At 40.6% G+C, this 54,948-nt stretch carries 68 protein-coding genes, 1 tRNA gene, 1 rRNA gene and 1 pseudogene; 23 read left to right on the forward strand and 48 right to left on the reverse strand.

The window, feature by feature from the left end; translation table 11 throughout:
- The first annotated feature begins 8 nt into the window (after positions 1 to 8).
- The 6 genes from rrf to A6E04_RS19165 all read left to right on the forward strand — a co-directional run bounded on the left by rrf (position 9) and on the right by A6E04_RS19165 (position 4,176).
- Positions 9 to 124, forward strand: a 5S ribosomal RNA gene (gene rrf, locus A6E04_RS19140).
- Between the two features lie 62 nt (positions 125 to 186).
- A tRNA-Trp gene (locus tag A6E04_RS19145) sits at positions 187 to 263 on the forward strand.
- 410 nt (positions 264 to 673) lie between these two features.
- Positions 674 to 1,402, forward strand: coding sequence for a hypothetical protein (locus A6E04_RS19150; RefSeq protein ID WP_139078879.1), 729 nt, complete (start codon positions 674 to 676; stop codon positions 1,400 to 1,402).
- A 143-nt stretch (positions 1,403 to 1,545) separates the two neighbouring features.
- A complete protein-coding gene (locus A6E04_RS19155) occupies positions 1,546 to 2,043 on the forward strand; it encodes a hypothetical protein (protein ID WP_065612108.1) in 498 nt (165 codons plus the stop codon).
- Positions 2,044 to 2,191: 148 nt separating this feature from the next.
- Positions 2,192 to 2,968 carry a DUF2971 domain-containing protein gene (locus A6E04_RS19160; RefSeq protein WP_065612109.1) on the forward strand — a complete coding sequence of 259 codons (777 nt, stop codon included), beginning with the start codon at positions 2,192 to 2,194 and terminating at the stop codon, positions 2,966 to 2,968.
- 164 nt (positions 2,969 to 3,132) lie between these two features.
- The gene (locus A6E04_RS19165) at positions 3,133 to 4,176 is read left to right on the forward strand and encodes a hypothetical protein (RefSeq protein ID WP_065612110.1); all 1,044 of its coding nucleotides are present in this window, start codon (positions 3,133 to 3,135) and stop codon (positions 4,174 to 4,176) included.
- A gap of 150 nt (positions 4,177 to 4,326) precedes the next feature.
- Here A6E04_RS19165 and A6E04_RS19170 read toward each other — a convergent pair whose 3' ends face one another.
- From A6E04_RS19170 to A6E04_RS19235, 15 genes are all read right to left on the reverse strand, one after another.
- Entirely contained in the window at positions 4,327 to 5,373 is a 1,047-nt protein-coding gene (locus A6E04_RS19170) for a DNA methyltransferase (protein ID WP_065612111.1), read from the reverse strand.
- A 175-nt stretch (positions 5,374 to 5,548) separates the two neighbouring features.
- Entirely contained in the window at positions 5,549 to 5,740 is a 192-nt protein-coding gene (locus tag A6E04_RS19175; RefSeq protein ID WP_065612112.1) for a hypothetical protein, read from the reverse strand.
- 1 nt (position 5,741) lies between these two features.
- Entirely contained in the window at positions 5,742 to 6,077 is a 336-nt protein-coding gene (locus A6E04_RS19180) for a hypothetical protein (protein ID WP_139078881.1), read from the reverse strand.
- A 59-nt stretch (positions 6,078 to 6,136) separates the two neighbouring features.
- Complete coding sequence (locus A6E04_RS19185) at positions 6,137 to 8,185, reverse strand: phage tail tape measure protein (protein WP_083199101.1); 2,049 nt, start codon at positions 8,183 to 8,185, stop codon at positions 6,137 to 6,139.
- A gap of 34 nt (positions 8,186 to 8,219) precedes the next feature.
- The gene (locus A6E04_RS21620; RefSeq protein WP_339373668.1) at positions 8,220 to 8,411 is read right to left on the reverse strand and encodes a GpE family phage tail protein; all 192 of its coding nucleotides are present in this window, start codon (positions 8,409 to 8,411) and stop codon (positions 8,220 to 8,222) included.
- Positions 8,366 to 8,638 carry a phage tail assembly protein gene (locus tag A6E04_RS19190; RefSeq protein WP_065612114.1) on the reverse strand — a complete coding sequence of 91 codons (273 nt, stop codon included), beginning with the start codon at positions 8,636 to 8,638 and terminating at the stop codon, positions 8,366 to 8,368. Before A6E04_RS19190 ends, A6E04_RS21620 begins: the two co-directional genes overlap by 46 nt.
- Entirely contained in the window at positions 8,625 to 9,350 is a 726-nt protein-coding gene (gene gpM, locus A6E04_RS19195; RefSeq protein WP_065612115.1) for a phage terminase small subunit, read from the reverse strand. Before gpM ends, A6E04_RS19190 begins: the two co-directional genes overlap by 14 nt.
- 17 nt (positions 9,351 to 9,367) lie before the next feature.
- Positions 9,368 to 9,733: a phage tail tube protein gene (locus tag A6E04_RS19200; protein ID WP_065612116.1), complete on the reverse strand. Its 366-nt coding sequence runs from the start codon at positions 9,731 to 9,733 to the stop codon at positions 9,368 to 9,370.
- A 16-nt stretch (positions 9,734 to 9,749) separates the two neighbouring features.
- Positions 9,750 to 10,898, reverse strand: a complete 1,149-nt coding sequence (locus A6E04_RS19205; protein WP_065612117.1) for a phage tail sheath subtilisin-like domain-containing protein — start codon at positions 10,896 to 10,898, stop codon at positions 9,750 to 9,752.
- Positions 10,895 to 11,074, reverse strand: a complete 180-nt coding sequence (locus A6E04_RS19210) for a DUF2635 domain-containing protein (protein WP_065612118.1) — start codon at positions 11,072 to 11,074, stop codon at positions 10,895 to 10,897. Before A6E04_RS19210 ends, A6E04_RS19205 begins: the two co-directional genes overlap by 4 nt.
- Positions 11,075 to 11,602: a phage virion morphogenesis family protein gene (locus tag A6E04_RS19215; protein ID WP_065612119.1), complete on the reverse strand. Its 528-nt coding sequence runs from the start codon at positions 11,600 to 11,602 to the stop codon at positions 11,075 to 11,077.
- Complete coding sequence (locus A6E04_RS19220; RefSeq protein WP_065612120.1) at positions 11,593 to 12,063, reverse strand: phage tail protein; 471 nt, start codon at positions 12,061 to 12,063, stop codon at positions 11,593 to 11,595. Before A6E04_RS19220 ends, A6E04_RS19215 begins: the two co-directional genes overlap by 10 nt.
- Before the next feature lie 3 nt (positions 12,064 to 12,066).
- On the reverse strand, positions 12,067 to 12,516 hold the full coding sequence (locus tag A6E04_RS19225; RefSeq protein WP_065612234.1) for a head completion/stabilization protein: 450 nt from the start codon (positions 12,514 to 12,516) through the stop codon (positions 12,067 to 12,069).
- A 118-nt stretch (positions 12,517 to 12,634) separates the two neighbouring features.
- Positions 12,635 to 13,669 (reverse strand): phage major capsid protein, P2 family, encoded by a 1,035-nt coding sequence (locus A6E04_RS19230; RefSeq protein WP_065612121.1) that lies wholly within the window; start codon positions 13,667 to 13,669, stop codon positions 12,635 to 12,637.
- Between the two features lie 52 nt (positions 13,670 to 13,721).
- Positions 13,722 to 14,588 carry a GPO family capsid scaffolding protein gene (locus tag A6E04_RS19235; RefSeq protein ID WP_065612122.1) on the reverse strand — a complete coding sequence of 289 codons (867 nt, stop codon included), beginning with the start codon at positions 14,586 to 14,588 and terminating at the stop codon, positions 13,722 to 13,724.
- A gap of 194 nt (positions 14,589 to 14,782) precedes the next feature.
- On the opposite strand from A6E04_RS19235, the gene A6E04_RS19240 reads away from it, so the two are divergent.
- Positions 14,783 to 16,513 (forward strand): terminase large subunit domain-containing protein, encoded by a 1,731-nt coding sequence (locus A6E04_RS19240; protein ID WP_065612235.1) that lies wholly within the window; start codon positions 14,783 to 14,785, stop codon positions 16,511 to 16,513.
- A 40-nt stretch (positions 16,514 to 16,553) separates the two neighbouring features.
- Positions 16,554 to 17,492, forward strand: coding sequence for a phage portal protein (locus A6E04_RS19245; RefSeq protein WP_065612236.1), 939 nt, complete (start codon positions 16,554 to 16,556; stop codon positions 17,490 to 17,492).
- Between the two features lie 146 nt (positions 17,493 to 17,638).
- Here A6E04_RS19245 and A6E04_RS19250 read toward each other — a convergent pair whose 3' ends face one another.
- The 26 genes and pseudogenes from A6E04_RS19250 to A6E04_RS19360 all read right to left on the reverse strand — a co-directional run bounded on the left by A6E04_RS19250 (position 17,639) and on the right by A6E04_RS19360 (position 31,350).
- Positions 17,639 to 18,016, reverse strand: a complete 378-nt coding sequence (locus tag A6E04_RS19250; protein WP_065612123.1) for a hypothetical protein — start codon at positions 18,014 to 18,016, stop codon at positions 17,639 to 17,641.
- Positions 18,006 to 18,221, reverse strand: a complete 216-nt coding sequence (locus A6E04_RS19255) for a hypothetical protein (RefSeq protein ID WP_065612124.1) — start codon at positions 18,219 to 18,221, stop codon at positions 18,006 to 18,008. The genes A6E04_RS19250 and A6E04_RS19255 overlap by 11 nt, the downstream gene beginning before the upstream one ends.
- Positions 18,221 to 18,610: a M15 family metallopeptidase gene (locus A6E04_RS19260; RefSeq protein ID WP_065612125.1), complete on the reverse strand. Its 390-nt coding sequence runs from the start codon at positions 18,608 to 18,610 to the stop codon at positions 18,221 to 18,223. The genes A6E04_RS19255 and A6E04_RS19260 overlap by 1 nt, the downstream gene beginning before the upstream one ends.
- Complete coding sequence (locus A6E04_RS19265) at positions 18,610 to 18,843, reverse strand: hypothetical protein (RefSeq protein WP_065612126.1); 234 nt, start codon at positions 18,841 to 18,843, stop codon at positions 18,610 to 18,612. Before A6E04_RS19265 ends, A6E04_RS19260 begins: the two co-directional genes overlap by 1 nt.
- Positions 18,844 to 18,963: 120 nt before the next feature.
- Positions 18,964 to 19,842, reverse strand: a complete 879-nt coding sequence (locus A6E04_RS19270) for a hypothetical protein (protein ID WP_065612127.1) — start codon at positions 19,840 to 19,842, stop codon at positions 18,964 to 18,966.
- A complete protein-coding gene (locus A6E04_RS19275; protein ID WP_065612128.1) occupies positions 19,842 to 20,915 on the reverse strand; it encodes a phage tail-collar fiber domain-containing protein in 1,074 nt (357 codons plus the stop codon). The genes A6E04_RS19270 and A6E04_RS19275 overlap by 1 nt, the downstream gene beginning before the upstream one ends.
- Positions 20,912 to 21,379, reverse strand: coding sequence for a hypothetical protein (locus A6E04_RS19280; RefSeq protein WP_065612129.1), 468 nt, complete (start codon positions 21,377 to 21,379; stop codon positions 20,912 to 20,914). The genes A6E04_RS19275 and A6E04_RS19280 overlap by 4 nt, the downstream gene beginning before the upstream one ends.
- Positions 21,361 to 22,413, reverse strand: a complete 1,053-nt coding sequence (locus A6E04_RS19285) for a baseplate J/gp47 family protein (RefSeq protein ID WP_065612130.1) — start codon at positions 22,411 to 22,413, stop codon at positions 21,361 to 21,363. Before A6E04_RS19285 ends, A6E04_RS19280 begins: the two co-directional genes overlap by 19 nt.
- Positions 22,410 to 22,796 carry a phage GP46 family protein gene (locus tag A6E04_RS19290; RefSeq protein WP_065612131.1) on the reverse strand — a complete coding sequence of 129 codons (387 nt, stop codon included), beginning with the start codon at positions 22,794 to 22,796 and terminating at the stop codon, positions 22,410 to 22,412. The genes A6E04_RS19285 and A6E04_RS19290 overlap by 4 nt, the downstream gene beginning before the upstream one ends.
- Positions 22,793 to 22,990, reverse strand: a complete 198-nt coding sequence (locus A6E04_RS19295; RefSeq protein WP_065612132.1) for a hypothetical protein — start codon at positions 22,988 to 22,990, stop codon at positions 22,793 to 22,795. Before A6E04_RS19295 ends, A6E04_RS19290 begins: the two co-directional genes overlap by 4 nt.
- Entirely contained in the window at positions 22,990 to 23,430 is a 441-nt protein-coding gene (locus A6E04_RS19300) for a phage baseplate assembly protein domain-containing protein (RefSeq protein WP_339373666.1), read from the reverse strand. Before A6E04_RS19300 ends, A6E04_RS19295 begins: the two co-directional genes overlap by 1 nt.
- A gap of 64 nt (positions 23,431 to 23,494) precedes the next feature.
- Positions 23,495 to 24,439: a phage tail protein gene (locus A6E04_RS19305; protein WP_065612134.1), complete on the reverse strand. Its 945-nt coding sequence runs from the start codon at positions 24,437 to 24,439 to the stop codon at positions 23,495 to 23,497.
- The gene (locus A6E04_RS19310; protein WP_244886303.1) at positions 24,436 to 25,374 is read right to left on the reverse strand and encodes a hypothetical protein; all 939 of its coding nucleotides are present in this window, start codon (positions 25,372 to 25,374) and stop codon (positions 24,436 to 24,438) included. Before A6E04_RS19310 ends, A6E04_RS19305 begins: the two co-directional genes overlap by 4 nt.
- 9 nt (positions 25,375 to 25,383) lie before the next feature.
- Positions 25,384 to 25,641: pseudogene (locus A6E04_RS21520) on the reverse strand (DNA circularization N-terminal domain-containing protein); the annotation flags it as partial.
- Between the two features lie 299 nt (positions 25,642 to 25,940).
- Positions 25,941 to 26,282, reverse strand: coding sequence for a terminase large subunit domain-containing protein (locus tag A6E04_RS19315; RefSeq protein ID WP_175365444.1), 342 nt, complete (start codon positions 26,280 to 26,282; stop codon positions 25,941 to 25,943).
- 7 nt (positions 26,283 to 26,289) lie between these two features.
- Positions 26,290 to 26,535, reverse strand: coding sequence for an Ogr/Delta-like zinc finger protein (locus A6E04_RS21020; RefSeq protein ID WP_083199105.1), 246 nt, complete (start codon positions 26,533 to 26,535; stop codon positions 26,290 to 26,292).
- A 25-nt stretch (positions 26,536 to 26,560) separates the two neighbouring features.
- Positions 26,561 to 26,824: a hypothetical protein gene (locus A6E04_RS19320; protein ID WP_139078883.1), complete on the reverse strand. Its 264-nt coding sequence runs from the start codon at positions 26,822 to 26,824 to the stop codon at positions 26,561 to 26,563.
- 797 nt (positions 26,825 to 27,621) lie between these two features.
- Positions 27,622 to 28,605 (reverse strand): hypothetical protein, encoded by a 984-nt coding sequence (locus tag A6E04_RS19325; protein ID WP_065612138.1) that lies wholly within the window; start codon positions 28,603 to 28,605, stop codon positions 27,622 to 27,624.
- A 16-nt stretch (positions 28,606 to 28,621) separates the two neighbouring features.
- Positions 28,622 to 28,891, reverse strand: a complete 270-nt coding sequence (locus A6E04_RS19330; RefSeq protein WP_065612139.1) for a hypothetical protein — start codon at positions 28,889 to 28,891, stop codon at positions 28,622 to 28,624.
- A gap of 15 nt (positions 28,892 to 28,906) precedes the next feature.
- Entirely contained in the window at positions 28,907 to 29,185 is a 279-nt protein-coding gene (locus A6E04_RS19335) for a hypothetical protein (protein ID WP_139078885.1), read from the reverse strand.
- An 8-nt stretch (positions 29,186 to 29,193) separates the two neighbouring features.
- On the reverse strand, positions 29,194 to 29,397 hold the full coding sequence (locus A6E04_RS19340; RefSeq protein ID WP_065612141.1) for a hypothetical protein: 204 nt from the start codon (positions 29,395 to 29,397) through the stop codon (positions 29,194 to 29,196).
- A 59-nt stretch (positions 29,398 to 29,456) separates the two neighbouring features.
- Entirely contained in the window at positions 29,457 to 29,582 is a 126-nt protein-coding gene (locus A6E04_RS21600; RefSeq protein WP_280513418.1) for a hypothetical protein, read from the reverse strand.
- A gap of 11 nt (positions 29,583 to 29,593) precedes the next feature.
- The gene (locus A6E04_RS21385; RefSeq protein ID WP_175365443.1) at positions 29,594 to 29,731 is read right to left on the reverse strand and encodes a hypothetical protein; all 138 of its coding nucleotides are present in this window, start codon (positions 29,729 to 29,731) and stop codon (positions 29,594 to 29,596) included.
- A complete protein-coding gene (locus A6E04_RS19345; RefSeq protein ID WP_065612237.1) occupies positions 29,731 to 30,645 on the reverse strand; it encodes a hypothetical protein in 915 nt (304 codons plus the stop codon). The genes A6E04_RS21385 and A6E04_RS19345 overlap by 1 nt, the downstream gene beginning before the upstream one ends.
- A 14-nt stretch (positions 30,646 to 30,659) precedes the next feature.
- The gene (locus A6E04_RS19350) at positions 30,660 to 30,920 is read right to left on the reverse strand and encodes a hypothetical protein (RefSeq protein ID WP_065612142.1); all 261 of its coding nucleotides are present in this window, start codon (positions 30,918 to 30,920) and stop codon (positions 30,660 to 30,662) included.
- 238 nt (positions 30,921 to 31,158) lie between these two features.
- Complete coding sequence (locus A6E04_RS19360) at positions 31,159 to 31,350, reverse strand: hypothetical protein (protein WP_139078886.1); 192 nt, start codon at positions 31,348 to 31,350, stop codon at positions 31,159 to 31,161.
- A gap of 184 nt (positions 31,351 to 31,534) precedes the next feature.
- On the opposite strand from A6E04_RS19360, the gene A6E04_RS19365 reads away from it, so the two are divergent.
- Entirely contained in the window at positions 31,535 to 31,801 is a 267-nt protein-coding gene (locus A6E04_RS19365; protein ID WP_244886297.1) for a helix-turn-helix domain-containing protein, read from the forward strand.
- 37 nt (positions 31,802 to 31,838) lie between these two features.
- On the forward strand, positions 31,839 to 32,792 hold the full coding sequence (locus tag A6E04_RS19370) for a phage integrase (RefSeq protein ID WP_065612146.1): 954 nt from the start codon (positions 31,839 to 31,841) through the stop codon (positions 32,790 to 32,792).
- Between the two features lie 152 nt (positions 32,793 to 32,944).
- Here A6E04_RS19370 and A6E04_RS19375 read toward each other — a convergent pair whose 3' ends face one another.
- Positions 32,945 to 33,727, reverse strand: coding sequence for a hypothetical protein (locus A6E04_RS19375; RefSeq protein ID WP_065612147.1), 783 nt, complete (start codon positions 33,725 to 33,727; stop codon positions 32,945 to 32,947).
- A gap of 57 nt (positions 33,728 to 33,784) precedes the next feature.
- On the reverse strand, positions 33,785 to 33,988 hold the full coding sequence (locus A6E04_RS19380; RefSeq protein ID WP_065612148.1) for a hypothetical protein: 204 nt from the start codon (positions 33,986 to 33,988) through the stop codon (positions 33,785 to 33,787).
- A gap of 841 nt (positions 33,989 to 34,829) precedes the next feature.
- Here A6E04_RS19380 and A6E04_RS19385 point away from each other — a divergent pair.
- A complete protein-coding gene (locus A6E04_RS19385) occupies positions 34,830 to 35,750 on the forward strand; it encodes a manganese-dependent inorganic pyrophosphatase (protein ID WP_065612149.1) in 921 nt (306 codons plus the stop codon).
- A 62-nt stretch (positions 35,751 to 35,812) separates the two neighbouring features.
- On the opposite strand, the gene A6E04_RS21390 is transcribed toward A6E04_RS19385, so the two are convergent.
- Together A6E04_RS21390 and A6E04_RS19390 are read right to left on the reverse strand one after the other, a co-directional pair.
- Positions 35,813 to 35,980, reverse strand: a complete 168-nt coding sequence (locus A6E04_RS21390; protein WP_017023128.1) for a hypothetical protein — start codon at positions 35,978 to 35,980, stop codon at positions 35,813 to 35,815.
- A 272-nt stretch (positions 35,981 to 36,252) separates the two neighbouring features.
- Positions 36,253 to 36,777, reverse strand: coding sequence for a DUF2062 domain-containing protein (locus tag A6E04_RS19390; RefSeq protein WP_012552039.1), 525 nt, complete (start codon positions 36,775 to 36,777; stop codon positions 36,253 to 36,255).
- Positions 36,778 to 36,783: 6 nt separating this feature from the next.
- On the opposite strand from A6E04_RS19390, the gene A6E04_RS19395 reads away from it, so the two are divergent.
- Genes A6E04_RS19395 through kdsB form a run of 5 tightly spaced genes read left to right on the forward strand, consistent with a single transcriptional unit; the run spans position 36,784 to position 42,789 of the window.
- The gene (locus A6E04_RS19395) at positions 36,784 to 39,090 is read left to right on the forward strand and encodes a DNA internalization-related competence protein ComEC/Rec2 (protein ID WP_065612150.1); all 2,307 of its coding nucleotides are present in this window, start codon (positions 36,784 to 36,786) and stop codon (positions 39,088 to 39,090) included.
- Positions 39,091 to 39,124: 34 nt separating this feature from the next.
- A complete protein-coding gene (gene msbA, locus A6E04_RS19400; protein ID WP_017023130.1) occupies positions 39,125 to 40,873 on the forward strand; it encodes a lipid A ABC transporter ATP-binding protein/permease MsbA in 1,749 nt (582 codons plus the stop codon).
- Complete coding sequence (gene lpxK, locus A6E04_RS19405; RefSeq protein ID WP_065612151.1) at positions 40,873 to 41,880, forward strand: tetraacyldisaccharide 4'-kinase; 1,008 nt, start codon at positions 40,873 to 40,875, stop codon at positions 41,878 to 41,880. The genes msbA and lpxK overlap by 1 nt, the downstream gene beginning before the upstream one ends.
- Positions 41,861 to 42,058: a Trm112 family protein gene (locus tag A6E04_RS19410; RefSeq protein WP_017023132.1), complete on the forward strand. Its 198-nt coding sequence runs from the start codon at positions 41,861 to 41,863 to the stop codon at positions 42,056 to 42,058. The genes lpxK and A6E04_RS19410 overlap by 20 nt, the downstream gene beginning before the upstream one ends.
- Entirely contained in the window at positions 42,040 to 42,789 is a 750-nt protein-coding gene (gene kdsB / locus A6E04_RS19415) for a 3-deoxy-manno-octulosonate cytidylyltransferase (RefSeq protein WP_017023133.1), read from the forward strand. The genes A6E04_RS19410 and kdsB overlap by 19 nt, the downstream gene beginning before the upstream one ends.
- Before the next feature lie 75 nt (positions 42,790 to 42,864).
- Here kdsB and elyC read toward each other — a convergent pair whose 3' ends face one another.
- On the reverse strand, positions 42,865 to 43,728 hold the full coding sequence (elyC, locus tag A6E04_RS19420) for an envelope biogenesis factor ElyC (RefSeq protein ID WP_017023134.1): 864 nt from the start codon (positions 43,726 to 43,728) through the stop codon (positions 42,865 to 42,867).
- A 134-nt stretch (positions 43,729 to 43,862) separates the two neighbouring features.
- Here elyC and cmoM point away from each other — a divergent pair, with 134 nt between their 5' ends.
- From cmoM to A6E04_RS19450, 6 genes are all read left to right on the forward strand, one after another.
- Complete coding sequence (gene cmoM / locus A6E04_RS19425; RefSeq protein ID WP_017023135.1) at positions 43,863 to 44,642, forward strand: tRNA uridine 5-oxyacetic acid(34) methyltransferase CmoM; 780 nt, start codon at positions 43,863 to 43,865, stop codon at positions 44,640 to 44,642.
- Positions 44,643 to 44,667: 25 nt separating this feature from the next.
- Positions 44,668 to 46,005 (forward strand): chromosome partition protein MukF, encoded by a 1,338-nt coding sequence (mukF, locus tag A6E04_RS19430; RefSeq protein WP_017023136.1) that lies wholly within the window; start codon positions 44,668 to 44,670, stop codon positions 46,003 to 46,005.
- Positions 45,986 to 46,729 carry a chromosome partition protein MukE gene (gene mukE / locus A6E04_RS19435; protein ID WP_023604006.1) on the forward strand — a complete coding sequence of 248 codons (744 nt, stop codon included), beginning with the start codon at positions 45,986 to 45,988 and terminating at the stop codon, positions 46,727 to 46,729. The genes mukF and mukE overlap by 20 nt, the downstream gene beginning before the upstream one ends.
- Positions 46,726 to 51,198 (forward strand): chromosome partition protein MukB, encoded by a 4,473-nt coding sequence (mukB, locus tag A6E04_RS19440; protein ID WP_065612152.1) that lies wholly within the window; start codon positions 46,726 to 46,728, stop codon positions 51,196 to 51,198. Before mukE ends, mukB begins: the two co-directional genes overlap by 4 nt.
- A 144-nt stretch (positions 51,199 to 51,342) precedes the next feature.
- On the forward strand, positions 51,343 to 51,675 hold the full coding sequence (locus A6E04_RS19445) for a hypothetical protein (RefSeq protein WP_023604004.1): 333 nt from the start codon (positions 51,343 to 51,345) through the stop codon (positions 51,673 to 51,675).
- Positions 51,676 to 51,749: 74 nt separating this feature from the next.
- The gene (locus A6E04_RS19450) at positions 51,750 to 52,367 is read left to right on the forward strand and encodes a DNA-J related domain-containing protein (RefSeq protein ID WP_023604003.1); all 618 of its coding nucleotides are present in this window, start codon (positions 51,750 to 51,752) and stop codon (positions 52,365 to 52,367) included.
- Here the strand turns inward: A6E04_RS19450 and A6E04_RS19455 are convergent.
- Positions 52,364 to 53,719, reverse strand: coding sequence for a HAMP domain-containing sensor histidine kinase (locus A6E04_RS19455; RefSeq protein ID WP_023604002.1), 1,356 nt, complete (start codon positions 53,717 to 53,719; stop codon positions 52,364 to 52,366). The two genes, A6E04_RS19450 and A6E04_RS19455, sit on opposite strands and share 4 nt — an antisense overlap.
- Positions 53,700 to 54,377 carry a response regulator transcription factor gene (locus tag A6E04_RS19460; RefSeq protein WP_012552026.1) on the reverse strand — a complete coding sequence of 226 codons (678 nt, stop codon included), beginning with the start codon at positions 54,375 to 54,377 and terminating at the stop codon, positions 53,700 to 53,702. Before A6E04_RS19460 ends, A6E04_RS19455 begins: the two co-directional genes overlap by 20 nt.
- A gap of 222 nt (positions 54,378 to 54,599) precedes the next feature.
- Between A6E04_RS19460 and A6E04_RS19465 the strand changes: the two genes are divergently transcribed.
- Positions 54,600 to 54,893 (forward strand): hypothetical protein, encoded by a 294-nt coding sequence (locus A6E04_RS19465; RefSeq protein WP_017023142.1) that lies wholly within the window; start codon positions 54,600 to 54,602, stop codon positions 54,891 to 54,893.
- Positions 54,894 to 54,948 lie beyond the last annotated feature (55 nt).

The raw sequence follows: 54,948 nt of genomic DNA on the forward strand, positions 1-54,948 counted from the left end.
AGAATTTGCTTGGCGACCATAGCGTTATGGACCCACCTGATCCCATGCCGAACTCAGAAGTGAAACGTAATAGCGCCGATGGTAGTGTGGGGTCTCCCCATGTGAGAGTAGGACATCGCCAGGCTTGAATTTATTTACTTTTAATAAAAAGTAAATTAGACAGAATTAAGTCTTTAAAATAATTTTAGGGGTGTAGCTCCAACTGGCAGAGCAGCGGATTCCAAATCCGCGTGTTGGGAGTTCGAATCTCTCCACCCCTGCCATATTAAAATTGAATAGGTTTGGAAATTACCTATTCAAGCTCCAAGGAACAGGAACAGGAAAAAGCCACTCAGGATGAGTGGCTTTTTTTGGTTTCTACTAAATTAATTTGATGAAAAGTGCAGTTTTTTGGCTGAATCAGTAAATTAATTGGCTATTTCTGTAAATTTAAGCTGCTTGCTGTACTTACATAAATATTCCGCTCTGACTCTCTCCTAATTGAAATTAAACAGTTGTTATTACCATAAGAGTTATTGACTTAATTGTTAATAGTACACCGTTCTATTATTAAAAAGTTTTTTAATTTATACTCCACCGTAATGAGCATATACGAATCAGATTCGTATAATTAAATGTTATATTTTTTTAGGAGAGTTCGGTGGGAATTGGTTCAAACTATATGGTTGAGCTCATGGAATCACAATATGAAGAAGCGAAAGCTGAGTGGATTCGTGAGCAATTAGATGATGAGGATGCAGATGAATATACTTCAGGTTGGGATGACTTGTCTGATGCTTATGATGAACTAAACGTTCATGATGAACCATATTATGAAGATTGGGATAATAATTGGGTAGCGCCTAAACAAACAAGAAAAGGAATATTTCAAGAATCAGTTGATACTGCATCTGAGTTGATGGAACTATCACTGTTTCCTTCAGTGGAAGATAATGTGTTAATTATGTTGCATGGGCACATAGTTGCGGCACTAGAGGGTTATTTATCAGCAACTTTTATTTCGGCGACTTTGTCTTCAAATGATTTCATCCGTAAGCTCGTTGAAACGGATCCTGAGTTTGCAGATAGAAAGTTAACGATAAAGGAAATATTTTCAAAACATGAGTCGTTAAAAAGCGATATTGCGAAGTATTTACAAGACTTAATCTTCCATAAGATCGATAAAGTGCGTCCAATGTATAAGAGCGTTTTAGGGATTGATTTAGGTAAAACCCCTTGGTTGTTCAAGGCGGTTGCGTTGAGACATCATTGTGTACATAGAGCTGGTTATGATCATGAGGGCAATAAAGTTAGTGTGTCTAAAGATGATATCCAACTATTGATTAAGCGTTGTTCTGACTTAGTCGATAAAATTGATAATGATGTTGTGGATATGCTTAAACCAAAACCACAAAAAATATAACAAATGCATCAACACGATTTACTACACTCGGCAATCTCAGTTTGCCGAGTGTTTCTCGTTTTAAGGCGTCAATATTAAGTATAATTGCATAGTAGTAAACGTGTTATGCAGGCGTTATGTGATTAAAATAATAATGAGGAAATATGAATAAGGTTGTAATTGGCTTACTTGTGAGTCTTATCTTAGTTGGTTGTTCAAATTTGGGAACTATCCGAGCTGTTAATGGTAATAAAGTCCAAAATATTGAAGACCCAAATGATTATGGATCAATTGCCTATGTTGATTATTTTGATGTTGAGACATTAAAGAAAAATGAGATTAAAAGAGCTGACTTAGCATTTGAAAAAGCAAACATATCAGATATTCCCAAATACGGTTATGTTATCGCTCATGTTAAAACACCTACGATTGAATCCGCTGATACAAAATGGTGGAAAGTGGTAATTGTTGATGAGGCTGGAAAAGTAATCATAAGTAAAAAAGGACAGGGTGATATAGCTAATTACGAGACTTCCAATGGTGTGACAGTTTGGAAAAATTCAATTTTAGTTGAACTTCCAAAGATTAGCCCTCCTTTTAATGTTTATATTGTCAGTGAATTACAAAATAAACGTTGGGGTTATAAAGTACTAGGTCAATAATCATCACATAACAAATGCATCAACACGATTTGCTACATTCGGCATTCTAGGTTTCTTTAGGTTTACCGTGTTAAGTGGTAAATTTAAGGTTAATCTGCATGGTAGCAAACGTGTTATGCAGGCGTTATACAGTTTTTTGAGAATTATAATGAAATCAGAAAAATTGAAATTATATAAATATTTACCTGATAGTGAAGGTTCGCTAAAGGTACTTTTAGACGGAACATTAAAATTTTCTTCATATGATGAATTTAATGATCCATTTGATTGTATTGTTGATTATGATGTTAAGTCTTCAATTGCGTACATAAAATCCAGACCTGAACTTTTTAAAGCTGCGGGCGACCAAAATAATTTAAGTCCCGCTAAACGTCTTCAAATGAAAAATGTGATGCTTAAAGCAATTGAAAAGTCACTTATTTCAGGAAAATTGAATGATGATATATCTTCTAAATGGGGTGTTTGCTGCTTATCTTCTATTTGTGACAATATTTTAATGTGGTCACATTACGCTGATAATCATAGAGGTTTTATAGTTGAATTTTCAACGGAACAACAAAATTCAGGTATTGTTAATAATCCTGAATACTATTTAGCATCATGGCCAATTAAATATTCTAAAGAAATGCCTCACCGATCACTTTCAACTAGAGACTTTGACGGTGTCCAAGAGCAATTTTTAACAAAATCGCTAGACTGGGAATATGAAAATGAATACCGATGTATTAATCATATCAAGGGATCTGGTGTTTATAAATTCGATATTTCAATGATCACTGCGGTTGTTGTCGGTGTTAAAATGTCGAAAGAAAGAGCTTTAGAAATTGAAAAAATCGTTGATGAATTAAGTCTTAAAATAGGTAAAAAAATAATATTTAAGCGAGCTTCTATGGTTAAGGGAAGCTATGAGCTGAATGTTTTGTAGATAAACTGTATAACAAATGCATCAACACGATTTACTACATTCGGCGTTGTCAGTTTGTCTTTAGTTTCAGTGATTAAGGCAGTAAAATTCAGTTAAGTCTGTATCGTAGCAAACGTGTTATGCAGGCGTTATGTGTTCTAAGGAATGGCAGGGTTGAAGTAATAATGAATAAAATAAAAAGTATGTTAAAGAATATTATTTTTATTTCTACAGTTTTTGGAGTCTATTTTTTTACTATGTTTGTTGTGGTTGAAAAAATCCCTTTCCCACTCGAAATTGAAGGCTTACCTTCTCTATTAATCACGGTAGGGTTACTAGGTTTTCTGTTCTCAGTTGTGGGGTCTCTATATATTTTCATGGCTGCAATAATATCTTATGACCCAAATGAGATAAATTATTATGATTACTTTTATAAAGTATCTAATTTAATTAAAAATAAATATCTTTCGAGTGTTGTAGGTTTTGTTATATACTTCTTAATCGTCCCTGTTACTTTATGGGTTTGTCTACTTTTAGAGTACAGTTTGTATTTGCCAATCACTTGGTTTTTTGTAATACCATTAGCATATTCATTTTACTTAATGACACCTAATAAATCTTTGAGAGATTGTGATTTTACATTGTTATTAACGTCAAGATACTTTATTTTAATATTGACTTATTATTTTGTTAGTTTAATTTCAAACTTATCGTTCTTCTTATATATGGGTTTTTTAGGTTTCACAGGAATTGTAGCTACAGATCCAGAGTTCTATTTATCAGCTATGATTTTTGTAATATTGAGCTATATATCTCTAATTCCGAATAAGCCTCTTAATGAGTTTGAACTAATATCTAAAAAATTCGGAAATGAAAATTTATTTTCTAAATTTTATAAAAGTCCTGCAGCTATTATTTGTTTGTTTGCTATTATGTTCTGTTTATATCCTCCTGTATCTGCAAAAATAACGAGTAGGACACTCTATATATTAGGTTTAGGTGGAGGGGTAGAGCGAGTATATTATTATACTCCAGAGTCTAGAGTTAGACTTCCAAATAAAATAATTGATCAATGTACAGAAAATAAATATTGTGAAACTAAACCTTTACGAGTTATCTTGGGTGTAGGAGGGGTGCTATATGTGCGGTTAATTAGTGATAATAATGAGCCTTTAATTGGGTTACCTAGTAAAAACATGTATCCCATTATTTCCGAAAAAGACACATAACAAGGTATTAAGGCGTCAAGATAAATGGAATTTATTACCGCATTATTTTTTCTACCCAAAGCGTGTTAGTTCTGGTTAGGATGTAGCATCTAGATTGTTTTTATGACACTCGGCAATTTCAGTTTGCCGAGTGTTTTTTTGTTTTTAAGGTTAATTATTTAGGTTATTTACTGTTACACTGTAAGTCTCTTCTTCCATCTCTATTCCAATGAATTTTCGATTTAACGTTAAGCACGCCTTGCCTGTTGAACCTGAACCCATAAACGCATCAAGTACCACAGCATTTTCTCGACTGCTGCTTGAGATAATATGCTCCAGTAAATCCGCAGGTTTTTCGCATGGGTGTTTTCCTTGGTAATATTGAACGGGTGCAAACGTCCACACATCGGTATAAGGCACTTCATCAGTCACATAAAAAGGTCTTCTCAGGCTTTCATATTCTGCTTTTAGTTCATCATATTCTTTGACGAGGTTTCCGTATTCACTGTGCAATGCTTGGTATTCGTTAGTGAGTTCCGTGTGCGTTTTGGATAGTTGGCCACTCTTTGATGCAAACAGTTCTTGCAGTTGTTTGTATTGTGTTTCTGTTGGTAACTTCCATTGGCTCGATGAGAACCAATGCGAGCACATTTGTGTACCAGTGGCTTGGTTGATTTCTTTTGCTGAAATATTAAGTGCATCTTTCGCGTTCTTGAAGTAATCCATTAACGGTTTAAACACGGTCTTCTTTAATTCCGTACATTTCGTGGCGTACTGACTGCATCCTTTCGCAAACCCTTCCGAATCATAATGCCCCGCAAAGATAATGCGCTCAGTTGCCGGAAAGAACGAACGCAAGTGAGGCTTGTGCGCTCGTCGCCATACGCCTGATGGTTTGGCCCATACGATATGATTAAACACATCAAAGCGCGCACGGATAAGTAATTCTGTATCAGCCGCTAACTTTGAACCACAGAACAGATATAAATTGCCAGAGGGTTTCAATACACGCCAGAACTCAACCAATACCTCGTCAAGCCATGCAAGGAATGTTTCGACGTTTGACCACTGGTTGTCCCATGCGTTTTTCTTTACTTGAAAGTAGGGTGGGTCAGTTAAAATTAAATCAATGGAATTATCAGGTAAGGTTTTAAGGTAATGCAGACAGTCGGCATGAATAAGTTGCAGTTGTCCATTATGTAGGGTGGTAGTGTGCATTTGTTACTCCAATTAAATAAGAGCCTTGAATGCAAAGAAACGCAGCCACATGAAGTGGCTGAGTGGGTTGATATGCTTCCTCTCCAAATATTCATCTGGGTCTCAGGTACTCAAGGCATAAAAACTAGAATGATTATATCAACTTAAAAGATAGCTGTATATCTACACAGTGTATTTATGCGCGAGTATATTCGCCATTCTCTAATCGTCGAAGATGACCAAAAAAAGCGAGTTGTTCAAAGATAAGGGCAATGTGGCTGCTGCTTTGATTTGGAAGTTTGATATTTTCAGGGGTTATTGAGTAACGTGACGCGGCGAGCATAATGTATTTAACCGTGGACTCTTGGCCTTTTTTAATGGGTAACATGTTATGCCTCCCCATTGTAAATGTTATCTAGGCAAGTAAGGCGACCATGTAACTCAGAGGCGGTACGAATGCTTGGGGCTATCATTTCACTGAGTAACATTTCTTCGGTTGCAGATAGGCTTTCTTTTTCTTTGCGGGTCATTTCTTCACAAGCGGCGCTGTTTATCTCAAGCATTATCTTGCGTAATTGGTCTGCAAGTTCTGTCGCTTGGTTTATTTTTTCTTTTATTATTTGGGTTGTCATGGCTTTTGCCTTGTTAATTGGTGTGCAATGACAGTAGCTCTGCACACCAATAGCAGCGAGTGGTGTTTTATCAAGAAGAGGTCTTGAACGCACTCTTTAATTTTACCAAAAAATAAGACTCGCCTTTGGTTCAACGTTAGGGCTGTCTTGGTTTAATAACTCATCATCATATTGCCCACATCGACACTCAGGTTTGTGCCGTTGTCACTATTCACCTTATCAACGGTGATTGGTTTCTCGGACTTAATCGTTAACGCAACTTCGGCCTGACTTTTTACGGTGTAGGTTGTTAATGGCGTTATCTTTTGCCCTGAAATAACACTTGAGTCTTTTTGTGTTGTGCCGGTGCGTTTTGAGTTTGTATTTTTATTTAGGGTTTCATTGGTGGTAATGCCTAACTCAATGTTTTTGTCTTTTACGTTCTTCACTTTACCTGCAAGGTTGTCTATCTCATCTCCCGCCTCTTTTGCAGGTTTTGCCCAATCTGGAACAATAGAGTCGGGGAGTAAGTTGATGAGCTTTTTAAGTCCTTCCCACAAAAAGCTATAGTAAGCCCCAATGGCTTTTAATATCACATCAAAGCCGATGAACTTATCAATCAGGTAACCAATAGCAATAACTGCCGCCGCGATCCCCACAACCATTAAGCTGATGGGATTGCCGAGCATGATGGCATTCAAGACAATAAAGGCCACTTTAAGTACGGCCAGTGTGGCGAGCATCCCTCTAAAGTTCTCACTCAAAAAAAGAACACCACTACCAAGGGCTTTAAATGCAGTAAATACACCACTCACGGTTTTTCTTAGTTTTTCAATGGCGTCCTCTCGCCATTCCATGTTCTTCATGTTTTCAGCGAACTCACCAAAGATGATGGACAGCTCTTCCATGATAGGAGTGAGCGCGCTGATTTTAAGGGAATCAACAATGGCACTCAGTGTTTTAAGTGTTGAGCCAAACTTGGCTGCTGCCTCTACTGATTCACTACTTATTGGCCCACCTGTATCATTTAACTCTTGCTTGGCTTTATTGAGTCCGTCAGTACCGGCTTTTAATACCGACAGCATTTTTTCACTGTCACCCCCAAAGAACTCATCCGCCATGAAGTTCTGCTTGGACGCATCCGTCTCTTTTGCAATTTCACGGAGTAATACTTGGTAGGCTTCCATTGAGTTTTTGGCATTCATCAAATCTTTGTAAGCCTGACCATTACCTGTGTCTTTAAAGTAATCATTCATTGCGCCAGACTTTAGGGTTTTCATTTCACCCCAACGTAAATTCATCTCCTTGATTGCGGCATCCATATCCTCAGCTTCTGCGCCTGCGCCCTTGGCTTGCATTCGCATTGCTTGCAGTGCATCGACTGGCATTGCCACGTCTTTCGCGGCTCTTGATAATTCATTCACTTGCTCTGCGGTATCGGCAATGATGGCTCCAAACCCTACCATTGAACCCAATACTGCACCGCCCACCATTCCGCCTCTCTTGGCTGTTTTCAGGCTAGGTAATGTGATCACCTTGTTCATCTTCTGAAAAGGCATCATGATGGTTTGGAGTTTCTTGTACCTCTTGCTGACCTTATCAATTTTCGCGGCATGACTGTTATAGTTAGTCGATAGACGAGCAAATTCATCATCGAGCTTACTCGCATCGATACCGGCTTTTTTCATGCCCTTACCAACTTGAGTTAACCGTTGGTTATGATCACCACTGACTCTCGTAAGACTTGCCACTTTCTCTGCTTGTTTGGCCAATTGATTGGTGAGGATGGCATTGGGTCTGTTGGCGGCCGCGGCCTCTGCTCTTAATGTTTTAAGGGCTCTGGATTGGTCAAGGATCAACTTATTTAATTTTTTATTCGAGCCTCCCGCCGCTTCCGAGTGCGTTTTAAGTTTGGCCAGTCTTTCTATTTGCTTATTAAGCTCTGTGTTTAACGCTTTTTTTGCATTCGCCGCTGAGGTTTCTTTTGCTTGCAGGGCCGTCAGTTTGTCTTTGGCCTCATTTAGACTGAGCGCGCTCTTATCGACTTCTTTGCTTATTGCTTTGTAGGTATCAATAAGATGCAGGGCGGCGCTGTCATCCGATTGCGCTTTCTTTATCGCGGTGATTTTCTTGGCGTAATGGTCCGAATCACTCGCCATGCCTTTTAATGGACCTCTGACTTTATCAACAATGCCCATTACAACCGATAAATTCATTTTCATGTCACTTTCCTTTTTACAAAAAAAGGGAGAGCAATCAGCTCTCCCCTTGGTGGCGAACGCGCGCCATTTCTCGAAACAAAATCAAATCATCAATACTGAACTTATCCACTTCACTCGGTGACCAGTGAAACACAATAGCAAGATCCGCATAGAACTCTTCGACCTGATTGAACTGCTCGATTATTGTTTCGTATTCACGAAAAAACTGGCAATTTCCACCATTAATGGCGTGAGGTTTTCCACTTCAATATCAAGCAAGTCGCGATCATTTAATATCGAGATACGAGGCAGCAAGGTATACGCCGCCGTAAAGTCCATTTCACAGACCTCTTTAAGATTCAAACCACGTAAATCACCGGCGCATGGCTTTCGCAGCTCAATGGTGGTGATTTTTTTATCATCTTTCATAATCGGCGTTGGCAGTTTTACTTTGACGGTTTTATTCTTGCTCATGATTTAACTCTTCGCTCAGGTCTTTTACGCGTTTTTTACGACCGCCTTTGTTTGGGTCCATTTGCATGACCGCTTCAAACAAAGAAAGGGCTTCTTTTTTGTGACCAGACTCATCCAATAAGTCACCTGCAAGTCGGAACATTTTCACTTTAAGTGGGGCGTTGATGGCAATTTTACCTTCCACAATGTCCGCGATAGCACTGGATAAATACTGAGTATTGAACAACGATTTTTCAGCGTGTGCCTTGTGCGAGTATTTGAAAATAATATCGCAATAGGCGGTCGTGGCGTTTGTGTTCCACTTCTGCGGGGTATTTAAACCCCGCATTACTGCCGCCTTAAAGTCATCATGAACCAATGGCAATAAGCCACAATCAATCTGCCATAGGTAGAACCACCAAATTAACTCCAGTCCTTCCAAATTTTTATGGGAGGAAAGTAAGTGCTCAACTTGGGCTTTGTATTTTTTAATCAGCTCTTTTCTGAACGCATTCTTTTCTTCAAAACTGGCCAGTGTGCGCACAAGCTCTAAATCCACAGCAAGAATGCGCTGTATTTCATCCCACGGTTTACCTGCGAGGGGATCGGAAGGTGATGTACTTGGTACTATTGTTGATCCATCCGCTACCTGATCCTGTATTTCTTCGGTTGGATTTTCTAACGCCGCTTTTGCGGCAGCGCGGTCTTGACGTTTTTTTAATAGAGTAAGCATAACAACCCCTTTATTGATTAGAGCGGAATTAATTCCGTACCCACAAACAGAACATCCAATTGGCCATCTTTAATAGATACTTCAAGCGGATCACTTGTCCATGCACCCATTAATGTGTATTTCTTACCGCTGTTTAGACTGAGCGTTAAGTTTTCACCCACAAAATTTTGAATGTTTTTTTCATCGGTGCTGTTTGAATGAGTAATGGTCACTTTAATGCTTGGTGCCGACTCGAAGATTTCTGTATAACCAAGCACGCCATTATCACCAATTACCGCTTCACGCTTGTAACCACCAAAGTGAATAGTGCCACCTTCCTTGGTTGGCAATCGACCAAGAGAGCCTGCATCTAAAGAGCCGCTACTCGTTATTTTTGTACTCATGAATTACTCCAGTACGTTATTTGCGAAATTGAATTTTACCCGCAACGATAATCAAACCGTTGACGAACTGTGGGCTGTCTTGATAGTTAAGACGAACTTTATTGTCATTATCGAGATCAACAATGAGGGATTTTTTGTACCCATCAAAATCCTGAACAATGCCTTTGTATTCCAGTGATTTGTACAGCGTGAGTAATTCACCCTTAATCATGCTTGGCGTTGCAATGGCTTGACCTTGAGCAAAATTGGTTCCATCTTTTGCGAGCTTGTGGCGACCGTACTTACTCAAAATTAATGAGCGTTGTTTTTCTCGAAAGTACATGGCCGTGGCAGGGGTCATGACATCCAAATAACTGTCATCCGCAACGCCCGATGCATTTTCAGTGTACGCGGTCACCGCACGCTCAACTTGCACTGAGCCTGTGGCCGTTACCGTGTAGGTACTCATGCCTTCATGCAGCAGCAGATTGCGCTCAGACCAATCAAACTCACTGGCCACAATCGAATACACGCCATTCAGCGTTAAGGTTTGCAGCGGGCGACACGGGTCGTTTGCAAGGGATTGTGCGATTTGTCCCGCCCATGCTGCCAGTGCTTCGGCATCGTCTAGTGGTTCATTGGCTGAGTTGCCAAGATTATTGATGGACATAAAGCTAATGAGCGGGCAATTGGATTTACTGCCAAAGGTCACCAATTCTGGGTGCGTGCCTTTTTTTGGTAAATACGCGAGTGCCGGTATCATTTGCAGTGCGTCATAACGCGCTTCTAAAAACTCACCCAAATCACGGATGGAGGTTTCATCGTTCAATGCACAGAGTATGTGATGGTATTGCGTATCACCAAGCGCCGCTAATGCCATCATTAAATCTGCATCTGCCACGCTAATTGCATAAATCGGCAGCGTGATGTTTTGTTTATCAAGGTACGCCATCATTTTTGCAATTTCTGAGTTTGCACCAAACTGCGTTGTGGCCACCTCTTCATTCATGCAAAGAATGGCTTTGTTTGCAGGGGTCGCGGGAGTTACCCCTTCAACAACCAGTGCATTCCCGATCACAAGTACAGATTGTTGTTGCTCGGCATTGTTGGCCAAGCTGTTATCAATCTCAATGTACACACCCGGAACTCGAGCATTGCCTGGTACTTCGTTAAAACTGATACTCATGATTTAGTGACTCCCTTTTGTTTGTCATCCATCAATACAACCGACGCATCTTGAACTCGACGCAACCAGTAAGTGTTGCGGGGTTTCATTTCCCCATTGGCCTTTAGCGGCTCGCGTGTTATTGGATCGCGAACCAATACCCCTTTAACTTTGGGTTTGATTTTTATTTCACGCATTTACGGCTCCATATTCATTAGTAATTCAGCACTCATCATGGCCATCAATTCGCGCTCGAGAGAGGGAGTCCAGCCGATGAACGTTCGTTTAGGCATTCGGTAGTTATTCTTGGTTTTAACGCCACCCATCCATTGATTGGTTCTTGAGTCATAAAACCCATTAAGTCGGGTCGTAAACGACATCGTTTGACCTTCATTATGTTGACGGCCAATTTTTGCAGGAACGCCAGTTAAGCCCACTTCAAATGACTCGTTATCTACTTGCGTTTTTAGAGAGCGACTTAATCCCATCAACATGTTCTTATTGCTTTTTGTTGAGAGAATGACGTTATCGTTTAGCTGCTTTCGCGTTCGTCGCGTTCGCTCTTGATATGGCGTGTTATCAATATCTCGCTGTTGACGAATTTGCGCCCGAAAGAATTGTCGAGAGCGATTGGCCAGTTTTCGATTCAGCTCGAACTTTTGCGCAGGACTTAACGCCATGCTTTCTAGCATCGAGGTTAATTGCTCAGGGTTAGTTAGCTGCATTCAGGTAAATCCCCGACAGGGCCAGTAAACTCAAGAGCCGGAAGTTCACCTTCAATAACAGCGATAGTAAAGTCACTGACACAATCAAAGCGTCCACCGCCTTGCTTCCATATGCCTTTTGCGCTTTCTTCTAGCGAATAGGCTTCTTTAATGTCAATTTTCAGCTTGATGTCAAACTTGCCGTTATCCAAACGTTGGGTGGCAAATGTCGGCGCCTCTAGTCCTTTTGTTGAGCGGTCTACATCGTATTGATTTAGCCAAACCACTAAGTGCATCATTAAAGTTTCAGGCTGAACATCGACATCACTCATGTTGATATTTACCGTGTAAGCAATATCAAACCCATCAACCGACAAGCCTTGAGTACAATCAATCTGGCCATCTTCTGCCCAGAGCTCGACGTTCTTTGCATCCGTTACGGATTGGGTAAACAGATCCGTTAAACTTTGTAAGGCTTTCATTGGCTACACGACCTCGAAGGTATAGGTTTCTTTTCCATGAAGCAGTAAATCAACCGCTCTGCGATATTGAACCAGACAGTTGTCCGCTTTTTGTTGTAAGGCTTCTTGCCTGTCCGCCGCTTCTGCAGTGGCGTCCGTGCTGAGTTTATTGCCTACGATGTGATTGGCTGCCAGAGAGAACACCGCTTGCTTATAAAGAGCCAAGCCTGATAGGTCGTCACCAAACCAATGCACGGAAACATGATCAAGTGTTCCGTGTAACGTCATCATGCCCAACAGCTCAGTGTGAACCGTCAAACGAGCAACAGTGAGATGATGCAAAATGCCCACCTCTGTTTCATTACTTAAAAAATGAAACACAGCTTGAAACTCTGCAACGGTCAGCTCGGGGTAGTGTGTTGTGGCGGGTAATACTCCTGTGTAAATGTCATCTTTGTTACCCACAAACTCCATGCGACTCATGTCACGCTCCTTTAAAACACAGGCTAAGCGCGTAGCAATAACAAGAAACGTATTTTCTTGATAACGCAAGCGCAAGCCTGTGAGGGGGTTGTTTAATTAAGCGGGTGGGTTAGACCCACTTTTCATCAATCCATAACTTCACGTTATCGAACTCAATAGCAGCTGCTTTTTCTAGTTGTTCAATAACATACGCGATGTTCATTGATTCAAAGTTTTCAACCTGATCACGCTCATCGTTTTGTTTACCCACAGAGCGACGAATTGAACCTTCTTGAATGTAGAGGGATAGGTTCTTGTAGCTTGTTACCAAAATACCGCTTGGCGGAAATCCTGGTACTGACACTGCAGGTAGGCCGCCATAAGTGCCAATGACCTGCATCTCTTCAATTTTGGATTTTTCGCTTGGGGTATTGCCGTTCTTCGCATAGAACTTGGATTTTTCGTAAGCCAGTAAGTCTGAGCCGATGATCGCAATCAAATCGGTATCGTTTTCACAGGCATCATGAAGTAGGCCTCTGACATTCATTACCGCTAAGTCAAGATTAATAAAGTCACCACCTTCACCAATGCGAATTTCATTGGCGGTTTTACCTTGTTTTAGCATGGCGTCAGGATTGTGCTCGCGAAGTGCTTGGAACCATCCTTTACACACATCTTCACCGCTTGGATTTGCGGCTGCATCTGTGTTTACTTCACAGGATGTACCATAAAAGCCAATGGTGATCTTGTTTGCATCAATCTGCTCACGGGTTTGATTTGAGATGATGGTGTTGAAGTTTTTCATATGTGCGAAGGCATCGATTTGGCTGTAGCGAGTGTGCGTATCAAAGTTAACCTGCTCACATAAGTACGGCATGAGTTTCATGTTGTACACGCGCTTAGTTTTACGTGTTTTGCCTGTTGATGTATCAGTGCGACTCGCGATCATGCCAGAAACACCCAAGCCTAACGCTTCGCCTTTTTGGTTGATAACAGTAATGATATTGATTCTTTTCAAAAACCAATTGCTCTCACGAATTTGAGCAATAAGACGCTGAGTTGCTGCAGGGTTTACGTTAAATTTTTGAGTCGCATCCGCAACCCCATTTTGCTGCGCAACGGCTTTTGTGTAGGCATTTAATACGACCTTTGTTGCTTCTTGCATAAACTAATACTCAATTAAAAATAAGATAATGGAAAATGAATAACCTGCTTAGTTACAGATAAGGTGTTTCGCCACCTGAACCTGCCAGTGTGCGTTGATCTTCATCTGTCATTGCGCTTAGCTTGGTGGTAAATTCAGTCATCTGAGCGGATAACGCTTCGACTTTTGCTGACAATTCAACATTAACGTCCGGCACTGTCGCGGCATCAACTGGCAGAACAACCGCAGCATCAACAGGCGGCGTTGCCTCTGCACTGCCTGCGGATAGTTTTTCTAACGCAGTGACGACTGAGCTTAATGCGGTCGCTACCGCTTCATTTTGCTCTGTGTTTTTAGTAAGTAACGCTTCAAGCTCTTTGCTCATTTCCGCTTCCTCTTCTTCACTTTCTTTCTTTGAAAGTGATGTGGGTTGGTTTCCACTAAGTAGATCGATGAATCTATTTAGTAATGTTCTTGTTTCTTGATCGCTATGCTCTTTACCTGAAAGCAACTCAAGACTGACCGTGGCACCGCTTGATACACTTTCTTGACCCTTGTTCTTATCGCTAGAAAGATGCACTTGCGTCGTACCAAGTGAGGCGGGATCGTCCGTCATGGCCAAGCCTGTTAAATACGCTTTGCCTGTTTTTGCAAAATCAGCGATGTATTCACATGATGTATGTAGAAATTGATCGCGTTCAACATTACTCAGCAACCTTGAGTTGGGTTTAATTACTGCCCATAACTCATCACCACGCTTTTCTACTGACAATACAGAGCCTAATTTTTCACCCCATTGCCAGTGATCTTCATTGATGCGTGCTGTGTAGAGTTTTGGGGTGTACGTCTCCGCAAGATCATCAATGACTTGTTGGTCAGTATGACGACCATCAATGGTTGGCCCTGCTTTTAAAATACAAATTGGCTCTGACTGAAACATTCACATTCTCTCCTGTGTTTTCTCATTTCAATTTAGCGAACTAGCCCTCTCTTTTAAAGCGCCTGTTTTCCTTTATACGCCATAGAGGACAAGCAGTTACTGAGTGATCTATGTATTTATAGCACCATGAGATTAATCACTCTCAAAGACAACACGACATGAAAAAAGAAACAGAACATAGGGATGAAAAGCCGATGTATAGCCAAGAGCAAACCCATGCCCTTGGTTTGTATTTACGTCAGCATGAAACCAAAGAAATTGCCGACGAGCTGGGCGTTAATCCACGAACGGTTCAGCAATGGATATCTAAGTTTGGTTGGAAGAAGATGCGTGATGATTCGCCAGTGGAGTTAATGCTTCGTCAGCGCATTGCCTATTTGTTGTGGATTGACAGAAAGCACGCGTCACAATTAACTGAACTCGAGATGCTGCTTGAGCAAAAATACAAACGAGATAAAGCCGCTGAGCGCAAAAAAAGAAAAGCCAGTCAGGGTGATGGCGGTGATGCACCGGTTCGTGGCCGTCCGAGCAATAAAGTCAAAAACGACATTTCAGGTATCACCGCTGAGATGCTTGCTGAGTTTCGTGAGAAAACATTCTTTCAATACCAGAAAGACATTCACGATCATAAGTGCAATAACGACATTAACGAGTTTCGTTTTTACCTAAAATCTCGCCAGATAGGGTTGACGTATTACTTTGCGTTTGAAGCCTTTGAAGATGCGATTTTAAATGGCGACAACCAAGTGTTCTTGTCGGCCTCGCGTAAGCAGAGTGAGATATTTAAAAACTACATTCGTCGTTTCGCCTTGGAGATTGGGGATGTTGAACTCAAAGGCAAGGATGAACTGTGGCTCAGTAATGGCGCGTGCTTAAACTTCTTATCGACGAACTCGCGCACCAGTCAGGGCTTTAATGGCCACTTGTATTTTGATGAAACGTTCTGGATACCAAAATTCCAAGAGTTGGATGATTTAGCGGGTGGCATGTCCATTCAGGCGAAGTATCGAACCACTTACTTATCAACCCCATCAAGCACGGCGCATGAAGCCTATCCAAAATGGTCCGGCCCAAAAGAGAAAGGCATTGATATTTCGCACAAAGCCCTTAAAAAAGGCGCAATGGGTGTGGATGGTATTTTCCGTCAGATCATTACTGTGGACGATGCCATCAAGGGTGGGGCTAACTTTTTCGATATGGATAAGTTACGCCGTAAATACCCAATCAAAAGTATTTTTGACAATCTACTTCGCTGTGTGTTCTTGGATGATTCTGCGTCATTCTTTGGTATCAACGCGTTGCTTGCGTGTAAGACGGACACCTCAAAATGGAAAGATGTCGACATGGATAAGATTCGCCCTGTAGGCGTTCTGGAAGTGTTGGTGGGTTACGATCCAAGAGGGGGCGGTGAGGCCGAAGGCTCCGATGATGCAGGCTTGATTGTCTCCTTAAAGCCCATTAAAAAAGGTGGGGTGTTTCGATTCTTGGAGCGCATTCGATTAAAGGGCTCAAGCTATGAAGCACAAGCCTTAGCCATTAAAGGCATCACTGAAAAGTACAACGTAGTGCATTTAGAAATGGACGTGGGTGGTGTTGGCTCTGCGGTTGCTGAGCTTGTGCGAAAGTTCTACCCAAGTTTAACCGAGGTGGACTACAGCCCAGAGGTGAAACGCATGATGGCGTATAAAGCGCGTGAAATCATTAATGCGGGTCGCCTTCAGTTTGATGATACTTGGGATGATGTGGTGCATTCCTTTTTAATGATACGGCAGCACACCACCAAGGCGAGCAATCAGATCACAATGGTTTCCAATCGAACGAAAAAGGGCTCACACGCGGATTTAGCGTGGGCGGGCATGCACGTTCTGCATTGGGAGCCGATAGATATTTTAAACGACAACACAACCACGATTTCATTCTCATAAGGAGCGTATTTTGATCACGTTTGACACACCAGAAAGCGTCATGAGCTGTGACATACTCAGCTACATGGAAGTAGCGCTTGTTAATGGCTTATATGAAACGCCTATTCCACTTGATACGCTTGCCAAGGCAGTGCGAGCGAATCCTATGCACGGCTCAGCATTGTATGTAAAAGGCAACATGGCCAGCAGCTCGGTTGAGTTGACCCCTTTACTCAAAAAGCGCGATTTTAAGCGTTTTATGGCGGATTTTCTAACCTTTGGTAATGGCTATCTTCAGGTGGTTCGCAATGGGTTTCGTGAGGTCGTCGCCATTAAGCATTTGCCTGCGCTGTTCATGCGCCGCAAGGAAAAGATAGATGAGTATTGCTATAAGCCAAAAGCGTTCAGTGATGAGGGACAAATTGATTACCGTGCAGGGCAGGTCTTTCATTTAACAGAATACGATGTATCTCAAGAGCTGTATGGTTTGCCGCAATACATCGGCGCATTAAGCTCTATCTGGCTAAATGAAGATGCGACCTTGTTTCGTCGCAAGTACTACATTAACGGCTCGCACGCAGGGTACATTCTTTATATGAACGACCCAAATCTTACTAGCGACCAAGAGAAAGAAATCAAACAAAAACTTTCAAAGGGTGGCGCATTTAAAAACATCTACGTTAACGCAAAAGGTAAAGATGGCAAAAAGCCAGAATTAACCCCAATTGGTCAAGTGGAAGCGAAAGATGCCTTTAAGGACATCAAGAGCATGACGACCAATGACGTTCTGGCCAGTCATCGTATTCCGTTGGAGTTGATGAGCATTGTACGTGAGGGGTTTAACTCAAGCAGTGATTTAAACAAAGTAGATCGCGTATTTCATAAAAACGAGCTAGTGCCGTTACTGGAGTCTGTGTGTGAGCTTAATGAATTTGTTGGGATGGATATTATTACGATTAAAGAATATGAAGGGTTAGATAACCCTTCTAAGGCTGCATAGTATCAAGTAACGCTCGGTGCTTTGCGCGGCACTTTTGATACAAGATTATGACTGCCTTCTTCCATTGGAAGTGGGCGGTTTTATCAATACTATCTGGCATCGGAAGAAGTGCGCAAGGCGTGGACAGCGCGCTATCAATGCGTCGCTCAATGGGCGTTGGCACTGTGGGTGAGACGCTGTAACTCGCGCAACTCGTCATCATCAATACCAACAATACGCTCAACAGGCTTTTGCTCATACTTCACTTCCTTTTTTATGATCTTATTTTGTACCGGCTTTATTGTGTCGGCTACGGTAACGCTCTTGATAAATTCAGCTTGGTTCGCAAGAAACGCATTAACGACTTTCTCATCCTTAACCACCGCGTCATTGGCTTCTTTAATCATAGCCTCCGCTTGCTTTAGGTTTTGGGTTTGCATTTGGCCTATGGCAATCGTAAAGCCTTTGTCGTAGCCCTCACGATAAACAAAAAATAAAACGCCAAACAAACAGAACAGGGTAAGTAGGATGGTTTTAATCTGCATTGAGTCGTTTTCCTGTGTCCATATAAAACTTACAAAATCCAACGAATACGCCGGTGATGGCGGCGTATTGCACTAACGCAAACTCATTGTGCTCGTTAACAGGGATAGAGAAAAAATAAGTATTAAATTCCATCCACATATAACCGACAAAGAGGCTCATTAATCGTGGCCATACCCGCCACGCATCAAACTGCTTGGGATTCATCAGCGCAACTCAAAATGCACCAAGTCATCAAAGTTGTTGTCTTTAAGATCGAAGTCACTATCCCAATCACCGCCCCAACGAATAGCAATACCCATTGATGCACCAATCCCTATCACTACGCCTGCAAAGTAACTGAATTGTTCGCGGTCATTCCAATCAATAGGATAAGGAGCCACATCGACAGCACGGCTTGGTAGTGTGTTGTGTTTGCCATTTGGGTATTGAAGTTGACTTTTACCTTCTGCAAATAATGCATTTTGCTCTTCTTTGCTTCGATGCCCGCAGATAATAGAGCAATCACATACCTCAAGAGCTTTAGTGATCACCTTTTGTAAATCAGGATGGCAAGTTGCCAATCGCGCTGCACTTGTTCTACTGAATTTATTCATTACATCGCCTTAATTGCGGTGATTGCCGCAATAATAAATGAGGATAGGATTAATCGAACCAACCATGTTTTATCTGATTCCAACTTACCAATGCGCTCAGCATGGAATTCTTGTGTAGTACGGGTTTCGGTTAAGGTTTCGAGAACTTTGTGGAGAGTGGTGTTTTGCTCGCGGGTTAATTCCACCAAGTTTTTCATGGTGGCATCGATGCGAGCGATGTCTTTTTCTGGCATGACAATCTCAAGTAGTTAATTTACATTGAGGATACATCGCGCGCGGGGAGGAATGAATGAGCGCCTTTCCTGTATGGCGCATAAAGGAAAACCCAATCAAAGGATTGGGTTTTGGTGTGATTAAATTAACGACTCAGGCCAAGGGTGATCCACTTGAATACGAGCCCTCGCGGCCAAGGCTTGAGTTTCCATATCAAGCGCTTCTTGATCATGCCCTTGCAATCGCTTGATGTTTGCTTCTGCAATGAGTGGATCGCAAGCGTAACTATACAAACCACGACGAGTCTCATCAACGTCATTAAAATCAGCGATGTACTTATTCCGCAGATTGGTTACCCATTGGTTATTTATCCATTCATCATAGAGAGTACTTGGCTCATCATAAGTAAATCCTTCTTTGATGCTGCCTAGCTTTTCTACGGTTTCTGATTGAGTGCAATCTTCACAGTTATAAATGGTTTTATCTCGATTATCTTCAATCTGTTGCCACTGTCCATCAACCAAGCGAACTACAAACCCTTTATCCTTTTCTGGTGGCTCGATGAAGGTGTGTTTTTCAGGTAACGTGAAATTGAAATCCGAGATAATAAACTCGTTGGTTTCACGGTCCCAATACGATTTACCTAGTTCAATATCAAATACTGTCCAATCCCCATCGTCATAAAACACGGTTTGTTTTTCATTGTTATATTCGGGTGGTTTCTCTTTTATTGCGCCTTCTGGGTAATCGCCATCAGGCTCACCAATCACAAACTCACGGCCATAAACATCAAAGAACGGTTTCCATGTCATGTCTTCGATTTCATCAGACCATTGCTTTTCTTCTCTATCAAATTGCGCAATCATTCCATCGCTTGAGGGCGTATAAATGAGTTGGGTAAAATCCGCACCAAGCGCAGTGCCTTTCACAACATGCTCAGTGCAATTCTCTAACCACCAACCCTCATTAGAAAGGCGCGACACCTCGACGCTTTGAGATTGTTTAAAAAATGTATTCATTAGGCCATTCTCACTATCCAGTTAACTTTACGGTGGTTGATGGTGTTTTTCAGCGCACCAAACAGAGCAATCATAACGGCATGGGCATGAGAGCCAATAGCTACCGTGTGATAATGACTATCTGAACTTGTATTTTTTGTTTCGGTTCCATACGTAGTCCATGGATTCTGACCGTGTTGATTCGAATGTGCTGCTCTCATTTTTTGATACGTATGATAATGCGTGTCTGTATTAGTGGTTTTAGTTCCTAGATCTGTAGAGCTAACAATAGAACCAGGGTGACCATGCTCTTTGACCTGCCCCTCTTCATAAGCTCCGACGGTTTCACCTTCTTCTTTGCCAATCACGCCACGGCCGCGCATGTCAGGGATGATGCCATCAGGCCAAATTTTGGCGAGCTCTGGATTGGCGATTAAATCAAAAGCTTGGTTTTTCATGATACCAAACCCATCAGGCGCAATGTCCGTGAACCAAGGAATGGCCGCGCCCACAGGAAAGATTTTGGCCGCGAGTTTCAACCACAGATTATTGACCAATTTGTTGATGAGATAAGGCGCATCAAAAGCGCGTATCATCTTTTTAATGGTTAAAAATGCACTGTCATCAATACCCGCATCCACTTGATCATTGGTAATGATGTTAGCTATCCCTGCAACGCGCTCAGTGGCATTTGCAGCACCAATAATTTCAACGGTAATGGTCTCTATTTCAGAGCCTGAAAGCGTTAAATCAAACACTTCAGTAATGACCGTATCCGATCTTTTTATTGAGATGATGTCACCATCTCGACTGTCCACAGCAAATAAAGTACCGTCTTCCAAGAAGTAACCAATTTCACGCGCTTCGTACTCTATATCCCCATCAAACAACACTTCAAAGTGCAAGTGGCCCAAGGTAGGCACCGAGCCTTGAGTAATGGCTTTTCGGGCTATCTCATCGCGCAGCGTGGTTTGATTATGAGTGGGGACATACCCTGTGGCTCCCATCGCGATGTGCGTTATCTTGTAACTCACGCCAAGCTCTGCGGCTTGAATGGAGGCGGCAATGCCCGCGTCCGTAATTAGTAAACTCATAAAACCGCCTCGTGTGTATGCGTGTGCCTGATGTATCTGGCGTTGCCCAATTGCATGTGCACCGTGGTTGATGCGTTGTATACCCATTGAATACGAGTGTGGGGCAGGCGAACTTCCTCAAAGTCATGCCATGCTTTTTCACTGCGTAAATTTGGCTCCAGTGAAACAAAAATTAGGTTAGGCTGATTGATGTCATCGTAAACCGTGCCTTTTGCGCCATCTTGAATAAGCAGGGCTTGATAATCACTTAATCGCCACCCAAATAGATTGCCTTTAAATTCGGTTAGCAGTGCCAGTTGCACCTCATCGTGAGTGACTTTGAAGTCTGCCCCCATGCCTGCGATGAGATTGGATAAATCCACATTGTCACTGTCTTGCCAATAGTTGCCTTTTGGTAGTAATTGACGAACGGCATGAGCAAAGTCTTCATTGCTGTATTCAATGATTAAGCCTGTGGTGTCCATATCACCTCCCCAAGAACGTGAACGTCACTACCTGTGATAAATTGCTCTTCGGTGGGTTGCTTCACGATGTAATTGTTGGTGATGGGCGCAATGGCCAATACAATTTCCGTTGGTGATAGTGAGATGGGTTTTGGTGGTGAAACTGACTCATCACGTTTACCCATTTTACTTTTAAATAACTCTTCTAAGGCAACGATGATGCTTGCTTGAATGTGCTCATCGTGTACGTTTTGAATTTCAATATTGATTGGCTTTTGAGTGGGTAAATTCACGATGGGATGACAACCTGCCAGACGCACCGACTCAATGTACGTTTGCACCGTATCAACCACACTTTGTGGCAGAGTTGGGTTGTTTTCTCGCGCACCAATAAACACTTGAACCATGCCAAGCTCTGGCGTGTTATCCAGAGCCCAGGCGAAATCCACGTCCGAGTGAGCCGATAAAGCCCAGGCTTCATAATCACTTCGACGACCGACAAGCGCGCCTTTATTGTATGAGGTGCAGATGCGTTGACGCCAATGTTCGATGTCTTCAATGTCCGCGCCGCCATCGATACCGAGACTGAGTACGTTGTTTGGGTTAATACCACTGATGGCCTTTGATAAAGTAAGAACAATACCATTGGCTAGATTACTCGATACTCCTGAATTAAGTGCAATAACCGCCACCTCAGCATTGCTAGATTGCGCTTCAATCGTTACAAACTCAGAGCCCAGCGCGCCAGTCATTAATGTGCCTTTAGGTACCAGTACAACACCATCCAGTTGTTCAAATCTAACCAATCCGTGAGCAAAACTCGGCAGCAGTCGTTCCGCATCGTGACGTTTAGCATGAAGATATAACCAAGGCTCGGAAGCCGTCTCTGGTGATAGCTCCCGAAAGAGTTGGTCCTGATAACCATATTGGCCATAACTCACCCCTGCAATCGCACAGGCGATGGCATCTATCGCAGGGTTGTTTTGTCCTGTTTTGGCGACGAGGGTTGATTTTGCTCGTTCAACCAAGGAGATTAAACTGCGTTGCGCACTCATAAAGGTACCTCCAATGTTGAGCCGTCTTTAGTGGTGATCGTCACTTTTCGGCCTATGGTCGTCGGGGAGAGGCGAGTTGCGTTGACATTAACGGCATTGACGTAACCGTCATTGACTAACCATGCCAGAGCATCTTCATAAAACCGTTGGGTACGAATAAGCGTTTGCTGTGTTGATTTCTCTCGAATTAATGTCCAATCCCGAGAGCCAACCCCACGAATAAACTCATCACTCCAACATCCACCGCGTTCATCATTCTCCATACGAGCACGGTCATTCTGTGTTGACTCTGAATGGTTCAACACACTTTGCAGTACCGCATGAGTCAGTCCATCAACACTGGTTAATGGGGCGGTTAATGCGGATAAATTAAAATGGCTCATGAGACTTTATAACTCCCTGCAGAGCTGCCTTTATCAACCACAACCAATGCATTGGCGGTGATCTCATCCACGACGGCATTGGCAATGGCTTCAGCTAAATTACCCGCTTTAGCGAAAGGCCCCTCAGTGACCATGCCTTGTGCGTTCATTTCTTTAATGATTTTGTTTTTTAAAGCGTCTTTACTGAGTGCCATTACTTCTTTCCTATTGTGACTATTTCTGAGCCATCAACATGAGGCTGCCCCATAAACGGACAAATACTTTCACAAGTGATTGCTCCCGTTCCATTATTCAGTTTGATGATCTTACCTTTGGCAAGAATGTCGCCCCCCGCCGTAACACTGATGTCTTTTTTGGCGTTCACGTCGACTTTCTCATTGGTGGTAATGACGATCCCATTCTTGGTGAAATGCACCAGATTGCCCTTGTCATCGAGCATGGCCACTTCTCCTGGTTCGAGTTCCATTTCATGACGTTCGTCTTCAACACAGAACGACACGCCCCGACTGCGAACGCCACCTAAAAACAATAAGTATGAACGTGCGCCAACTTTAGGACGGCTCATGAAACCGTAGTTATGCAATCGCTTAATGCGATCATTTATTCGGCCTGTTGAGGTCTTTATCTGCAACACCTTGGTCTCAACGCCCGTCACTTCACCAATGGCAAAGAGATTCTTAATGCGATTCATGACTCGATTAAACATCGGCTTGCTCCTCAAAGGGTCTGAACAGTTCAACACTGGTGCTTGCACTCGAATCATTGACCGACAAGGTTAATGATTTAATCAACATCATTTCATTGAACCCTTGATGAACATCAACCACTGGAACGGTGCGATTAATCGCGCTTCCTGTCAGTTCATAAAATAAAGCCGGTATCGAGGTGGAGACACTCAGACCTTGAGCGATGGCCAAGTCACGCTCGTACTCTGCGCGAGACAGGCAAGAGGCCGCACTTTGCAATTGGTCGGACACAATTACCGTCTTGCGCTGTGTGTTGGCAGGGGCGTAGGTTACCACCGCGTGCGCGTCATCCCACTGGCCTTGTACTTCAATGTGATAAAACTGTTTAGTGAAGTTGCGAGCAATCGATAGGGATTCAATGTTCTTACCCACTTCAAGGCGAACACCTTGAAGTGCAGCGTGTGCAGGGTTTTCTAGGGTAAGAACGCCATTGCGCTCAATCAGTATCACGCCTTGCTCTTTGGCTAATTGTGCGAAATTATCCACCGGTGATTCTGCATTGATTTGAAACTCATCAATGATGCTAAGGGTGGATGCATCAACAAGTGATCGCGTGGTTAAACCAAAATCACTGGCAATACTGCCAAGCAGGGCGTCCAACGTTTGATCGTAAACGGCATCCATTGTGATTTTTGAATCAATCATATTGGCACTCAATGAGCGACCAGACAGACTCATGGCAAATTCACTGCTTGCGGTGTTGGTTCCTACCGTATCAATGGTGCCAATGAAGATGCGCTTACCATCGAGTTTGAACTCAACAGGCAACGGTTTTGTGATCACCATAGGAACAATACTGCAGGTAAAGGTGTGCGCGAGTTGTTCAATAGCAAACCCAACCTCTGCACTTAAAAATCGCACGCGCTGACCGTTAATAAACAAAGATAATTGACTCATGGACTCACCGCCATTGCGACAGCATCACGCAAGAACAAAGGATGCTGAGTGGAATTCAAAGCGATAATCAATCGGGGATCGGCATGATGATGGTACGCAAGAGCTAATGCAGGTACTGGGCGTGGTAACGTTTTGTGTCGGGTTGGTAAACTTCCTTTGGTTACTTTACCAATTTGCACGCCAACGCCATCTTTTAGTACCACGAGTGCATTGAATAACAGCAGACTCTCAAGAGTAGAGACGTTTGTTGCTTGTCCAATACGCGCTTCTATTTCCGTAGTAATACGTTGTAGATCGTTAAGAATAAATAAGGGCTGTGTGGTTGATTGCACCACATCAAAGTCATCGCGTGGCGTAATATCGGCAATGTCTCTGCTCATCAATACGGCGGCAACAACCAATTGCACATTGAAATGAGGACTTGGCACGTTAGGATCGATTAACTCAAGCATGGAGGTTTGTGCCAGGCGTGCATTGTCGACGGCTTCATTGGTAGGGCGCTTCTCTGAGCGTACCGCTTTAGTGAGGCCATTAACCGTCTTGCTGAGTTGTTCGGCGAACTGCATCGGTGCATTGGCAATGCTTGAGATGGCCACCAATGCGCTGTTTAGCTCTTGGTTTAACTGAGAAAGGATCTGACTTGGTATACTCAGCTTGCTCGCAATGCTTTGCAGTTTGGTGACTAACCCTGTAAAGCGGGCACGTAACTCATTCATGTCTGAGATGCTTGCCCCGTCAACGTCGTCCACGAACGTGGCGGATGAAACACTCATCACTTCGTCTGCTTGTGTTACGGCATTGAACACGATACCAGACGCGGCGACCACTGAGCTTAATGTTGGTAATTCGCCGCCACGAACAAAGGCAAGGGATAGAGTGACCAGACCGAGCTTGGTATCAATCTTTAATGAGTGCGTTTGAAAGACGAGAGGCAACTCACCCAGCCACGGATGCTCAAGCTCTCCCTTGGGCGTTTTGTCTAGGTTAGCGAGTAGGGCGTTCGCCTCTACCAACGAATTTGAACCAACCAGAACAACCTCAAGCGATAGATTGCTGGCCGCGCTACCCATGACCTTAATGACAGGTAATTCAGCGTAAGGGATCTCGCTGATGTGCAGCCGCTTACCACCATCAATGGCAGTGCTTAATATGTTGAGTTCAAGCCCATTCCATCGTCCTTGTTCGTACTTTCTTTCCCACATTGCGCTCTAATTCTCTGGTCGTATGCATGGTTGTGCATAGTTATGACGAGTGGAGCGCGCGCAGGCCTTGCGTCGGCACTCCCCCCCCTCCGCACCGAAATTCAGCGCGGTTAAAAAACGAAAAATAGGAGCTGCATGACTATGCAAAAGAAGTGCGCGTAACGCATTGATAAGAAAAGAAAATCTTTGTTATTATGGCAGTTATCGCGCAGACCTTCAAGATCGCAATCGTTCGTTTCAGGGTTTATTCAACCCTATTTAATTGTGAAATATCACGTTAATTAATGTCACTCATATTTTTACTCGAAAGAGTAGAATACGGAGTGATATTTTATGTCCGCCGTCCATGCCGAAACTAACTTGTGAATATAAGAAAAATTGGTCTCATCAAAGCAATTAATGGCGTAAGCATGGCCAGACCATCCACCCATCGTTTCGCTATTGGTGAGTAAGAAAACTAACATGGCTCCGTTTGGTAAAACGATCGGATTGCCTTTAACGGTGAGCCCTTGTGAGCTCGCTAAATGAAGAACATGCTTTCGGATCATTTCACTTTGAAGAGGCGTTGCTGATAGGAAGATGTGGTTATCTCCGGTCAACATGGCATCGTTCAGGGCTTTTTCTCCGAAATGGTATAGCATTTCATTTTTATTCATCAAACATATCTACTTGGTCATCGCCAGAGCACAGCTCTGGTTGCAATTCGGGGTCGGGTTTTCCGCCAGTGCGTTTTCGTAAATGAGAGAACGACAAGTGCAAGACGAACACTTCGGCGCAATTTAGATTCACGCACTGACAATATAATTCTCGCAGTCCATCACTCACTCGTCTTGATGTTGTAACTTTTCCTTTTGAATGACACTGCGGACATTCAATAAGAAGAATGCGAGTCATATTTTTTTATCCAATCATTTTGCGCTTAGTGCGCGTAACCATCGGTTGGTTTTCCGAAGAACTCAGCGTCGGTCATACAACCAATATAAGAGATGGCTTGAATGCTTGCGCTTTCGGCTAGTTCTGTCTCATTGATTATTTGCTGTCTACAACGTTCAATAACAGGCTTTGAGACATAGGGATTCGTGGAGTTTATTTGAGCTTCGCGGCTAAAGGTTGTGCCATCAGAGCAATAAACTAATAAAGAAACATGATGCCAATGAAGGCGATTTTTATTATCTACACTCACGTTATTTACCAACATTAATAGGGATAAAACTGCCTTGGAAATAGAGTTAATTTCCAAAGCAAATCAATGTTTTATTATAACATTTACGATCTGCTAATGCTTCATTTATCAATAAAAAATACGATGTTTATACGTTCAATACACGTTGGGTATAGGCAAGTTCTAGGGTATTTCGTATACCACAAAAGCCTTCAACGCCCCTGCAAGGGGCTTATTGCTCCAACTTCTAACACTGACTCCACTTTATTAAAGAAAACCCCACAGTAAGCCGTAGGGCTTCAAATAACCCCGCAATCTAGATCTTGCCTTTCTTTTAATGCCAAAACCATCGCGTAGCGATAAGAACTACCCCTTAACAAGCAGAGTGTGGCCAACTTACCTGTCGAATGACAAAAAGCACGTTCAGCGCAGCCAACGAAGACAGGGAAGCCTGCGTTCTTGTGATGTGGTCAATGTTGGCTGTGGGGCCCGCTAATTTTTCCCACGGTGGTTTCTGTTTTCGTATGAGTACATTAAAAATTAATGGGAGGTACTTTTATCAACAAGCATTGTTGGAGTCAGATATTTTTGAAATATATAAATAAAAGAATATTAGCAGGACTCACAAGGGGGCTATACCTCACTAGAAAGGGGGCTATTCCGACATAAGTGGATAACTTATAGAATACGATCCAAAAAGGATCTCGATGTGGCCATAATGGATCGAGTTATCGGTGTTCATAGCTTACTTATTAACCAACAATAAACAGCCGGCATAGCAAGGCCCACTCAATCAAGAGCGTGACAAGGTAACTATATTAGGGTGTTGAGGGTGAGAGCTCGCTCTGCTTAACAGAGAGCCCCATGCGACTTAGTAGGTTATTGGCCATCTTGGTGATGTTAGGTATGTCTGTGCTGACCGCCCAGCCTTTGGCTTTAATGCGCTCAACTAACTTGCGAGAGATGTAGGTAAGACGATCAACAGCTTTCATGTCCGCCAGTTTGATGGTGTAGCTAGAGGTTGCTTGTGCGTGCCTGTACTCCCACACGCGGAGGATATTGCTCTGGCAGTATGTCTTTAAGGCTATGTCTGCATCGTATTGCTCATAGCGTTTGGCGGCTTCTATTTTGCGGCGTTGGATCTCGATTGAACGTAAGTGTTCAAGCTCTTCATTTTTAACACCCAGTAGTTCGTAGTACAGAGGCGTTGCACACAGTGTTCTTGGCAGCCTGCCATCATGCATAATATCTTGAATGGCTTGGCCGCTGTGTTCGGGTTCGTACAAGATCCCCATAATAACAAGCTCTTTCATTATCCATGAGATAGTCGAGCTTGATACATTGATCTCTTTACCAATCTCAATACACAGGCGAGCCACGTTAATGCAGCCTGTTACCGCATCTGAGTTGTAGGCGATCCAACGTAGGGTGTTTTCGATATTTTGTTTATGATCAGATCTAAACGATAGGTTACGTTTACGCAAACCAACTTCGATTAGCTTATGTACCAGACATGGCCATTTTGCACTGACCCATGCGCCGTGTTTTTCAATCGTGTTGAACACTTTGCGGTTCAGTGTCGGTATGTGTTTCTTCTTGCGCTTCGCATAAGGGACAACATCGAGTTCAGCGTCCAGTGATTCCTGTGGATGCCAGACTGGTGCAATAGCCCATCTGCGAGAGTGGTTTGTTTTTAACTCAAGAGGTGTTGTGTCGTTACTTTCCGAGCGCATACGACTAAGCGCAGCGAGCGGTTGCTCACTGTGCTTATTTGTGTCGTTAATGTGCTTGGGTGTATTCATTAATGTATCTCTTCGATTACTTAACTACGGCGATGCTGTAGCCGTTGTTCATTTTTTGATGCTTGTAGCATCTCAGCCTCAGTTCTAAATCAAATCTAATGGTGGCGATGTTTTCATTACGCATACGGTCTATGCAGGCTACGATTTTACGTGAGGTAAAACGGTCGCTTTTCTTTTCCGCCTCGTAGACAGCGAGTAATAGCTCAAGCAATCCACCGCCTCGACTTGCAGAGTGGATCTCTTTGTAGAGCTGTTTAATTGTTACTGTCTTATTTGTTGTTTTCATTTAGCGATCCTTAAATTACTTAACGGCATGGAAGTTGTAAGTATGCGTATGTGGGTAACTTAATTGCTTTTGGCGTTTATATCTCACCACTCGCTCAGCCAATGACTCATAGCGTCTTATTTCTGTTTCTTTATGAAAGATCTTGTGTGCTTTTTCTGATAGATCACAAGCCACCATCACACCATGTTTACGTTTCGTATTAGCTAGGGCGGCAATAAGGGCCGTAACTCGCTCGGTGCGAACTGCTGCATATAGCTTTTGGTAGCTTGTTTTTATTAATGATTTCTTTTTCATTGTTGAACTCATTCAGATAACTCCAAGTGATTAACGCAAAACGCACCGGCATGGCCATATAGCGAAACGACAACCTCACCTAAAAAAATTCTAGGCGCGCTAGAAACTACGCCTTCGTGGAAATCTTTCTTGTTAGAAAGAGAGAGAAAGAACTTAACTTTCGCATCAATGGGGAGTGCTTTTGCCGCTTCCGGTACTGTCCAAACTTTCATATTCAATTACCTTTGTGGTTAATGTTATGGGTACTTATCGCCACAAAAAGGGCAATAACTCATGATTGGCCTGTGTAACTTTTATGTAATTCAGTCCAACCATCAATCTGTGATGCTACTGGTGCACAACCGTGATTTTCCGCATACGCCATGATCATCTTTATTAAAAAGTCTTCTCTGCTCATCACTTACTCTTTTAACTTAATTGAGCCACGTTATTTGTGGCGCGCCATAAATCTGCCCAATCTTTTAAATGCTCAGTCGATGGTGTGTGTCCATGATTTTGCATATATGCGATCGCCATTTTTGCGATAAATTCTTGTTGTTGCATCATTACGTTGCCCTCAGTCGGTAGCCACCGTTATTCCACGGCTCTAAAATTGATTGTTGGTGCAGTAGGTTTAATATGTGCTTGCTTTGCTCTTGTGGCATTCCAAAGGCCGCTTTTAACCCTCGATAACTGGGCTTTACCGCGCCACTTAAGATTGCTGTTTTTACATCATCCATAACACTTGCAACAAAGTGCATCTCAAGTGTTTTATCTGTGCTTACACTTGGCAATACACTTTGAATTTGTTGACATACACTTGGTGGTATAACCGTTGTGTTTACTGGGCTTGATACACTTTTTACACTTGTCTCAAGTGTATTTAACGAATGCAAAGTGAGAGCCATTACGAAAGAAACCACTTCGATAGAAACCGCAATGAACAGGGTGATTTTTGAGTCATACTGACTAAGTAATGAAGAGTCTTTTGTGTTTGATTGTGCGTGATAAAGCGCATTCAGCTCGTCAGTTACACGAGAAACAGTGATTGCCGTTCTATCTGCTTTTGATATTTGGTTTGCGCTGAGTTGCGTCTTAGAAAGTAACTGTAAGTTATCTAACTCCAGTTTCTTGTATTTGATTTGTTCGGTTATGGCCACGTTCTGTTTGGTGGCTACCGTCATTTGATTTGCGCCTTTCTCAATGGCTGAGATAGAAGCAATGGTGCTTATCACCATAAGTGCGCCTGTTAAAGCAACAAGAAGTAGGGCAATAAGTGAATTCTGTTTAGCGACAGTGGGTATAAAAGTGGGTGAAATAGTTTTTACTAAATCTAGAGTGATCCCAATGATCGCAAATATGATCGCCACACCAATGGCTGAGCCTAATTCATACATGAATAAATACGTTAAATACGCAGACGTAATTGCGCATGAGAGCAATACGAGCGTGCAGAATGCTTTAGCTAGGGAAATATTCATAATACAACCCGCAATCAAAGAGGCAGTGCAGGAACGGCGTCAGAGCCTAGATTTCTTGCGGTATCCATAAAAAACGCCGCTGAATCATGATCTCCAATATCGTAAGCCATTGTGGATAGCTCTGCGATTTGATTGGTTAGCCTTTCTCGCATATTTTCAGAGCGTACGCGACGAGAGTTGTCAGGCAGATTATTTTCAATCATTTCATACTGTTTATGTTGATAACCTTGCAGTATGCCGTTATAGATAACAGTAAGGGCTTCAGTGTTCATCATGATCTGCACTCTCTCGAATAACAACCTGTTGGTCGTTGTTTAGCGTAATAATGGCTATTTTTTCATGGGGAAATATAATCATTTCCTCAGCGAATTTGTTGTGTTTTATTTCCATCTCAACGATGGCGCGGTAGAAGTTCGACGAATATTCACAATAAGGAACAATGCTGATTAATTGGTGCTTTGTTACTGAGAATATTTGTACTGAAATCACCGTAAACCTCTGCCAATGAAATGGTTATGCGTTGCTTTTATCTGATTTCTTTTTATCTTTTGATAACTTAGATAGGTCAGACAAAATAAACTGCCCAGAAGCTACGCGCTCCTTAAACTCAATCATGTCTATATATCTAGTACCTTTAGCGTTTTCTCTTGGGACTTCAGGAATATCGCCTGCATTCATACGAAGAATTACAGAATGTCTAGACATTCCGGTTTCCTCACAGAACTTCCCTATCGCCTGAACATAAGCTGCCATTTGTGATACCCTTTAACGTTTCGTGTTATTTCGTGTTATTTCGTATTATTTCGATTACATCGTTTGATGTACTAGAACAATTTACATCAAACGATGTAAGGGGTCAAGAATGAATTTAGGTAAAAGATTAAAAGCAATGAGATTGTCTGAAATGCTAGAGCGTGAAGAAATGGCTCAATTGGTTGATATACCAAGAGGAACCATTAGAAATTACGAACAAGAAGTAAGGGAACCTAGAGGTGATAATCTTACAAAGATTACAAATCACGAGCGTTTTGAGAAGTACACATTCTGGTTGATGACAGGCAAAACCCTACCCGAGTCGGGTCAGGTCTGTCCCGATTTTTCTATTCTATTGCAATGCGGAATTATCGACGCAGAGACGATGGAAAAGCGTGCGTAATTACCTGCATTAAAAAATATTATTCGTGGGGTGTTTTATGATTGAGAGTAGTGAGAAGGGTTACTATTCAACGCTTGAACCTGCGCGTTTTTTTCACATAGAAAAAGACGCTAAAAATTATGAAATTAGATTGGCATTACAGGCGCAGCGCAATAACCCAAACAAGGATATGCGCACACTGGATGAGTTAATAATGATCTGGTATCGAATGCACGGTAAGACATTGCGTGATCATATTAGATTAAGAAAATTGTTATACCGAGTATCGGAACGCTTAGGTAATCCGATCGGTAGTGATTTTAAAACTGAGCAATTTGCTAAATACCGAGAAATGAGAACAGTAGAGGTTAGTACTGCAACTATTAACCGCGAGCACTCTTACTTGCGAGCAATGTTTAATGAACTTGATAGATTAGGAGTGATTAAGTATGAAAATCCACTTCTTAAGATTAGGCAATTTAAAGAAAGAGAAGGGGAGTTGCGCTATTTAAGTCATAACGAAATTGGGCGATTACTTGAAGTGTGCAAGACGTTTCGCAATCGTTCGTTAGTTCACATAGTAAAAATATGCTTGGCTACTGGTTCGAGATGGGGAGAGGCTGAAAATTTAAAGCCCTCGCAAATTCGAGATCACAAGGTGACGTTCTTGAATACGAAGTCTAGTAAGAACCGAACGGTGCCAGTTAACTCGATACTATTTGATGAACTAACTAAATTAAAACCAGTTAACGATAATCGAATGTTTTTGAACAGCTTAACAAGCTTCAGAAAAGCAGTGGCAAAGGCCGAGATTAACCTACCAAAGGGGCAGATGACTCATGTCTTACGCCATACGTTTGCGAGTCATTATGTAATGAATGGCGGAAATATAGTAAAACTGCGTGATACGTTAGGCCATAGCGAAATAACTACAACAATGAGGTATGCGCATTTGGCTCCTGAACATTTAGAGGAAGCATTGGTGCTAAATCCTTTGAATGATCACCAGTAGATTTATTTGAATAAATAAAAAAGGCAGTTACCTCGCTCGCTCGAATGAGGCAACTGCCTTTTGCATTAATCATGAAAGCTAACTTGGCTCATAGATTATAATATTCCCTTGCATAACCTTGATGGCTATTTTGTGCATTTTTAAAATTCGATTCAAAGCCAGTGATTGCCTTTGTCGAATTCAAGTTTGTCTCTATGTTTTTGTTCTTTTTCGTGAAAATTTTCTTCATGATTAAAGTCATATAAGTGTGCGTGAGCTATTTCTCTCAACGGGAGGGCTACTGTGAATGTTTTTAAGTCAACATCTTTTTGGTTGTTATTTTTTATTTCATCCATAACATCCTGATAAGGAGTTACAGTTTTTAGTTCCAACGTGTCTTTGTCTCGATAACCACTAACATAAGGAATTATATGGATATCATTAAAATCATTTGAATAAATCTCCGTGACAAATCCTATGTACACTTTTCTGTCCGACATGGTAAATAAAATGGGCATTTCATGATAATGTGACATAAAGAAAAGCCTTGTAAACTCAGGGCTTTTAGGGTCTTCGGCAAACTGATTGAAAAATAGAGCCTTTTTATTTCCTTTTATAAAGTAATATAATGCAGGAATGACCCAAGCTAAAAGCATAGATATTAGTGCAATATCGAATACAATCACCTCTGAGGCTGATTGCCCTCCTTTAAATACATCAATTAAAATATAGCGCCCAAAAGATACATCAAGACCAGTAGCGTTACCGATTTGCAATCCGGCTATGTATACGATGGTGGCGATTGAGAATAAAATAGCCCCCAAAACAGCTGACATAAGGAAGGTATGGTACCCACTACTACGCTTTAAATTATAGTGTGTTTTATGGTAATTTTTTGCAAAAGAATAACCTGCTATGCAGAGGATCAAGACAAAAAAAACGGAAGGTTTAATCATTTAAGTTTAACTCATAAAAAAAGGGCTAATAAATATTAGCCCTTTGATAAAAAATTATTAAGCTTGTGCTTTTGGTCGAGCGCTAAAGTTTTCACTAGCTGCTTTTGCTTGGCTCCGAATCCCTTTATTTCTTCTAAATGCTTCAAAATCCATTTTTACCACATCAGGACTGATCATTTTAAGAGTAGGGTATTCTTTGCTCGGTTGTTGAGTGCTTTCTCGCTGAAATAGCTTTTTGAAAAACTTCATAATCCAACTCATTATGGCATCTCCTTTTAAATTACGTATAGTTTTAAATTAGAGGTAGCATATCTGTTATATGACAATAACGTTAGCTTATTACTTGATATAAAGTCAATGTATTTATCGTCAATTTTCGACGCTGAAGTATGTAATTTAATCAACGCAACATCATTTATAGTGCTCTTAACTTTTGAGAGTAATGTGTAAATAGAATGCGTGTTGGTAATTAAATCCCCTTATGGTTTTTAGCCAGTACAATCACTAATTTGTAATAATTTCAATGATATGCATTTAATATTCACTTTAATGAATGGTGGTATGTTGTTGATTTTGACAATTTAGGTAATATTTAAATGACTGAATGTGTGAAATAATACGAAATAGCATGAAATAACACGAAACGTATTAATGCACTAAAATAACTCATTGTTTTTATAGGTATATTGTTCGTTTTCCAAATCCGCGTGTTGGGAGTTCGAATCTCTCCACCCCTGCCATATTAAGGCCTTAGCAGAAATGCTAAGGCCTTTTTTTGTTTTTTAATAAATCTTAAATTAAAAAATCATATCTAACAAGAAGGTTTATGAGATAAAAAAAACGCACCTTAGGTAGGTGCGTGTAGGAATGTTTATCTACAAGGATGAATGTTACAAGCTTATTCTACATTAAACATAGCCCACACTAATTGGCACTTAATAATTCATTGTAATTAATATGCCTATTTTAGTATTTTTAAAGTGGTGATTAACGTATGTATTCATTATTGGCATCATAGATAGTTTCAGTTCTATTGATACTTTCTGTGTTCAAATGCCCCTAATTTGGTAGAATAACGGCATATTTAAAGGAGAGTAATACAATGTCAATGTATGTAGTGGGTCATAAAATTCCAGATTCAGATTCAATTTGTGGTGCAATCGCACTTGCTTATTTAAAAAATCAAATTGGCGAAGCAGCTATTCCTGCTCGCTTAGGTGAACTTTCTCCTGAAACAGCATTCATCCTTGATAAGTTTGGTTTAGAGTCTCCAGAGTTTAAAACTAGCTATGCTGGTGAAGAAGTTTATATTGTCGATCATTCAGAATTAACTCAAGCACCTGATGATATTGCAGAAGCAACCATTGTAGGTATTGTTGATCATCATAAATTAGGAGATTTAACAACATCTACACCTTTAGAGTGTTGGATTCGTCCTGTTGGTTGTAGTAATACAATTATCAAGATGATGTATGATTTTTATCAAGTTGAGATCCCTCAGAATATTGCTGGCATTATGTTGTGTGCAATCTTGAGTGATACTGTTATTTTTAAATCACCAACATGCACAACCGCTGATATTAAATGTGTTGAAGCATTAGCTGAAATCGCTGGTATTGACGATTTTAAAGCATTAGGCATGGAAATGTTTAAGGTGAAATCGGCAGTTGAAGGTACACCTGTACGTGATCTTGTTATGCGAGACTTTAAAGATTTCAATATGAATGGTGAGCTTGTTGGTATTGGTCAACTTGAAGTTATCGATCTTTCAGTATTTGATGATATTAAAGAAGAATTAGAAGCGGATATTGCAGTGATGAAAGTTGAGGGTAATCGTCATACGATGATTCTACTTTTGACCGATATCATGAAAGAAGGTTCTGAATTATTAGTAATCAGTGATAATGAAGAACTAACAGCAAAAGCTTACGGTAAAGTTACTGAAAATGGACGAGTATGGCTTGATGGTGTTCTTAGCCGTAAGAAGCAAATTGTTCCTCAATTGCAAGAAGTTTTCGCATAATAACTATAAACATGGTTAATAAGTAAAAAAGCCCATACATATTATATGTATGGGCTTTTTTGTTAAGAAGCTTCTAATATTTCTATTTCTTGTGGCGAGTTATTCGGTATTCCTATTTCAATTCCTTCTTTTTTTATAACTCCGCACTCTGAACAAATGATGGTTTGAGCATTGTCAGAAATGAGTAACTCGTGAGAGTAACATTTTGGGCATTCGTCAATATGATCCATTTCTTTATCCTATTTCAAGCAAATAAGGCTGTGTTTCTATTTTTATAATGGTTGTTCTGTAAGATTATTCTTACTTATAGAACATCTTCCTTTAATGGGATAGTACTTGAAATCATTATTTTAAATATGATCCATTTGTGAGATTGAGTTCAAATTTACTGTTACAAAAAGTAAGTCGATCGCTTGAGGATTTATAAAATAAAAATATGTGAACTGACAGCAAATATTTGCTGTCAGTATTAGGAGGTTAGAAAGGAAAAGAGATAAATTGTCTAACGATTAATATTTAAGCGTCGAGTACGTTTGTTCCAGCTACGAACGACAGAATAACGCCACAGACCACGAATACCAAAGTAGCCGATTAACGAAGATAATATGGCACACACAGCACAACCTAATAGGAATGGAGGTCCTATTGTTGACATTTGTGACCCAATAAACTCCCAAGACAGTTCGAAATGAAAGTTTTGTGGAGGAGTAGATAGTAACCATGCGCCAATTTTATACGCGCCATAGAATAATACTGGCATGGTCACTGGATTACTTACCCAAACTAATGCGATCGAGAGTGGTAAATTTACACTGCATATAATAGCGAGTCCTGCTGCCATAATCATTTGACTAGGAAGAGGAACAAAGGCCATAAATAGTCCAACAGCAAAAGCGCCAGCAGCAGAGCGACGATTTAAACACCATAAATTGGGGTTATATAAAACATTACCAAATATTTTTAATGCTTTTTGGCGCTTAATGGTTTCATGGTTTGGTAAAAAACGTTTGATAAATTTTCTTGGCATAAGTTTATGCTTCTATTAAATGACGTACGTCTAAAAGGCGTTGTCGTGATTCTTATTCTTTTGTCGTCAGCCTATTGGCCGACAAACATGCCCTTTACTTTAGTTGTTATATGTTACTTTGGCTATATAGTTACTTTTCGCATGTCTAAAATGAGAATCATTCAAGGTGTACTGCTCGGTCTTGTAATATCGGCATTACATATAGAGCGTTACAAAAGTGCAAATAAGGAAATATATAGCCTAGGGCATGATATTACCATCAAAGGTGAAATTCAAAGTCTAATTGCGTTTAAAGAACCAACTTCTTCTATTTTAGTTCAAGTGAAAGAAATTAACGGTAAATCTCTATCTAATATGAGGACTCATTTACTTCGCTTATCAATCCGCGATTATAAAAAGAAGATGCTTAACAGAGATGAAGCGGTTTTATTTCAACAAGGAGATGTGTGGCTTTTTGATATTAGACTTCGACCTCCAATAGGGCGTCATAACGAAACGGGATATAAACTAGAAAATTACGCGTTATCGAAAGGGATCCATGCTTACGGAAAAATCAAGAATGCCACTTTATTCGAAGAAAATAAAAGTTACCGCTCTCAATGGTTTTTGCAAGTATATGAACAAACAATCGAAGCACAGTTTCAACCGTTGCTACTTGCTTTGTCCTTTGGATATAAAGGTAATATATCCGCTGATGATTGGACAGTGTTACGTAATTCTGGATTAGCTCATTTACTTGCTATATCTGGTTTACATATTGGTTTTGTTTACGGGTTAGGTTGGTGGTTAGGAAAACTGGGACGGTACATTCTTCAACGACGCTTAACGCAATGGCTACCTCTTTTTAGTGGTTGTGCATTAGCCATTTTTTATGGTTGGTTAGCCGGCTTTTCTTTACCTACGGTTAGAGCTCTGATTGCCTGTTTATTTGTTTCTAGTTTATTAATGACTCGAACGGTATGGCCTAAGCATCAGATTTTATTGTGGTGCGTGTTACTTTGTTTAGTTATAAATCCTTTTTCCGCACTCTCTATGAGTTTCTGGCTTTCTTTTACTGCGGTATTAACGGTACTTACGACACTGCATATTTATCAAATATACATAAAAAATACGGAATCTCCTCGCTTAACTAAAATATTACAGATACTTGCCGTGCAATTTGGTTTGTTTGTTTTTTTACTTCCGGTGCAAAGTTATTTTTTTGGAGGGGTAAGCCTTTTGTCTCCATTAATCAACTTGATTGCCGTTCCTTGGGTCAGTATGGTCACTGTACCTATAACTTTGTTTGCTGTTGTTGTCAGCTTTGCTGATAGCGAGTGGCTTAAAGGATTGTGGCAGTTAAGTGATCTCTCTCTTTTGCCTGTATGGCACTTAGCTGAATCAGTTGAAGGGTCATGGATATCATTATCAAGTAACATAAGTTTATTTATTATTAGTCTTATTATTTTCCTAGGATTAATGGTCTTTTTCTCTTTTAAAATTATATTGCCAATATTTGTTCTATTGATGATCTTAATGGCGGTAACTAAATCAAAACCTGAATGGCAAGTTGATTTTTTAGATGTTGGGCACGGATTAGCTATTCTTATAGAATCAAAGGATAAGACCATACTCTATGATACGGGAATGAAGTGGAATAATGGAAGTATCGCAGAGAGTGTAATTGAACCAATTTTACACAAAAGAGGGATTTCAACCTTAGATGGCTTGATCTTGAGTCATTCTGATGGTGATCACTCTGGAGGGAAAGATTACCTTTTAACTCATTTTTCACCTAGGTGGGTAAGGCGCAGTGAAGTTGATTCAAAGGCTTTACCTTGCGTAAAGGGAACTGAGTGGAAAGAGGGCATGATGGAGTTTGAAGTATTGTGGCCGCCAACATTAGTTAAAAGGGCTTACAATCCTCATTCTTGTGTTGTTAAACTTACCGTTGATAAATGGGTGTTTTTATTTACTGGCGATATTGATTCAATTTCAGAAATGTTGATCTTAAATCAAAATGAATTTAATAAGGTAGATGTTTTTCTTGTTCCTCACCACGGTTCTAATTCATCGTCGACTGAGCGCTGGGTAAAAGAGATGGGGGGAAAGATTGCAGTGGTCTCTAGTGGCTTGTTTACCCCTTGGGATCTGCCGAGTAAAAAGATTAAAGAAAGACATAAAGTAAAGAATATTGATTGGTTAGATACTGCACAACTAGGACAGATACGAATAACGGCTTCTGATGAAAAACTACTCATTAAAGGTTATTCAACCGTTAATAGCCACGTTTGGTACAGAAAGCTATTTGGCGATAACTTAAATACAGAGTAGAATAAAGGTAATTGTATATGAAGAATAAGTACTTATGACTATTGAAAAAGACGAATCTACATGGGCAACGTTTAAACGATTATGGCCTCATATCTCACTGTATAAAGCGGGGCTAGGGGTTGCAGTTTTTGCCCTTGTCATTAATGCATTAAGTGATACTTATATGATCTCATTACTAAAACCACTTTTAGACGAAGGTTTTGGTAACGCGGATTCAGATTTCTTGAAAAAAATGCCATTTATCATCTTAGCTATGATGTTTATTCGTGGTTTCAGTGGCTTTGTTTCTGGTTATTGCATGAGTTGGGTTGCGAGTAATGTCGTAATGCGAATTCGCCGTGATATTTTTAATCATTTTATGCATATGCCTGTAAGTTATTTTGATCAAGAATCTACAGGTCGATTATTATCTCGTATTACCTATGATTCAGAGCAGGTGGCTTCTGCAACCAGTAAAGCTTTGGTTAATATTGTGCGAGAATCGGCAAGCATACTTGGTTTACTTGGCTTGATGTTTTGGAACAGTTGGCAGTTGTCTTTAGTACTTGTTGTTGTTGCACCTGTTGTGGCTTTCGCTATTGGTAATGTCTCAAAACGTTTTAGAAAAATCAGTAAGAACATGCAAACAGCCATGGGTTCATTAACTGCGACTTCAGAGCAAATGCTTAAAGGTCATAAAGTGGTATTAAGCTATGGTGGTCAAAAAGTTGAATCTGAACGTTTTGATACGATCAGTAACCATATGCGTCAACAAAATATGAAAATGGTTGTTGCTCAAGGTTTAGCGAATCCTATTATTCAAATGATTGCTTCTTTTGCTTTAGTTACGGTTTTATATCTAGCAAGTGTTGATTCAATTAAAGAAACGCTAACTCCTGGTACCTTTACGGTTGTGTTCTCTGCAATGTTCGGCTTATTACGTCCACTAAAAGGATTAACAAGCGTAACGTCTGATTTCCAACGAGGTATGGCGGCATGTCAAACGTTGTTTGAACTGATGGATATGGATAAAGAGAAAGATGACGGTGTGGTTGTTAAAGATAAAGTGAATGGTGATATTAAAGTTGAAGATGTCACGTTTACTTATCCTACGTCTGAAGGACCAGCATTACGTAGTGTTAGTTTTGATTTACCAGCCGGAAAAACAGTTGCATTAGTTGGACGTTCAGGTTCCGGTAAAAGTACGATTGCTAATTTATTCACACGTTTTTATGATGTAGATTCGGGTACTATTTCGTTAGATGGCGATGGACTTGAAGATTATAAATTAACGAATCTTCGTAAGCATTTTGCGTTAGTTTCTCAAAATGTGCATTTATTTAATGATAGTGTTGCGAATAATATTGCGTATGCGTCCGAAGGTAAATTTACTCGAGCTGAGATAGAGAAAGCGGCAGAGCTTGCTTATGCGTCTGACTTCATTAATAAGATGGAAGATGGTTTTGATACGATGATTGGTGAAAATGGCGCGAGTCTATCCGGTGGACAACGTCAACGTATCGCCATTGCTCGAGCTCTATTACAAAATGCATCCGTACTAATTCTTGATGAAGCGACATCTGCATTGGATACTGAATCAGAAAAAGCGATTCAATCTGCGTTAGACGAGCTTCAAAAAGACAAAACAGTTCTTGTGATTGCGCACCGTTTATCGACGATTGAAAGTGCAGATCAGATCCTTGTTATTGATGAAGGTGAAGTTGTTGAGCGTGGTACTCATGCAGAATTGATTGCTCACGATGGTGCTTATGCCCAATTGCATCGAATCCAATTTGGTGATTAATGATTGAGAAAATTTGGTTTGATAACCATATTTTAGGTAAATTGATGTGGCCGCTATTGTGGCCACTGAGTTGTTTATTTAAATATGTAGCAAACAAGAAAAAACTGGATTATTTTACTGGAAAAAAAACGGCTTATAAATCGTCAGTTCCTGTTGTTGTTGTTGGTAATATAACGGCTGGTGGTAATGGTAAGACGCCTGTTGTCGTTTGGTTAGTTGAACAGCTTCAATTACAAGGAATGAAGGTTGGTGTTGCTTCTCGTGGTTATGGTGGGAAAGCACCGCATTATCCTTACCTATTATCAAATACGACAACCCCCGATATTTCTGGCGATGAACCAGTATTAATAAAACAACGGACTAAAGCCCATGTTGCTGTCGCTCCAGTTCGGAGTGAAGCCGTTAAAATGCTGGAAGAGCAGGGGGTGGATATCGTTATTACTGATGATGGTTTACAACATTATGCGTTACAACGTGATGTCGAGTTTATTGTTATAGATGGAAAGCGTCGATTTGGAAATCAAGCATTTATTCCTTTAGGTCCACTCAGAGAAGGTCTCGAACGATTAGCTAGTGTCGATTTCTTGATTTGTAACGGCGAACAACCAAAGACAAATGAAATAGCGATGACATTAGAGCCAAGTAAAGCGGTTAATTTAGTTACTGGTGAAAAAAAATCAGTGTCAAATTTAGGTGAGCTTGTTGCTTTTGCTGGAATAGGTCACCCGCCCCGTTTTTTTGATACGTTAGCATCACTTAATGCTGATGTTGTACATACGCAAGGCTTTGTGGATCATAAAGCGTTCGAACCAGAAGAAATTAAAAATTTAATGCAATATGGTGAGCAATTGATAATGACGGAAAAAGATGCCGTTAAGTGTCAATCTTTTGCAGAATCATCGTGGTGGTATTTACCTGTTGATGCCTCGTTTCCAGAAGAAAAAGCACAACAGATATTAAATAAAATTATAGAGGTAAAAGAACAATATGGATTATCGTCTTCTTGAAATCGTAGCTTGTCCTGTGTGTAAAGGTAAATTGAATTACGATAAAGATAAGCAAGAGCTTATTTGTAAAATTGATCGTCTTGCTTATCCGATTAAAGAAGGCATTCCAGTGATGATCGAACCAGAAGCTCGTCGTATGACAATGGAAGAGGTTGAGTCATGTCGTTCACAGTCATAATCCCTGCTCGCTATCAATCGACTCGTTTACCAGGTAAACCTCTTGCTGATATTTGTGGCAAGCCAATGATTCAATGGGTATATGAACAAGCATCGAAAGCGGGTGCTGATCGTGTGATTATCGCAACAGATGATTCTCGTATTGAAGCAGTAGTGAAAGGGTTTGGTGGCGATGTATGCATGACGTCTCCGAATCATGAATCAGGTACTGAGCGTTTAGCTGAAGTCATTGATAAATGTGGTATAGCCTCTGATGAAATCGTAGTGAATGTACAAGGGGATGAACCGCTTATTCCACCAAGTATCATTCGACAAGTAGCTAAAAATTTAGCTGACTCAATTGCACCAATGGCAACATTAGCCGTGACAATTGATGAAGAAGAGGATGTATTTAACCCTAATGCAGTGAAAGTCGTTACCGATGCAGAAGGGTATGCGTTGTACTTTAGTCGTGCTGCAATCCCTTGGGACCGTGATGCTTTTGCAAAAGGAGAGGCGTTAACGGCGAATCCATTGTTGCGTCATATCGGCATTTATGCGTACCGTGCAGGATTTATTAATACTTACATTAATTGGCAGCCAAGTGTACTTGAAAAAATAGAATGCTTAGAGCAATTACGTGTACTTTGGTACGGTGAAAAAATTCATGTCGCGGTGGCAAAAGAAGCGCCAGCGGCAGGTGTTGATACACAAGAAGATCTAGATAAAGTCCGAGCTATTTTAGCGTTATAGTGATCTATCTTTAGAGATAAAAAAAGCACGAACCTTTTTAAATAAAGGGCGTGCTTTTTTATTATCTAATGGAGGTTATTTATCGTTTGATAAGGGCAATGAATTTTTAATGTCATCGACTTTATTTATAACATCTTCAAGTCCAATTTTATCAGAGGCTTGTGCTTGTTCTTCTTTTGCAATCAAAAGGTTCTTAAGATCCATAAACCAACGACCCATTTGTTCATACCAGAAACGCTCGGATTGCTCTAGGTATTTGGCTTTAGGGGCGTATTTCTCCCAAGGTTGTTTTATTTCTGAATGCGCTAAATAGTTCGTTGGAGCAGGTGTCGGCTTTAGGCCTAAATTATGGAACTCTTCCATTGCTCGTGGCATATGGCTTGCTGAGGTAACAAGAACAAGATTACTGTTCCCTACCGAATTAAGTGTTTGAATGGCTTCCTCATGAGTATCTCGAGCATTTTCTAATAGAAGAATATCAGATTTGTTCACTCCTAATGAGAGTGCAACACGAGCCATCATACGAGCATGGCTGACGGTCGTTCCGCCACTATAGCCGGAAAGAATTAATTTTGCGCCAGGATACATACGATAGATGCGGATCCCTTCAGTTAATCGCATGACTGCAGCACGAGATAATTCAGAGATAGGTGATATTTCATCATCTACAACATGGCCATTACCAAGAACAAGAACATATTCAACAGGCACATCCGGTGCGATGAAAGAGGGATACATACGTTCTGTTGATTTTAATAATGGCGTAGTGACTGGCTGAAAAGACAGCAAGAAGATCCCAACGAGAGACAGAGTCAGTAAAAAAGAGGCAAATCCTTTCCTTTTTGAAAACCATAAAATGAATAAGCCGATGAACCCAATTAGGAGAAGTCCAGGTAGGGGCATAAGCATTGATGATACAAACTTCTTTAACTCAAACATATTTTTGACTATTACCGCTTATATAGAATGAAAAATCACCACTTGAGAGCAAAAAACCGCGTCATGCTGTTACTTCCATGAGCTCTTATGCGACAATGCTTGTTTCCAATAGATAGTACCATAACTTAACCACTGTGAATAAAGACCGTAACTTCGATGATATCGCCCATAAATTTGCAAAGAACATTTATGGTTCTGACAAAGGCGAGATCCGTCAAACTATTGTATGGCAAGATATGGAAACCATCTTAGCTGAAACTAAAGCAAATTCTAAGCCACTTATGGTTTTAGATGCTGGTGGAGGAATAGGCCAAATATCGCAATTAATAGCGAAGCAGGGTCATACAGTGACTTTGTGTGATATATCTTCAGAAATGCTAACATTAGCGAAAGAGTCGGTCGAAGATAATGGTTTATCGTCTCAGTATCAATTTATTCATTCGGCAGTACAAGAAATTGAACAGCATAAAGTCGGTAAGGTTGATATTCTACTCTTCCATGCCGTGATGGAATGGCTAGATGATCCGAAAACAGCATTGGATATTTTATTGAAACAAGTTAAATCTGGTGGGTATGCTTCTATTATGTTTTATAATCACCATGGTTTAGTATTGAAAAATGTGATTTGTGGCAATATTCCTCATGTTTTAGATGGCATGCCACATCGAAAACGGTTTAAGTTACAACCACAAAAAGGGTTGATGCCACATGATGTTTATCAGTGGATTGAAGATTCTGGGTATGAAATAAAGGGAAAATCGGGTATTCGCTCTTTTCATGATTACATCGGTAACATGGAATACATGGGGAATTACCAAATCGAAGACGTGCTGAAGCTAGAAAAACAGTTATGCCGTCAAGAACCTTATCTGTCTCTTGGTCGTTATATTCACGTATGGGCGAAGAGAAAATAATAATGATGTACACAAAGGATACACAATGAGTGAGTTTTCTAATGCTGTTACAGACCAAACCGTTGATGAACTGGTTGGCTGGGTAAAGCAGCACGATTTCTCATTGAACTTGCCGACCGAGCGTTTGGCATTTTTGTTGGCCATTGCTGTTCTCAGTAATGAAAGATTTGATGATGAACTGGGTGAAGGTGAACTTCACGATGCGTTTGGAATCATTAGTGGGTTATTTGGACAATCCAATGACACCATTGCTTTTCGTGCGAACAATGCAATCAATGAATTAGTAAAACAACGTTTAATTAGCCGTTTTAGTGGTGAAAGTACGGATGGAATGAACATCTACCGTCTCACGCCATTAGCGATTGGTATTACCGACTATTACGTTCGTCATCGTCAATTCTCTAAATTGAAGCTTTCTATTCAATTGGCGATGGTAGCGGAAGAAATTCAAAAAGCATCACAAGCCGCAGAAAAAGGCGGAGAAGCAAAACATTGGCGTAAAAATGTTTTTGGTGTTTTGAAATACTCTGTTGGTGAAATTTTTGATCGTATCGATCTAAACCAACGAGTAATGGATGAACAACAGCAATCAGTAAAAGAAGAAATCGCTGAGCTGTTAAATCAAAATTGGCGTGAAGCGATTTCAAGTTGTGAAAAGCTATTGGATGAAACATCCGGTAACCTACGTGAATTACAAGATTCACTGCAAGCGGCGGGCGATCAACTTCAAACTGAATTACTGAATATTCAAGAAATTGTTTATGGTAATGAAGAGTTAGAGTTTATCGACGCCTTATTGTATTCATTACAAATGAAGTTGGATCGTATTGTGAGTTGGGGACAACAAGCTATCGATCTATGGATTGGCTACGATAGACACGTACATAAATTTATCCGTACTGCAATTGATATGGATAAAAACCGTGCCTTTAGTCAGCGTCTGCGTGATTCTGTAAAAGGGTATTTTGATGCGCCATGGTTATTAACGTACGCAGATACAGAGCGTTTACATGATATGCGTGATGAAGCTCTTATGCTACGTGATGACGAAGTAACAGGCATTGTTCCTGAAGAAATGGAATTTGAAGAGCTGACCGTTATTGCGGATCTCTTAGCTGAACAGGTCAGTGAAATGCTACAACGTCATAAAGACACTGGTGAAGCGATTGAGTTAGGTACGATACTTAAAGATTATCTAGCGATTCATCCTCATTCTCAGCACTTTGATCTTGCCCGTTTAGTGGTAGATCAAGCGGTGCGTCTCGGTTATTCAGAAGCCGATTTCCAAGCCGTTCAACCTGACTGGCAGTCTATTAACGAATTCGGTGCGAAGGTACAAGCAAATGTCATTGACAAATATTGAAGAATTTATGCCTGAGAAGTTAGCAAAAGCGATTGCTAATCCATTATTCCCAGCATTAGACAGTTTATTGCGTTCTGGCCGCCATATTGCCAGCGAAGATTTAGATAATCATGCGTTGTTACGTGAATTTGAACATGAGTTAGGTATGTTCTACCAACGTTATCATGCTGAATTAGTAAAAGCACCGGAAGGCTTCTTTTACTTGCGTCCACGTTCAACGTCTTTAATTGCTCGTAGTGTATTAGCTGAAGTTGATATGCTTGTTGGTAAAGTATTGTGTTTCTTATACCTAAGTCCTGAGCGTTTGGCTCATGAAGGTATCTTTACTAACCAAGAGCTGTTTGATGAGCTATTAGTGTTAGCTGATGAACAAAAGCTAATGAAATTAGTAACAAACCGTGCATCAGGTTCAGATTTAGATAAAGAAAAGCTATTTGATAAAGTTCGTACTTCACTGCGTCGTTTAAAGCGCCTTGGTATGATCATTCAAGTTGGCGAGCAAGGTAAATTCCGTATCAGTGAAGCCGTATTCCGCTTTGGTGCTGATGTTCGTTCTAATGATGATATGAAAGAAGCACAATTACGCTTGATCCGCGATGGTGAAGCCGTTGTGATTCACAATGAAGAATCGAGTCAATCTAGCTTCGATCTTGATGAAAATGAAAAATTAAGTGAAACATCTGCAGAAGAGCAGCATGAATTAGAATTGGAAGGTGATGCATGAGCATGATTGAACGTGGTAAATATCAATCACTCACCATGGTTAACTGGAACGGCTTTTTTGCGCGTACCTTTGATATTGATAATCTAGTAACGACGCTTTCTGGTGGTAACGGTGCCGGTAAATCGACCACAATGGCCGCGTTTATTACGACTCTAATTCCAGATCAATCATTACTTCATTTCCGTAATACAACGGAAGCGGGTAGCTCACAAGCGTCTCGTGATAAAGGTTTACACGGTAAATTAAAGCCGGGTGCATGTTATGCCGCACTAGACGTTGTAAACTCACGCAATCAACGTGTTCTTTTTGCGGTTAAATTACAGCAGGTTGCTGGCCGTGATAAGAAAGTAGACATCAAACCGTTCATTATTGTTGGTTTGCCAAGTCATGTAAAACCAACCGATTTAATGATCGAGGCAGTGTCTGATAATCAAGCTCGTGTTCGTCAAATCAATGAAGTAAAAGACATTGTAGCTGGTTATGAAGGTGTTCAGTTCAAAGCGTTTAATTCAGTGACGGATTACCACGCACAAATGTTTGATTACGGTGTTTTACCTAAAAAACTTCGTAATACCAGTGATCGTTCTAAGTTCTATCGTTTACTTGAAGCGTCTTTATACGGCGGTATCTCAAGTGCAATCACGCGTTCTCTACGTGATTATCTACTGCCTCAGAATGGTGGTGTGAAAAAAGCGTTCCAAGACATGGAAGCGGCACTGCGTGAAAACCGCATGACGTTAGAAGCGATTAAAACCACGCAGACTGATCGTGATTTATTTAAGCACTTAATTACTGAATCAACCAACTATGTTGCGTCTGATTACATGCGTCATGCAAATGATCGCCGTAAGAAAGTAGAGCAAACATTAACGCACCGTGTTGAGTTAATGAACGCACAAAGTAGCTTGGTGGGTTTATCTTCTGTATTGAATAATATGCAGGGTGAATTAGGCTTATTAACGGATTCTGAATCAGGCTTAGAGCAAGATTATCAAGCTGCATCTGATCATCTTCAATTAGTGCAAACAGCCGTTCGCCAACAAGAGAAGATTGAGCGTTATTCTGAAGATCTAGAAGAGCTGACAGAGCGTTTAGAAGAGCAAGTAATGGTGGTGGAAGAAGCCGCTGAACAACTTGCAATGTCAGAAGAGCAAGCGCAATTAACAGAAGAAGAAGTTGATAGCCTTAAAACACAACTTGCCGATTACCAACAAGCGTTGGATATGCAGCAGACTCGTGCGCTTCAATATCAACAAGCGGTTAAAGCCCTTGAAAAAGCACAACAGCTGACAGCTAATGATGAACTAACGCAAAACAATGCGATAGATCTTCAATCTGAGTTAAAAGCAAAAGAAGAGCGACAAACAACCGCACTTCTTGCGATTAAACATAAGTTGGATTTGTCTTCTGCGGCGGTTCAACAATTTGAACGTGGCTTGGCATTAGTTACCTCAATTGCAGGTCATGTTGAGCGCAGCGAAGCGTCAGATAAAGCAAAAGCGTTAATTGAACAAGCTCGCCAGTTCAGCAATATTGCAGAGCGTGCTGAGCAACTTAAAGCACAGTACAAAGATTTAGAGCGTGCGGTTCGTTTACAACGCCAAGCTCAAGAATTAGCGGCTGAATACGCAAAACGCTTTAACATCACGGTTGATTCTGAAATCATACTTGAAGAAGAACAAGCTCGTCATGAAGAGATGCTTGAGACGGTTCAAGAGCAACAAGAAAACATTATAGATAAACGCTCAGAGCTAAAACGTCAAGAACAGCAACTTCGTTCTGAAACTCAGCGCTTAGAATCCATTGCGCCAAAATGGATCGCAGGTAATGATGCGTTGCATAAACTGAATGACCAATGCGGTGTTGAGTTAGAAGATAGCCACATGGTTATCAGCCAAATGCAAGAAACGCTAGAAAACGAACGTGTACTTTCAACCAATAAAGATCGTCTTGCTACTCGTAAAGAAGAGTTAGATGGTGAAATTGAACGCTTAGCTGCCCCTGGTGGTAGTGGTGATGCTCGTCTTAAAGGTCTTGCAGATACATTAGGTGGCGTACTGCTTTCTGAAATTTATGATGATATTACGTTAAGTGATGCACCGTATTTCAGCTCGCTTTACGGTCCAGCTCGTCATGCTATTGTTGTTTCTGACTTATCTGGTATTAAAGAGAAATTGGTTGATCTTGATGATTGCCCAGATGACCTTTACATCATTGAAGGCGATATTGACGCGTTTGATGACAGTGTATTTGATGCTGATGAAATGGAAAATGCTGTTTGTGTTCATCTAAATGATCGTCAAATGCGTTATTCTCGTTTCCCTGAGCTGCCATTGTTTGGTCGTGCCGCTCGTGAGCAGCGTTTAGACACATTACGTGAAGAGCGTGAAATTGCCGTTGAAGAGCACGCGAAAGCCGCGTTTGATTCACAAAAACTGCAACGTCTATACCAAAGCTTTAATGGTTTTGTATCGACACACCTTGCTGTGGCGTTTGATGCCGATCCAGAAGTTGAATTGAAAAAAGCACGTGAGCAATTATCACAAGCAAGTCGTCAATTAAATGAGCTTGTAGCGACTGAACAACAACATAAATCGCAAATGGTAACGTCTAAAGAAGCACTGTCTCAATTAGCGAAAATAGCACCACACATCAACGTACTTGAAGATGAAACCATCACTGAGCGCTTTGAAGAGATCAGCGCGCAAGTTGAGCAAGTATCAGAAGCAGAAAGTTTCCTACGTCAAAATGGCAAAGCGATTGCAGAATTAGAAAACCTGCAACGTGCTCTAGAAGTGGATCCTGAGCAGTTTGATGCATTAAAAGCTGAACATGAGCAAATTGATGCACAATTGCAAAGTATTAAAGCTCAACTGTTTGCTATTTCTGATTTAGTTGAGCGTCGTCATCATTTTGGTTATGAAGATGCAGTCGCATTGCTTAATAAGAGCAGTGAACTAAATGAACAACTTAAAGCTAAATTAGTACAAGCAGAACAAGCGCGAACTAAAGCGAAAGGGCAACAAAAACAATCACAAGCTCAAGCAAACCAATACAACCAAGTAATGGCGTCGCTTAAGAGCTCACATCAAGCGAAACAAGAAACGGTTCAAGAATTTAAGCGTGAACTGCAAGAGTTTGGTGTTCATGCAGACCAAAGTGCGCTAGAACGTGCTGAAGTTCGTAAGGGCGAATTAAACGAGCGTCTACACAGTTCTCGTGGTCGTAAGAGTGAGCTTGAAAAAGGAATCACATCAAACGAACTTGAGATTAAAGGCTTAGTTAAACAATCTCGTAAAGTTGAAAAACTGTACCGAGATTTACGTACCTTTGTGGTTAATGCAAAAGCGGGTTGGTGTTCAGTTCTACGTTTAGCTCGTGAAAATGATGTAGAGCGTCGTCTGCATAAACGTGAATTGGCGTATTTAAGTGCGGAAGAACTGCGTTCAATGTCGGATAAATCATTGGGTGCGCTTCGTCTAGCTGTCGCTGATAATGAAGACTTGCGTGATTCATTACGAGCGTCTGAAGACACAAGTAAGCCAGAGCGTAAAGTTCTGTTCTACATTGCTGTTTATCAACATCTTCGTGAGCGTATTCGCCAAGATATCATTCATACGGATGATCCAGTTGAAGCAATTGAAGAGATGGAAACAGAGCTTGGTCGTTTGACTGAAGAACTAACGTCTCGTGAAAATCGCTTAGCATTAAGCTCTGAAAGTGTGGCGAGTATTATTCGTAAAACGATTCAACGTGAGCAAAACCGTATTCGCATGCTAAACCAAGGCTTATCTCAAATTGGTTTTGGTCAAGTTAAGGGGGTTCGTCTAAACGTAGGTATCCGTGAAACCCACGCGATGCTACTTGCTGGTCTGTCTGAGCATCAAGCACAGCACCAAGACTTATTTGGTAACCCCCGCTTTACGTTCTCAGAAGCGATTGCAAAATTATTCCAACGTATCAACCCACACATCGATGTTGGTCAACGTTCACCACAGACATTGGGTGAAGAGTTACTGGATTACCGTAACTACTTAGAACTAAACATTGAAGTAAATCGCGGTACTGATGGTTGGTTACAAGCAGAGTCGGGTGCATTATCAACAGGTGAAGCGATTGGTACAGGTCAAGCGATCCTACTGATGGTTATCCAAAGTTGGGAAGATGAATCTCGTCGTCTTCGTAGTAAAGACATTATGCCTTGTCGTCTATTGTTCTTGGATGAAGCGGCGCGTCTAGATGGTAAATCTATCGCGACCCTATTCGAGTTATGTGAGCGCCTGGATATGCAATTATTAATCGCGGCACCAGAAAACATTAGCCCAGAAAAAGGGACGACTTATAAGCTGGTTCGTAAGATCTTCAAAGATCGCGAGCACGTTCATGTGGTTGGCTTGAAAGGCTTTGGACAAGAAACAGCGGCAAGTCGAACTCAACAAACACTGGAAGAAGCAGAGATTGCTGAGTAACAGTGAGTTAAGTTTGTAAATAAAATGGCAGTCAGAAATGACTGCCATTTTTTATGACTAATTCCTAAGCAGGTATGAGCTCGAAAAGGTATAATCCGAACTTGTATTTTAGTAAACAAACCAAGAAATAGAGGATTATCATCAATGTGGCGAACAATGATTGTATTTTTAGCGTATTGGATAATGGCTGCTCACTTTTTACGAGAAGGGAATGTGATTGTTGTTTCTGTGCTTTTTTTACTTCCTTTTACTCTGTTTTTTAATAAAGAATTTGTATTTAGAATGCTACAAGCAGGCCTTGTTATTGGGGTCTTTGCGGTGTGGCTTCCTACTATTTATCACATAGCAGACTATCGTTTAGCGACTGAGCAACCTTGGATCAGAATGGCGCTGATCATGAGTGGTGTTATTATATTTACTCTATATTGCGTTTGGATCATGAATCACTTAATTAAACAGATAAAACATAACAAATAATGGTGTTTATCTAAGTAAATAATCAATGTTGATATTGATTAAGCGTCTGATAATTAGATTAAAGGGGATATAAAATGACAGACAATAAAAGCGTAGAACAAAATGAAGGTCAGTTTGAAAATCCCCTTGTATGGCCTTTATTTGAGGTTTTACAAGAATTGAATCAGGCGTGGAAGGTACACACACTTTCTGCTTATTTAATCGAGAAAGGTTTATTAAAACAACTGGATGAGAGTATAGATAAAGATTTGTTTAAGCGTAATTTCTTAATCATGAATGCGCTTTATCAGTTGCAAACAGAGTTATATCCAGAGCAATGGCTACAAGTTGAAGCGATGAACATTCAATTGTTCTCTGAGCTGGAAACCAAAAACAACCAACAGACGATTGATGCGGCACACCCCTTACGTGAATATTATTTAGATTGGATTAATTATCAAGTCGAAGAGGGAGAAGTACAGCGCTTATTAAACGAATTTTGGAATAATTATCGCCGGTATTTGGGTGGGACGAATGCATCATCAATGGATCGTATTCAAGCATTAAAACGGTTTGGATTATCAGAAAGTGCAACTGAAAAAGAAATCCGTAAACAATGGCGAAAATTAGCCATGCAGCACCACCCAGATAGAGAGTCGGGCAATGCTGAACAGTTTAGGGTGATGTGTGAAGCATGGAATGTGCTGCGTTAATTATCTGATGCCTGTTTATTTAATGTGTCATCAAATAATAAACGAGCGCGTAAACCAGGGTAATTATCACTTAAACTGATTTTGCCATTGTGTATTTTCATGACAGTTTTAACCAAGGCTAATCCTAAACCAAACCCATGCTCAGTTCGACTTGGATCTAAACGAACTAATTGGTCTAATGCTCTTTCTCTGTCTTCTGGCTTTATGCCCACACCGTTATCAGCCACTACCACACCAAAGCAATCGACAATCACCTCAATGACCCCACCTTCATGAGTGTATTTAATTGCGTTATCAATGATATTAAATATGGCTCTAAAAAGTAGACTAGGGTTTGCATATAATGGGCAGGGCATCTCTACCGTTAAATACAGCTTTTGTTGTTTATCATGTGCCATTGGTTCTGCAAATTCCATCGCATCACGAACAATTTTACTTAAGTCACAAGATTGTTTATTTATCGGGGTACCGACGTGTTCTAAATGATAAAGCTCCATCATTCCATTGAACGTATCCAAGAGTAATGAAAAATCAGATTGAATGTTATCTAGCTGTATTTGATGGTTATTTGATAGGTTTTTATCGTTTAATAGGTCTTCAATTCTTAGTTTTATACGACTCATTGGGGTTCTAAGATCGTGAGCAATATCGACGGTTAATGATTTTAATTTGGATTCACTGCTTTCCATTTGTTCTAACATATTATTTAAATGCAGAGCCAGTAAATCAAATTCATTCATATCAGGCCCAACTTTTAAACGAACATTTCGTTCGCCTAACATGACTCGATTCATGGTTTGGTTAACAAGGTTTAATCGTTTAAGAATGTAAACGGCAATAAGAATCGCGATCAAGCATAACGCAATAAAAGGAAAAAATGTCCCCCAGATCACGGATGAATCTAATTGGTTTTTAAAATGTAAATATCGTTCTTGGTCAATACCTATGGTTAATTCAGAACCGTCAGAAAGCTCAATTTTTGTTGCTCTCATTTCTGGTAGGTTATTTTGAGCTTGATACTGCTTTATTTGGGCAATGATAGGGTAAGTGGTCGCCGAAGTGTCTGTCGGTGCGGGATACGCATGATTAACCAGTTGGTAAATATATCTGCTGTTATTAACATTGCTAATACTTTGATGAAGCGCTTCTATGCCTTCGGTTTTTGCAATCGTTTGAAGTTGCGATGTTTCTGCTTGTAGCCATTCATCTAGATTTTTATTATATAAATTTACAGAGGTTGAATACAGTTGATACAGTAATAGTGCCATCATTGAAAATAGGCCGATAGCGAACCAGATCAGCAGTTTTAGAATAGAAGAACGATAAAGTTCATCACGCTTGTCTAATAACATAACCCGCTCCACGAACGGTTTCGATTAAATTGATCGCTCCGCCTTGCTCTAGTTTCTTACGTAATTTAGCAATATGCACATCAATAACGTTAGTTTTAGGATCAAAGTGATAATCCCATGCCGCTTCAAATAAACGCATGCGAGAGACAACTTCGTTCACGTGCTCTGCTAAGTAACGTAATAAGATAAACTCTTTATTTTGTAGAGAGATGGCGTTGTTATTTATGGTGACTTTTTGAGACCGCAAATTAATGAGGAGATTATTGATTTTTATCTCATTAGAGAAACTTTCGATTGGTCGATTACGACGGAGAATGATATTAATTCGGGCTAATAATTCCGCTAAGGCAAAAGGCTTAGTTAGATAATCATCACTGCCTGCAATTAAGCCTTCAACTCGCTGGTCTACGCTGTCTAACGCGCTAAGTATCAGTACAGGCGTATTATTTCCTGTTGCTCGAATCGCAGAGAGAATTTTTAAACCATCAATATTGGGTAACATACGATCCAATACGATTAATTGGTATTCACAGCTGATGGCCATCATTAAGCCTTCTTTTCCATCTCCTGAGTTATCAACGATAAACCCTTCTTGTTCAAGCGCTTTTGCGATAAATTCGCGAGTGGTTTGATCGTCTTCTATAACCAGTATTTTCATTTGTTTATCTCTATGTTAAGTCGGCTTATTGTAACAATAAATAAGTTTGAATTCATAAAAGTTAAAACGTAAATGAAAGAGAGCTTGTGTGCCTTAAAATCAAATTAACGTGTTTTTCTGAATTCTGTGGAAAGAAGGGCAAAGTTTACATTTGGTATCTAGTGAAATGGCAACTATTTTAATATAACTACATCACTGAATTTTACTGATGGATTAAATATAGTGAGTCGTTATTTTGATGATTATCCTAAAGAGAACCCAAATAATGGGGTAGGAAAGCAATTCAATTTTGAATTAACCCAATATTTTAGGGAGCAACAAGAACAAAAAGCACTTAAACGTGAATTTTTAGAGAAAGTGGTAGATTGCCCTGAATGTGGGAATAAAGAGTTAAATTGCTACCATTTTACTGCTGAAATATACCAATGTGAATGTCAGCATTGTGGCGCTTATGGCTCAGGAATGAATGAGCAAGAAGCCTACTCAGCAATCGAGTGTGTATCAGATAAAGAATAGATAACTAATGAGTAACAATGCTTCGTGTATAAATACATCATAAAGAGCCTTAAAG

It is taken from the genome of Aliivibrio logei, from assembly GCF_001691055.1.
GTDB classification, from domain to species: domain Bacteria; phylum Pseudomonadota; class Gammaproteobacteria; order Enterobacterales; family Vibrionaceae; genus Aliivibrio; species Aliivibrio salmonicida.

What these genes read in the sequence shown, in the direction of transcription:
- A6E04_RS19360 (WP_139078886.1), bottom strand. Translation starts at nt 31,350, where the DNA reads ATGTCTAGACATTCTGTAATTCTTCGTATGAATGCAGGCGATATTCCT.
- mukE (WP_023604006.1), top strand. Translation starts at nt 45,986, where the DNA reads ATGTCATTGACAAATATTGAAGAATTTATGCCTGAGAAGTTAGCAAAA.
- A6E04_RS19230 (WP_065612121.1), bottom strand. Translation starts at nt 13,669, where the DNA reads ATGCAAGAAGCAACAAAGGTCGTATTAAATGCCTACACAAAAGCCGTT.
- A6E04_RS19390 (WP_012552039.1), bottom strand. Translation starts at nt 36,777, where the DNA reads ATGCCAAGAAAATTTATCAAACGTTTTTTACCAAACCATGAAACCATT.
- A6E04_RS19345 (WP_065612237.1), bottom strand. Translation starts at nt 30,645, where the DNA reads ATGAATATTTCCCTAGCTAAAGCATTCTGCACGCTCGTATTGCTCTCA.
- A6E04_RS19165 (WP_065612110.1), top strand. Translation starts at nt 3,133, where the DNA reads ATGAATAAAATAAAAAGTATGTTAAAGAATATTATTTTTATTTCTACA.
- A6E04_RS19210 (WP_065612118.1), bottom strand. Translation starts at nt 11,074, where the DNA reads ATGCGTGAAATAAAAATCAAACCCAAAGTTAAAGGGGTATTGGTTCGC.
- A6E04_RS21600 (WP_280513418.1), bottom strand. Translation starts at nt 29,582, where the DNA reads ATGAGCAGAGAAGACTTTTTAATAAAGATGATCATGGCGTATGCGGAA.
- A6E04_RS19380 (WP_065612148.1), bottom strand. Translation starts at nt 33,988, where the DNA reads ATGAGTTGGATTATGAAGTTTTTCAAAAAGCTATTTCAGCGAGAAAGC.
- A6E04_RS19190 (WP_065612114.1), bottom strand. Translation starts at nt 8,638, where the DNA reads ATGAGCAAGAATAAAACCGTCAAAGTAAAACTGCCAACGCCGATTATG.
- A6E04_RS19340 (WP_065612141.1), bottom strand. Translation starts at nt 29,397, where the DNA reads ATGAAAGTTTGGACAGTACCGGAAGCGGCAAAAGCACTCCCCATTGAT.
- A6E04_RS19265 (WP_065612126.1), bottom strand. Translation starts at nt 18,843, where the DNA reads ATGCCAGAAAAAGACATCGCTCGCATCGATGCCACCATGAAAAACTTG.
- elyC (WP_017023134.1), bottom strand. Translation starts at nt 43,728, where the DNA reads ATGTTTGAGTTAAAGAAGTTTGTATCATCAATGCTTATGCCCCTACCT.
- A6E04_RS19445 (WP_023604004.1), top strand. Translation starts at nt 51,343, where the DNA reads ATGTGGCGAACAATGATTGTATTTTTAGCGTATTGGATAATGGCTGCT.
- A6E04_RS19370 (WP_065612146.1), top strand. Translation starts at nt 31,839, where the DNA reads ATGATTGAGAGTAGTGAGAAGGGTTACTATTCAACGCTTGAACCTGCG.
- msbA (WP_017023130.1), top strand. Translation starts at nt 39,125, where the DNA reads ATGACTATTGAAAAAGACGAATCTACATGGGCAACGTTTAAACGATTA.
- A6E04_RS19240 (WP_065612235.1), top strand. Translation starts at nt 14,783, where the DNA reads ATGTATAGCCAAGAGCAAACCCATGCCCTTGGTTTGTATTTACGTCAG.
- A6E04_RS19200 (WP_065612116.1), bottom strand. Translation starts at nt 9,733, where the DNA reads ATGAGTACAAAAATAACGAGTAGCGGCTCTTTAGATGCAGGCTCTCTT.
- A6E04_RS19255 (WP_065612124.1), bottom strand. Translation starts at nt 18,221, where the DNA reads ATGAATCCCAAGCAGTTTGATGCGTGGCGGGTATGGCCACGATTAATG.
- A6E04_RS19395 (WP_065612150.1), top strand. Translation starts at nt 36,784, where the DNA reads ATGCTTCTATTAAATGACGTACGTCTAAAAGGCGTTGTCGTGATTCTT.
- A6E04_RS19170 (WP_065612111.1), bottom strand. Translation starts at nt 5,373, where the DNA reads ATGCACACTACCACCCTACATAATGGACAACTGCAACTTATTCATGCC.
- A6E04_RS19270 (WP_065612127.1), bottom strand. Translation starts at nt 19,842, where the DNA reads ATGAATACATTTTTTAAACAATCTCAAAGCGTCGAGGTGTCGCGCCTT.
- A6E04_RS19385 (WP_065612149.1), top strand. Translation starts at nt 34,830, where the DNA reads ATGTCAATGTATGTAGTGGGTCATAAAATTCCAGATTCAGATTCAATT.
- A6E04_RS19250 (WP_065612123.1), bottom strand. Translation starts at nt 18,016, where the DNA reads ATGCAGATTAAAACCATCCTACTTACCCTGTTCTGTTTGTTTGGCGTT.
- A6E04_RS19455 (WP_023604002.1), bottom strand. Translation starts at nt 53,719, where the DNA reads ATGTTATTAGACAAGCGTGATGAACTTTATCGTTCTTCTATTCTAAAA.
- A6E04_RS19235 (WP_065612122.1), bottom strand. Translation starts at nt 14,588, where the DNA reads ATGTTTCAGTCAGAGCCAATTTGTATTTTAAAAGCAGGGCCAACCATT.
- A6E04_RS19295 (WP_065612132.1), bottom strand. Translation starts at nt 22,990, where the DNA reads ATGGCACTCAGTAAAGACGCTTTAAAAAACAAAATCATTAAAGAAATG.
- A6E04_RS19280 (WP_065612129.1), bottom strand. Translation starts at nt 21,379, where the DNA reads ATGGACACCACAGGCTTAATCATTGAATACAGCAATGAAGACTTTGCT.
- A6E04_RS19150 (WP_139078879.1), top strand. Translation starts at nt 674, where the DNA reads ATGGAATCACAATATGAAGAAGCGAAAGCTGAGTGGATTCGTGAGCAA.
- A6E04_RS19410 (WP_017023132.1), top strand. Translation starts at nt 41,861, where the DNA reads ATGGATTATCGTCTTCTTGAAATCGTAGCTTGTCCTGTGTGTAAAGGT.
- A6E04_RS19325 (WP_065612138.1), bottom strand. Translation starts at nt 28,605, where the DNA reads ATGAATACACCCAAGCACATTAACGACACAAATAAGCACAGTGAGCAA.
- A6E04_RS19225 (WP_065612234.1), bottom strand. Translation starts at nt 12,516, where the DNA reads ATGGAGTTTGTGGGTAACAAAGATGACATTTACACAGGAGTATTACCC.
- A6E04_RS19155 (WP_065612108.1), top strand. Translation starts at nt 1,546, where the DNA reads ATGAATAAGGTTGTAATTGGCTTACTTGTGAGTCTTATCTTAGTTGGT.
- A6E04_RS19220 (WP_065612120.1), bottom strand. Translation starts at nt 12,063, where the DNA reads ATGAAAGCCTTACAAAGTTTAACGGATCTGTTTACCCAATCCGTAACG.
- A6E04_RS19375 (WP_065612147.1), bottom strand. Translation starts at nt 33,727, where the DNA reads ATGATTAAACCTTCCGTTTTTTTTGTCTTGATCCTCTGCATAGCAGGT.
- A6E04_RS19245 (WP_065612236.1), top strand. Translation starts at nt 16,554, where the DNA reads ATGAGCTGTGACATACTCAGCTACATGGAAGTAGCGCTTGTTAATGGC.
- A6E04_RS19450 (WP_023604003.1), top strand. Translation starts at nt 51,750, where the DNA reads ATGACAGACAATAAAAGCGTAGAACAAAATGAAGGTCAGTTTGAAAAT.
- mukF (WP_017023136.1), top strand. Translation starts at nt 44,668, where the DNA reads ATGAGTGAGTTTTCTAATGCTGTTACAGACCAAACCGTTGATGAACTG.
- A6E04_RS19175 (WP_065612112.1), bottom strand. Translation starts at nt 5,740, where the DNA reads ATGTTACCCATTAAAAAAGGCCAAGAGTCCACGGTTAAATACATTATG.
- A6E04_RS19185 (WP_083199101.1), bottom strand. Translation starts at nt 8,185, where the DNA reads ATGAAAATGAATTTATCGGTTGTAATGGGCATTGTTGATAAAGTCAGA.
- A6E04_RS21020 (WP_083199105.1), bottom strand. Translation starts at nt 26,535, where the DNA reads ATGACTCGCATTCTTCTTATTGAATGTCCGCAGTGTCATTCAAAAGGA.
- A6E04_RS19305 (WP_065612134.1), bottom strand. Translation starts at nt 24,439, where the DNA reads ATGAGTCAATTATCTTTGTTTATTAACGGTCAGCGCGTGCGATTTTTA.
- A6E04_RS19160 (WP_065612109.1), top strand. Translation starts at nt 2,192, where the DNA reads ATGAAATCAGAAAAATTGAAATTATATAAATATTTACCTGATAGTGAA.
- kdsB (WP_017023133.1), top strand. Translation starts at nt 42,040, where the DNA reads ATGTCGTTCACAGTCATAATCCCTGCTCGCTATCAATCGACTCGTTTA.
- A6E04_RS19275 (WP_065612128.1), bottom strand. Translation starts at nt 20,915, where the DNA reads ATGAGTTTACTAATTACGGACGCGGGCATTGCCGCCTCCATTCAAGCC.
- A6E04_RS19290 (WP_065612131.1), bottom strand. Translation starts at nt 22,796, where the DNA reads ATGAGCCATTTTAATTTATCCGCATTAACCGCCCCATTAACCAGTGTT.
- A6E04_RS19205 (WP_065612117.1), bottom strand. Translation starts at nt 10,898, where the DNA reads ATGAGTATCAGTTTTAACGAAGTACCAGGCAATGCTCGAGTTCCGGGT.
- gpM (WP_065612115.1), bottom strand. Translation starts at nt 9,350, where the DNA reads ATGCTTACTCTATTAAAAAAACGTCAAGACCGCGCTGCCGCAAAAGCG.
- A6E04_RS19335 (WP_139078885.1), bottom strand. Translation starts at nt 29,185, where the DNA reads ATGAAAAAGAAATCATTAATAAAAACAAGCTACCAAAAGCTATATGCA.
- A6E04_RS19315 (WP_175365444.1), bottom strand. Translation starts at nt 26,282, where the DNA reads ATGCTATACCATTTCGGAGAAAAAGCCCTGAACGATGCCATGTTGACC.
- A6E04_RS19285 (WP_065612130.1), bottom strand. Translation starts at nt 22,413, where the DNA reads ATGAGTGCGCAACGCAGTTTAATCTCCTTGGTTGAACGAGCAAAATCA.
- A6E04_RS19365 (WP_244886297.1), top strand. Translation starts at nt 31,535, where the DNA reads ATGAGATTGTCTGAAATGCTAGAGCGTGAAGAAATGGCTCAATTGGTT.
- A6E04_RS21390 (WP_017023128.1), bottom strand. Translation starts at nt 35,980, where the DNA reads ATGGATCATATTGACGAATGCCCAAAATGTTACTCTCACGAGTTACTC.
- mukB (WP_065612152.1), top strand. Translation starts at nt 46,726, where the DNA reads ATGAGCATGATTGAACGTGGTAAATATCAATCACTCACCATGGTTAAC.
- A6E04_RS19350 (WP_065612142.1), bottom strand. Translation starts at nt 30,920, where the DNA reads ATGATGAACACTGAAGCCCTTACTGTTATCTATAACGGCATACTGCAA.
- A6E04_RS19260 (WP_065612125.1), bottom strand. Translation starts at nt 18,610, where the DNA reads ATGAATAAATTCAGTAGAACAAGTGCAGCGCGATTGGCAACTTGCCAT.
- A6E04_RS19330 (WP_065612139.1), bottom strand. Translation starts at nt 28,891, where the DNA reads ATGAAAACAACAAATAAGACAGTAACAATTAAACAGCTCTACAAAGAG.
- A6E04_RS21385 (WP_175365443.1), bottom strand. Translation starts at nt 29,731, where the DNA reads ATGATGCAACAACAAGAATTTATCGCAAAAATGGCGATCGCATATATG.
- lpxK (WP_065612151.1), top strand. Translation starts at nt 40,873, where the DNA reads ATGATTGAGAAAATTTGGTTTGATAACCATATTTTAGGTAAATTGATG.
- A6E04_RS19460 (WP_012552026.1), bottom strand. Translation starts at nt 54,377, where the DNA reads ATGAAAATACTGGTTATAGAAGACGATCAAACCACTCGCGAATTTATC.
- A6E04_RS19215 (WP_065612119.1), bottom strand. Translation starts at nt 11,602, where the DNA reads ATGCAGCTAACTAACCCTGAGCAATTAACCTCGATGCTAGAAAGCATG.